Source organism: Streptomyces sp. NPDC048172, assembly GCF_043202595.1.
Lineage (GTDB): Bacteria > Actinomycetota > Actinomycetes > Streptomycetales > Streptomycetaceae > Streptomyces.
This window is the reverse complement of the sequence record NZ_JBIDAT010000006.1, coordinates 1-55,182: the sequence shown is the minus strand read 5'-3', so window position 1 is coordinate 55,182 and position 55,182 is coordinate 1. Positions and strand designations below refer to the sequence as shown.

The window sequence follows — 55,182 nt, the reverse complement described above, 5'->3', positions numbered from 1 at the left end:
GCCGTCACCTGCGCCGCCCTCGCAACGCTCCAGCCCGCGGTGGCGCGCACGGGGGCCTTCGGCCGTCTTCAAGGGCAGCCCCAGGGGGCGGGACATGGCCAACAGGGTTCGTCGGGTCCGCCGACTTGACCCGCACTCGCTGCGCGGCATCGCACACTCCCTGCGCCTGCGCTTGCACCTGCGCCTGCTCAGCTCGCTGCGCGAGTACGGTCCCGGGACGGCATCCCAACTCGCGGCCCGGCTGGGGGAGTCGAGCGGGCCCCCAGCTACCACCTGCGGCAGCTCGCCGAGTACGGCTTCGTCGAGGACGACCCCGACCGGGGGACGGGCCGGGAGCGGTGGTGGAGGGCGGCCCACGAAGGGGTCAGCTTCCGCACCACCGACGAATTCGTCAACCACGCCGACCCCGACGTACGCGGCGCGTTGAACCTGCCGCTGGGGGAGATGGCCGCCACCCACGCCCTCGAACTGTCCACCTTCCTCGGCACTCTCCACGAATGGCCGGAGGAGTGGCGCGAGGACTCGGATCTGAGCGACTTCACCCTGAGCCTGAGCGAGGGCAAGGGCGCGGGGGAGGAGGTGGCTGCCACGCCCAGGCGCACTCCCGGCGCCGACGGTCGCGGCACCTGCGCACCCGGGCCGGGTGGCTGATGGTCGAGCTCGGGCTCCGGCTGGTGCGCCCGCCCGCGCCGGGGAGCGCCGGGTGAGGGCTGGTCGAGGCCGGTCAAGGCCCGATCGACGCCCGGTCGAGGCCCGGTCAGGGCTTGAGCACGTAGCGGCCGCGTACTCCGCCCTTGGCCATGGCGCGGTGGGCGTCGGCGACCTGGGCCAACGGGACGACGGCGTGCACGCGCGCGGGCAGGCGGCCGGTCGCGGCGCGGGCGAGCAGGCCGCTCAGCCGGGGCCCGTCGGGGTGCGCCACCACGACGCCCACGGTGATCCCCCGTTCGGCGGCCGGTGCGGCGCCCGGCTGGACGCCGGCGAAGATGCCGCCGTCGCGCACCAGGGCGAGCGCCCGCTCCTGCATCGCCGCGCCGTCGGCGACCGCGTCCCAGCCGGGCTCGGCGCGCGCGGTGAAGCCGACCCCGAGACCGCGGACGAACTCCTCGTCCTCGGCCCTGGCCAGCCCCGTCACCGTCCAGCCCCGCTCCGGCGCGAGCGCGGCGGCGTAACTTCCGACCGCGCCCGCCGCCCCGGTCACCAGCAGCGTGCCGCCACCGGCGGGCGCGTCACCGAGCACGTCGAGCACATCGAGCAGCTGAGCGGCGGCGAGTCCGTTGAGGGCCACGGTCGCCGCGGCGGTCAGTTCCAGCCCGTCGGGAACGACGGCGAGGCCGGCGGCGGGTACGACGAGTTGCTCGGCGTACGTGCCGAAGTCCCGGTCGAAGCCGTCCACGAGGCCCGCGACGCGGGCGCCGACGGCCAGGTCGACCCCGGTGCCCACGGCGACGACCGTTCCGGCGAAGTCCCAGCCCAGGCCGGTGTGCTCGGGTTGGTCGATCATGCCCATGGCGTGGAAGGCCCCGCCTACGACACCGAGGTCGACGGGGTTGACCGAGGCCGCGGCGATCCGCACCCGGACCTCGCCGGGACCGGGCTCGACGATGGGAACCTCGATGATCTCGATCGAGCCGGGCCCCTCGGGGGAACGGACGACGGCGGCCCGGAAGGTGGACGTACTCATGGCTTCGCTCCAAGCGGCTTGTGCGCAACGTCTGACCTGCTTCACTCTGGAGGGGTTACTCTCCAACGGGAAGTACGCACCTGGAAGTGCGTAACTCTCCCCAGCAGGAAGGAGCGGTCGATGCCGACAGCGACGGCGGCCCAGCGGCGGGCACGGGCGAAGGCGGAGTACGACGCGTTCCTGGACGGCTGCCCCAGCCGCCAGCTCCTCGCCCGGATCTCCGACAAATGGGTCGCGCTGATCCTCGCCGCGCTCTCGACCGGCAGCGCTCCACGCCCCGGGCGCCCCGGGGCCGACTGCGCCGGTGAGCCGCGGTCGATGCGCTACTCCGAGCTCTCCCGCCAGCTGGCCGGAGTCAGCCAGAAGATGCTCACCCAGACCCTCCGCTCCCTCGAACGCGACGGCCTCATCACCCGCACCGTCACCCCCACCGTCCCGGTCACGGTCACCTACGAAGCAACGGCCCTCGGCCTCTCGCTCCAGCGCGTGATGCTCGACGTGAAGGAATGGGCCGAGTCCCACATGGACGAGGTCCTCGCCAACCGCGGCGACTACGACACCCGCACCGCCTGACGTTCCGCCCAGCGGTGCTGGGCCGGTCAGGGCTCGGCGGGGACCACGCACTGGTCCTGGCCCCGCGGGGCCTCGCGCTCCGGCCATGCCACTCCGCGGAAGGTGAGCTTCTTCTTGGCGGTGTTGAGCTCGACGACGGAGAGTGCCTTGTTGTAGGGGTTTCCCGCGTTGGTGAGGCAGATCCAGCCGCTGGCGCCCTGGATCCGATGGTTCGCGTTGAGCTTGTTGAGGTCCTTCCGGATCCGGTCGGTGTCGGGCAACTGCTTGCCGCTGGTGTGCACCGCCCGGGCGAGAGCCGCCGACGCCGTGCGGATGACGTCGTAAGTGGCGATGGTGCGACCGTCCTCCAGATGGACTCCGCCGATGGCGTCCCGCTGCTTGGCTGCTTCTTCCTTGAGGGCCTCCATCGCCTCACCCGCCTCGCTCAGGTAGGGAGGCGTCTCGCTCTCGGAGTCCTTGTGCGACTTCTTCCAGCGGTCATGCTCGACGTCCCAGGCGGCTGGGTGCGCGGGGGCCGCGTAGCGGACAGTGACGGCGGGCACTCCCGCACGTGGATCGCCCTGGAGCGAGTCCCGTTCGTTCCTGTCCAGGCGCTGTTCGAGGGTCGTCGCGTCGGATCCCGAGATCACGGTGTACTTCTTCTTGTCGCGACAGTACGTACGCGCGAGCTTCTTGATGAACAGCTCCAGGTGGAAGGCGCGACCCGCGAAGTACACCACCCTGGCATGCGACTGACACAGGGCACCCGCGATGTCCTCGAACTGGTTCGGGGTGATCCCAGGCTTCTCCAGGCCCTCCGAGTCGAAGGTCATGTCCTGGACCCCGGTCAGCCGCTTGACCTTTCCCGCCGCCCTCGCCTGCGTGAACGCTTCGTGCAGGGACCGGTTGTAGTTGTCGTTCCTGCGGGTGTCGTAGACGAGCGCGGTCTCCGCCTTCGCCAGCTCCGGGTCGAACGCGAGGAGAGCCTCCGCCTGCTCCTTGCTGGTGGACACGACTCGGGCGAGACCTGGATAGGGAGGCTCCCCGGTGTTCTGGGGGTTGGCGAAATCGTCCGCCGTCACCAGGCTGGCCACGGTGGGGATCTTCAGGGTGTTGGTGACGTACCGCAGCGCCTCGCGGGTGTGGTGCAGGCTGAGGTTGAAGCCCGCGATCACTCTCAGCCGCGGCTCGTCCCGGTGGAGGTCGTCCACGACGGTGCGCCAGGAGGCGTAGTCCCGGCCCGGGTTGGCGAGGACGAGGCGGATCGGAGGGCGGGCGGAGTCGTCGCCGTTGGCCCTGGCCTGGGCGAGGGCGGCGCCCTGCACCTCGCTGAGGATCTGCTGCCGGACGGCGGGTTCGTCGGACTCCATCGGGATCAGCAGAGCAACGGTCGCGTACGTCTCGCCGCTCGTCGTCACAGCCCGGTTCTGTTCCGCGATACGGGCGAAGACCCTCTTCATGCCCTTCGCGTCCTCGGCCCCCGCGAACACGTCCTCTCCGTCGGAGACGCCGACGCAGTCCGGGCCGTGCACGTACAGAGACCGGCCACCGCATCGGGCAGGGCCCTCGGGGTCGAAGGCACCTGCCTGGTCGAGGACCAGGAACGAGGCGGCGAGCACGGCCAGGGCCGTCACTCCCGCCGTCACCGGCCCCGCCCCCGGCCGTACCTTGCGCCTCCGCCCGGGCCCGTCCGCCCTGCGCGGGGTGGACGGTTCCACGCCGATCCGCAACAGCCTGCTGGGCAGTGTGACTCCCTGGCGGCCCTGGCCCAGGGCCGCCAGGGCCGCCGCGCGAGCCCGGAAGCGCTCACGGACCGCGTCCCTGACCTCTGTCTCCGGCACCGCCTCCTGGTCGCCGGCCCCGGGCCGATCGCCGCCGGGTGCCGAGGTGGTGACGACGACCGGATACGCCCGGAACTCACCGAAGGTGTCGTCGTATCCCTTCAGCAGCGCATCGCGGATGATCCTGCGCGCACTCACGGTGTCCACGTCCGGCAGCAGGATCACCGGGCGGCGGGCCCTGTTGAGGCGGCGGAAGAAGCCGTAGTGCGCGTTGATGTCGGCGAGCAGCACCTCGACGAGGAAGCGCTGCCTGTCGCCGGACGGTCCGGTGCGCAGCGCGTCCATGCGCCGGAAGACGCCCTCGACGGTGCGCACGCCGTCGAACTGCTTCTTGCGGAACCAGCGCAACGTACCCACGTGGGGAAATCGAACCGCGTCGAGCACGACGACCACGGCGCCGACCAGACCGCCCAGCATGGCCCTGACGTCCGTGTCCTCCGTCACCCGCCGCAGGCGGCCCCTGAACTCCCGCATCGAGCGGCGCCGTTCCTCGGCGATGGCCCGGTTCACGGTTTCCTGGAGGTCCTCGGGGTCCGCGTCCGGGCCGGGCTGCCACTCGTACAGGGCGGCACAGGCGGCGGCGAACCGCGGGAAGACGATGGGCAGATGGCGGACGGGACGGCCGCGACTCGCCTCGCGCACCACGGCGCGCAGCTCAGCGAGCACCTGCTGCTCCTCGGGGCCCGGCTGGGCTGCCGGGCCCGGAGCGTTGACGGGCAGCACTCCGTAGTGCCGCAGGCAGTAGTCACCCCACCAGGTACGCAGATCTGAGCTGTCCCCCTCGACCTGCAGGATCAGTGCGCCGGTCCGTCTCCCGAAGCGGATCCTCCGGAGCCGGTACCGGTCCCGCATCGCCAGCTGCGCCAGCGCCGCTTCGAACTCCTCCACGTGCCCTCCCCAGACCCGCTCAGCCGGAAGGGCAGCACTATAGGGCGCCAAATGACGGTTCCCACGGGATAGTTGACAAATAGCGGGAAACCTGCAAGGTCAGCGACGGCTGGGGGTCGGGGTCAGGACCAGGGCCGGACCGCCGCTGCAGCCCGCCTCACCCCACGTCGGCCGCGTAAGGGGTCGAGCCCCCGTCCGGGGACCAGGCGGTGGCGAAGGGGAGGAGGTCGCGGATGTGGACGCTGCCGAGGCCGCCCGGGACGGGGAGGAGGACGCGGATTCCGGGGTGGTGGTCGAGGAGGACCTGGCGGTCCCGGCCGCAGGGGCCCAGAACGCCGCGTCCCTGGTTGCCGACCGCGACGATCGCGGAGAGCTCGCGGGCGCCGTTGGCGCGCGCGGCGCCCAGGGCGACGAGCTCGGCGCAGGGGCCGCCGGTGAAGTGGTAGACGTTGATGCCGCCGTGCACGGTGCCGTCGGCCGCCCGTACGGCGGCGCCCACGGTGTGGAGGCCGTCCTCCCCGTCCGTGTGCGCTTCGACGATCTCGCGGGCGGCCTCGACGAGTTCACGGTCGGCCTCGGTCAGCTCCGCGACGGGGATGTCGATGTTCATGCCCGCAGGCTAAAGCAGGCCAGAAGACGGCGCGGGCGAAGATCGCGAATAGTCGTTTGCCGCGGGACGGCACGCTCCTTACGGTTGCGCGCATGCACGGCCGGTGAAGCCGGACGCGCTCCCGCCACCGCCCCCCCCGCCCCCGCCCCCGCCACTCGGAAGTCTCCCCTTGTTCGAAGAGCTGACCACCCTCAACGCCCGTCCCGCCCTCTACGCGCAGGTGACCACGCCGGAGCTGTGGACCGATCCGCACATCTCCGCGCGCATGCTCGCCGCTCACCTCGATCCCGAGGCCGACCTCGCCTCCTACCGGGCGGAGTACCTCGACCAGGTCTTGGACTGGATCATCGACCGCTTCGATGTCCGCGCGGGCCTGCGCGTCGCCGACTTCGGTTGCGGGCCCGGTCTCTGCACCACGCGTCTGGCGCGGGCCGGGGCGTCCGTCACAGGGCTGGATCTCTCTTCCCGTTCGCTCGGTCACGCCACGCGACTGGCACGCGCGAGCGAGCTCTCCGTCCGCTATCTGCGCCAGGACTACCTCACCTACCGGGACACCGCCCGCTACGACCTGATCCTCATGGTCATGCGTGACTACTGCGCCCTGCCCCCGGACGGCCGCCGGGCCCTCCTGTGTACGGTGCGTGAGCACCTGGACCCCGGCGGGGCCTTCGTCTTCGACGTCGACTCCGCCGCCGCGTTCGCCGAGGTGCGCGAGCAGGCGCTCTACGCCCCGGGCCTGATGGACGGCTTCTGGTCCGACCGGCCCTACTTCGGCTTCCTGAACACCTACCGGTACGCGCGCGAGCGCGTGTCGCTGGACAAGTACGAGATCTTCGAGGCCGACCGGAGGAGGACCTTCTGCAACTGGGTCCGCCACTTCACCCCGGAGGAGCTGACCGCCGAGCTGGCCGAGGCCGGGTTCGCGGACGTCGACGTGCTCGGCGACCTCACGGGAACGCCGTACGACAGCGAGGCCCCACGCTTCGCGGCCGTCGTCCGCGTGTGACGGAGTGCGAGGATGCCCCCATGGCCGACGATCTCCGCACACACCCCCCGAGGCTGGCCGACGACCGTACGTCGCTGCTCGCCTTTCTCGACTACCAGCGCGCGACCCTCGCCATGAAGTGCGCGGGGCTGAGCGGCGAACAGCTCAGGCGCAAGGCCGTGCCGACCTCCGGGCTCACGTTGCTGGGGCTGGTGCGGCACCTGGCCACGATCGAGCAGAGCTGGTTCCGTCTGGTCGTGAACGGGGAGGCCGTCACCGCGCCGTGGCCCGGCGAAGCGGACGGCACGCAAGCGGAGTTCCATGTCGAGGACGCCGACGTCGACGAGGCGTTCGAGGTCTGGCGGAAGGAGTGCGCGCGGGCCCGCGACATCGTGGCGTCCTTCGACTCCCTCGACGCCACCGTCGAGATCGGCGGCGCGGCCTTCTCGCTGCGCTACGTCCTCACCCACATGATCGAGGAGTACGCCCGCCACAACGGCCACGCCGACCTGCTCCGGGAGGCGATCGACGGGGAAGTGGGGGAGTAGCGGGAGGAGGGCCGGGGGTCATGCACGGGTGAGCGTGCCCCGGAAGTGCTGCGGCACCGGCGCGAAGCGGAAGGCCATGGTGACCGTCGCGATGCCGGGGACGGCCAGCCGGTACCGGGTCGCCATCAGGTAGCAGAGCAGCATCAGGTGGACCGTGCCGAGGTCCGCGCCGACGCAGTTCTTGGGGGCCCAGCCGAAGGGGACGTAGCAGTTCCGGTCCCGGGGCCCGTGCGGGGCGCCCGGAAGGAAGCGGTCCGGGTCGAAGACGTCGGGCCGGTCCCAGTGCCGGGCGTCCCGGTGGATCATGTGCGGGCTCAGCAGATAGCCCTGCCCCTCGCGCAGGGTGACCTCGCCGAGGTCGAACCGCCGGCGGGCGCGGCGCATCAGCAACAGGGGCGGACTCCACATCCGTAGCGCCTCCATGACGAACCGGTGCGTGACCGGGGCCGTACGGACGGGGGAGGCGCAGAACGCCGCCTCGTCCACGGCACCCAGCTCGGCCGCGAGCCGCGCCGCCCACGCGGGCTGCCGGGCCAGCTCGTACAGGACACCTGCCGCCGCGGCGCCCGGCGGACCGGCGATCGCGGTGAGGACGGCGGTGACCACGTCGAGGGCCCGGTCCATGCCCAGCTCGGGCAGGAGGTCCACGACCGGGTCGGCGAGGTCGAGTTCGCGCGGCCTGCGGCCGGAGGCGCGCCGCCGGAGGACCCGGCGCACGACGAGACCGGCACGGATCTGCACCGCGACGAAGTGCGCCCGCTGCCGCGGCCCGCGGCGGGGGCGCAGGGCGATGAGGCGGCTGAGCTTCTGGTCGAGGTCCTCGACGACGTACGCGCGCTCGCGCGCGGTGAGGCCGGTGAGCGCGACCGGGAGCAGCGCCCGTACGGCGAGATCCTGGGCGAGCATGACCAGGTCGACGTCCGTGCCGAGCCGGGCGTCGGCGGTCTGCCGCATCCGCGCGAGCGCGCGCGCGTTGCCCTCGGCCGTCGTCAGCCTGTGCAGCTGCGCGAGCCACGCCCCGCGTATCCGGGTCCAGCGCATCTCGGCGCTGGGGCGCCGCCGCACCATGTCGACGAAGCGGTCGTGCATGACCAGGTGCCGCCAGTTCGCGCCGCTCACCGCGCGGGCCGCGGCCGGGTCGAAGAGGGCGAGCAGGTCGTCCTCCACCCAGAAGACGCCGCCCTCGGCGGCGCTGCGGCGGCGCATCTCGTGCAGGAAGTCGTCGCCGTGCTGCGGAGTGGTCATGGGGCGCGCTCCCGTACGGTGCGGGGCCCGCGTGGCGCCCCGCACCGGTCGCGGTCGGTGGACCGGACGGATCAGATGTGGTGGTAGAGGTACCAGTGGATGTACGTGGAGTACCCGGCCCGGATGTTGAGCGCGGACAGGGCCGAACGGTAGAGCTTCCTCATGGCTTCACCTCCTCCCAGGCGTTCCGGGGCGGCAGCCGGACGTCCTGACCACGGTGAAACGGGGAGGCGCCAGGGCGGGTCCCGGCAGCGGACGTCCGCCGTCGGGGATCACCTGGAGGCGCTGGGTCCGGGTGAGGACACCGACCAGGTCTTCGAGCAGGGACATCGTCACGGTGGCCCCCGCGCAGGTGTGCGGGCCGAACCCGAAGGGCAGGTACGCCGGTTCGCGCACGGCCCGCGCCCACCGCTCGGGTACGAACGCGTCGGGCCGGTCCCAGTGGCCGGGATGCCGGTGGACGAGGTACGTGCACACGTCCACCTCGTCCCCGGCGCCGACCCGTACGCCCCCGAGGTCGCGCCCGTGCAGCGGCGTCCGGGGCGTACGCGCGAAGAGCCAGGCCACGGGCCACAGCCGCAGCGCCTCGCGCACGAGCCAGCCGGGCTCGGCACCGTCGCTCTCCGGGTGCGTGGCGGCCAGGAGCACGGACCAGGCGAGAGCGAAGCCGGTCGCGCCGACCGTGGCGAAGAGGAAGGAGAGATAGACCTCCGCCAGGGCCGCGGAGGAAGCGACGGGGCCTGCCCCGGCGAGCGTGACGTCCAGCAGGTCGCGCGGCTCGCGGGGTACGTCCGGCACGGACGCCCGGCGTGCGCGGATCTCCGCCACGAGGATCCGCATCGTCTCGCGGCGGAACGCCAGCCGGGAGAGCGCGGAGTGCTGCCTGCGCGCGCCCGCCAGCACGGCCCGCGCCACGATCGCGTCGACCAGGGTGTGCAGCCGCTCCGGGGCCTCCGGGCACAGCAGCAGGTCCCGCAGGTGCGCGTGGACGAGCCGGTTGCCCGCTTCGGGCCAGACGCCGGGCCGGGCGAACGCCTCGTCCACGAGTGCGGGCAACGTGGCGCGGCGCTCCGCGAGGTGACGGCGCGTCAGCGCCCGCGCGGTGCGGCCGATCTCGATCTGGGCGCTCCGGGGCCCGAAGACCCCGCCGCGTACGCGGAAGAAGTCGGACGTCTCCTCGAAGGCGCCGTGCGGATTGCCCAGCACCTCCCGCGCCGTCGCGGGGTCGGCCACGCACAGCCGTCCCGACCGCGAGCGCCACACGTCCCCGGGCGCCGCCTCGAACTCGGCCGTCAGAAAGGCGAGAGGGTCGCGGCGGAAGGCCGCCGCGCCACGGAGGGGCTGCCGCGTACGGACCCGCGCTCGCCCCGTGTCGCCACCGCCGCCGGTCGTCGCTGTCATGCCACCTCCCCGCCACCGTGCCCGGCGCGGGGCCTGGCGACCGCTGCTGCGTCTGCGCTGCGTCTGCGTCTGCGTCAGCGGCCGCGATCTCGGCCTCTCCGCCGGTGCACCCTGGGCTCCCCCGGGGGACCTGAACGTCGGTCGAAGCCTCCTCCGCCCCCACCCGGCTGTCACGCTGCGTTTCGGCCGCGCGGGTCGTACACCCCGTGCGAGGCGCGGGCGGCGGCAGAACGGGCCGGTCAGCGCCGGGGCGACCGGGCCTCACGGCGGCCGGGCCGTCGCGGACGGTTCCGTTCCACGGCCGTCAGATGCGGGTGATGCGCGGAATCCGGCCCTCACCGTCCGAATCGCGCCGCGTCACGACGCGTCGCGACGCGGCGCGCGGCGCACCGACGCGCGTCGCGTCATCCGGCACAGCGCCCGGCACGCCAGCCATCGCCGCCGCACCGGGCAGAACGTCGGACGGCGCGTACGCCACGCGAACGCCACACGTGCGTCCCGCGTGCGTCGTGCGTCGTGCGTACGGCCAGGGCGCAGCCCCTACGGGCCGTCGGCGGCGACGATCGCGCGGCCCGCGGCGAAGAGCCGGGCGCAGCGCTCCGTCATGGCCTCGGGCGTCTGTTCGGGGTGGTGGATCCACCAGCGGACCAGCGCGGTGGCGAGGCCCCGCCAGGCGTACGTGAGCGCGTCCGCGTCGAGCGGGTCGTCGAAGCCCGCGCCGTGCAGGAGTTCGGCGGTGCCGGTCGCGGCGAGGTCGTCGACGGCGGCGCGGTAGGACGCGGCCCGCCGCGCCGCCACGCTGCCGGGCGGCAGGGTGGCGTCGTACAGGACGAACCACGCGTCGCGCCGCCCCTCCAGCGCGGTGAACAGGCCGTGCAGCACGCGCAGGGGAGTGGGCGGCGCGCCGGGTCCGTGCGCCGCCATCGCGGTGCGCACGGCGTCGAGGAGGCCGTCGCCGACCGGGGTGAGGCAGGCGAGGTAGAGGTCCTGCTTGCTGCCGAAGTACTGGTGCAGCAGCGGCTTGGTGACGCCGACGCGCGCGGCGACGGCGGCCACGGTCGTGGCCTCGTAGCCGTGGCGGCCGAACTCCTCGGTGGCGGCGGCCAGGAGCTGCCGTTCGCGCTCCGCCCTCGGCATGCCCTTGGTGCCGGCGCGGGACTGAGGCGTTGTCATGTACGGGGAGCTTACCTTAGGGTAATTTACCCAAGGGTAAATTCGAGCAAGGGCAAATTCACCGGCCCCCGGCCCCGTTGGGAGCAGCACGCATGCCCGCCACCACGACCGGCCCCGGCGGCACGACCGGCCCCGACACCTCTCGCGCCCGCTCCTGGTGGGGCTGGGGGTACGTCGACGCCCACCCCGGCGACGCCGAGTGCGCCGCGCTGGGCGCCCTGCTGCCCGGCACCCTGTCCCGCCCGCTGCCGGTACCGCGCGTCGCCGACCTGCGCATCGGCCCGTCCGGCACGACGCCCCCGGCGAGCCTCGCGCACCTGGTCTCCGACGACCCCGGGGCGCGTGCCGCGCACGCCATGGGCAAGGCGTACCGCGACGTCGTACGGGCCCTGCGCGGCCGCCCCGGCCGGATCCCCGACCTCGTCGCCCGCCCGGCCGGGGAACAGGACGTGACGGACCTGCTGGACTGGGCCGACGGGCAGGGCGTGGCCGTGATCCCCTTCGGCGGCGGCTCCTCGGTGGTCGGCGGCGTGGAGTACCGCGGCGATGCCCGCCATACGGACCGCCGTGCGGTCCTCTCGCTGGACATGACCTCGATGGACCGCGTCCTGGAGGTCGACACCGTCAGCCGCTCGGCGCGCATCCAGGCCGGTGCCCTCGGCCCCGCGCTGGAGGCCGGGTTGCGACCGTACGGGCTGACCCTGCGGCACTTCCCGCAGAGCTTCGAGTTCTCCACCCTCGGCGGCTGGCTGGCCACCCGGGCGGGCGGCCACTACGCCACCGTCCGCACCCACATCGACGACTTCGTCCAGTCCCTGAGCGTCGTCACGCCCGCCGGGACGAGCACGTCGTGGCGGCTCCCCGCCTCCGGCGCCGGGCCCTCGCCCGACCGGCTCTTCCTCGGCTCCGAGGGCATGCTCGGCGTCATCACCGAGGCGTGGATGCGCGTGCAGGAGCGCCCCCGGTACAAGACCTCGGCGTCCGTGGCCTTCACCGACTTCGGTGCCGCGCTCGACGCCGTACGGACGATCGCCCAGTCCGACCTCGCCCCCGCCAACTGCCGCCTCCTCGACGCCGGGGAGGCCGCGCTGTCCCGCGCCTCCACCGACGGCTCCGCCGTGCTGCTCCTCGGCTTCGAGTCCGCGACCGCGCCCGTCGACGACCGTCTCGCCTCGGCGCTGGAGATGGCGCGTGCCCACGGCGGCACGGGCGGGACACCGCCGAACGGCGGCGGGGAGCAGGCCGCCGACGGGGCCGACGGGGCCGACGCGGCCGTGAGCGACTGGCGTTCGGCGTTCCTGCGCATGCCCTACCTCCGCGACGGCCTGGCCCGGATGGGCGCCGTCGTGGAGACCTTCGAGACGGCCGCCACCTGGGACAGGGTCCCCGCCCTGATCGACGCCGTACGCACCGAGGTCGGCGCCGCGGCGCTCAGGGCCACAGGCCACCCGGCCACCGTCAACTGCCGCCTGACGCACGTCTATCCCGACGGCGCCGCCCCCTACTTCACCGTGGCCGTCGCGGGCCGCCCCGGCGACGAGGTAGCGATCTGGGACGACATCAAGGCCGCCGCCACCGACGTGCTGCACCGCCACCGCGCCACCGTCACCCACCACCACGCCGTCGGCCGCGACCACAGGCCCGGCTACGACCGCCAGCGCCCGGACCCCTTCGCGACCGCGCTGCGCGCCGCCAAGGACGCCCTGGACCCGCACCACACCCTCAACCCCGGCGTGCTGCTCGGCTGACGAGCGTCATGCTGATGTCCTCGCGATGCCCCGCGAGTAGTGCTCCTTGAACACCTCCAGGTGTGCCCACGTGGTCAGGCCGCGTACCTCGTCGAGCGCCTTGAGTTGCTCCGTGACGCGGTGCAGGCGGGTCGTCGAGTCCGCGCCGAGGGTGACCACCAGGTCGAAGCGGCCCACGGTACGGGCGACGAACTCGACGCCGGGCAGCGCCGCGAGGAACCCGGTGACGCGCTCGTCGTCCCCGCCCAGGTTCAGCCCGGCGCCGAGCGCCGGTCTGCCGGTGCCGCTCCCGCTGCCCGTACCGCGCCGCACCACGGCGGCGACGTGCAGGGCGCGGTTGCCGACGAGCCTGCCGACCCGGGCGCGCGCCGCGCTCGGCGACATCCCGACGCCGCGCGCGAGTTCGACGAAGGGCATCCGGCCGTCGCGCTCCAGCAGTTCGATGAGCCGCAGATCCGTCTCGTCGACGTGCACATCGCCGCGCAGCGGGCCCTGCGGCATGAAGACCGAGGTGACGACGTCGGTGTAGAGCAGCGTGTTGACCGCCCGTACCCGGGGCTGCGCGCGGAGGTGGGCGAGCGCCTCGTACAGCTCGCGGTCGCTGGAGACCCGCAGCTCCGCGACCAGGTCGTACGCGCCGCTCACCGCGGAGACGAAGACGGACGCGTCCGTCGCGCACAGCGCGTCGACCACGTCGTCGGCGGGCCCCGACACGGCGACGGAGACGTGCGCGAGCGAGGTGAGCCCGAGGAGCTGGGGGTGCGCCACGGCCACGATCTCCACGGCGCCCGAGTCCAGCAGCGCCTGCACCCGCGCCGACACCGCCGTCCTCGGCGCGCCCACCCGCGCGGCCAGCTCGCTGTAACTCGCCCTGCCGTCCTGCTGCAGCGCGGCGATGAGCCGCGCGTCCAGATCCTCGCCCATGAGTGCCCGAGACCCAATCTTTACAGAGTGATTCCGTGCTTCCGGTGGAACAAGATTACGGCCGACGCGGCGCGGAGAAGCTGATCGGCCGCATATCGGGACCCGGGGGCGACAGAAACGCGGCCACGCGCGTGCCGGGCGGCGTACATGGCATTGTCAGGGGTGAGGGGCGGTCCTACGGTGCCGATCACCACTGCACCCCCCGACACCCCGCACGAGGACCCACATGCGCGCACTGCGCCACCACGAGACGTCCGTCCTGGACGCGACCAGCACCCTGTTCACCGGAGCCACCCTGCGCACCGTGGACCGGGACACCGAGGGGGCTGAGGCGTTCCTCGTCCACGGCAACCGGTTCGCGGCCGTCGGCACGGCCGAGGAGTGCCGGGCCGCAGCGGCGCGGCTCGGCGGCGGCCGCCCGGCCGCGGAGGTGGACCTCGGCGGTGCCGTCGTGGTGCCGGGCTTCGTCGACCCGCACGCCCATCCGCTGATGTACGGCCAGATGATGAGCTGGGTCGACTGCGGGCCCGGCAAGGCGGACGGCATTCCCGGCATCGTCGCCCTGCTGCGCGCGGCGGCCGAGTCCCTGCCGCCCGGCCGTCCGGTGCGCGGCTACGGCTACGAGCACCGCAACCTCGCCGAGCGCCGCCACCCCACCAAGGAGGAACTCGACCAGGTCAGCACCGACCGCGAGGTCTACCTCATGAACGCCAGCGGCCACGGCGGCGTCGTCAACAGCGCCACCCTGGCCCGGCACGGCGTCACCCGCGACACCCCCGACCCGGCGGGCGGCACGTTCTTCCGGGACGCCGAGGGAGAACTGACCGGCGAGGTGTCCGACGCCGCCTGCAACATCCTCACCGGCGTCGGCGGCGTCAAGATCGGCCGCCACGGGCCGAACTTCCACCTCGGGGACGAGCCCGAGGAGCACCTGCGCCAACTCCGCGCCGCGCAGGAGCGGTTCCTCGCCGGAGGCGTGACGACGATCGGCGACTGCCAGGTGACCCGCCGCGAGTTCGACACGTATCTGCGGCTGGCGGACGGCGGCGAGCTGCGTACCAGGGTCGGCATGTATCTGCTGAGCCATCTGCTGGACCACGTCGTCGAGACCGGGATGCACGGCGCGTTCGGCAACGCCCTGCTCTCCTTCGCGGGCGTCAAGTTCTACGCGGACGGCACCCTGGGCGGCTGGACCGCGTACTTCCCGGACGGCTACGTCGGCGACCCCTGCCGCACCGGGCAGCTCTACCACGAGCCGGAGGCGTACCGGGAGCTCATCGCCAAGGCGCACGCCGCCGGGCTCCAGACCGCCACCCACGCCCAGTCGCCCGACGCGATCGAGATGGTCCTCGACGCCGTCGAGGCCGCGCAGGAGGCCCACCCCCGCGCCGACGCCCGGCACCGCATCGAGCACTGCGGACTGCCGACCCCGGAACAGATCACGCGCATGCGCCACCTGGGCATCCACCCGGTCAACCAGACCCAGCACTACTACAACTGGGGCGAGGGCGTCACCGAGGCCATCGGCACCCCCGGCGAACGGTTCAACCCGCTGGGGGAGTTCCTGGCGGCCGGGGTCCCCGCGACGCTCAGCTCCGACGCGCCGGTCGCCGAGCCGAAGCCGCTGGAGGCGATCCAGGCCGCCGTCACCCGCGTCACCCGGCGCGGCCACCGGCTGGGCGACGGCTCTCTCCGGATCCCCGCCGCCGACGCGCTCGCCGCGCACACCCTCGGCGGCGCCCGCACCCTGGGCCGCGAGCACGAGCTCGGCAGCATCACCCCGGGCAAACTGGCCGACTTCACCGTTCTCGGCGCCGACCCGCTCGCCGTCGACCCCGCGTCCATCGCCGCGATCGACGTCCTGCAGACGTGGGTCGACGGCACGCTCCAGCACTCCACCACAGCCACGCCGACCGGGGGGCAGCCGTGACGGAACACGACCAGGCCGGCAAGGCCCGTAAGGCCCGTAAGGCGGGCATCGCCGCGTTCGTCGGCACCACCATCGAGTGGTACGACTTCTACGTCTACGCCACCGCCGCCTCCCTCGTCTTCGGCAGCGTCTTCTTCCCCGAGGGGACCGACCGGCTGACCGGCATCGCCGCGGCCTTCGCCACGTACGCGGTCGGGTTCTTCGCCCGGCCCCTCGGCGGCATCGTCTTCGGCCACATCGGCGACCGGTTCGGCAGGCGCAGCGCGCTCGTGATCACCCTGACGATGATGGGCGCCGCGACCTTCCTCGTCGGCCTGCTCCCGACGTACGCGAGCGTCGGCGTGGCCGCGCCGGTCCTGCTCGTCCTGCTCCGCTTCGTGCAGGGCATCGCGGTCGGCGGCGAGTGGGGCGGCGCCGTCCTGATGGCCGTCGAGCACGCGCCGGAGGGGAAGAAGACCTTCTACGGAGGCTTCGCGCAGCTCGGCAACCCCGCCGGGGCGCTCCTCTCCACCGGCCTGTTCAGCCTGCTCTCCACGCTCGGCGACGACGCGCTCAAGGAGTGGGCGTGGCGCGTGCCGTTCCTGCTCTCCGCCGTGCTCATCCTCATCGGCGTCCTCATCCGCCTCAAGGTCGAGGAGTCGCCGGTGTTCGAGGGGGCGGCGGCCGAACCGGACGAGGGTCTGCCGCTGACGTACGCGCTCAAGACCAACTGGCGGCCCATCCTGCTGGGCATCGGCACGCTCCCCGTCGCGGTCGGCGGCTACTACCTGGTGACGACCTTCCTCACCGCCTACGCCACCGACCCCTCCGTGGGGCTCTCGGAGACGACCGTGCTCAACGCGCTCAGCGTCGGAGCCGTCGTCGAACTGATCGCCACGCTCGGCGTCGCGTGGCTCGGCGACAAGCTCGGCCGGGTCCGCGTCGTCATCTGGGGCCTGGCCGCGGTGGCCGTGCTGGCAACGCCCCAGTTCCTGGTGGTCTCCTCGGGCTCGACGGTCCTGATCTTCGTGGTCTTCGCGGCGATGCGGCTGGTCATGGCGGCGACGTACGGGCCCGTGGCCGCGGTGCTGGCCCAGATGTTCCGCCCCCGGGCGCGCTACACCAGCATCTCGGTGACGTACCAGGTGGCGGGCGCGGTGTTCGGCGGCCTCGCGCCCGTCGGCTCGACGCTGATGTTCCAGGCGACCGGCAGCGTCGTCCCGGTCATCGTGCTGCTCGTCGCCATGTGCGCGCTGAGCATCGCCTGCCTGCTGAAGGCCCCGCAGCACACCGACGACGCCATGCCCGCGGAGGACGGGCAGGTCAGGGAAGCACGCGATACGTCACGTGCGTGACCAGGCTCGCCGCCCGTGCCGAGACCTGTTCGAGCGTCAGCGCCGGTACGCCCTCGAAGAGCCGCGTACCGGCGCCGAGCGTGAGCGGCGAGATGTGCAGGCGCAGCTCGTCGATCAGTCCGGCCGCGAGGTACTGGTTGATGGTCGTCGCGCCGCCCATGACCGCCACATCGCCGTCACCGGCCGCCGCGCGTGCCTGGGCCAGCGCCGACTCGATGCCGTCGGTGACGAAGTGGAACGTCGTCCCTCCGTCCATCGGCTGCGGCTCGCGCGCGTGGTGCGTGAGGACGAAGACCGGGGCGTGGTACGGGGGATCGTCGCCCCACCAGCCGTTCCACGGCCGGTCCCACGCGCCGCGCACGGGACCGAACATGTTGCGCCCCATGATGAAGGCCTTGGCGTCGGCCATCTGCTCGATCTCGGCCTTGTTCTCGTCGGGGGTGTCGGCGAACCAGGCGTGCAGCCTGTCGCCCCAGCCGTCGCCGCTGTCGTCCCCGAAGGGGCGCTCCTCGGTCTGATTGAGCCCGGCCGTGTACCCGTCGACCGACATCGTGATGCCGCTGACCACCCTGCCCGTACGCGCGGTCATCGCTCTCTCCTTCACGGTGAGCTTCCGTCTGGCCTCAGCCTGGACCAGGCCGGGCACCACGCCAACAGGGGCTGGCCGGAATCTTCCCCTCGACTTGCGGCCGGACGGTTAGGATCACGGCGTGGTCACAGGAGGATTGCAGCCGGGTGTACGGCGGCTCCGCGCGTCAGCGGGGCCGCTGTGGACCGTCGGGCTGGCTCTGCTCCTGCTCGGGCTGCTGTACACGCACGGGGCGGGCACGGGAGACGCCGCCGGGCACCACGGCGGAGCCGTCGCCGCCCCGTCCGCGACCACGCATGACATTCCGGTGGGACATGAGGGCCACGAGGAGCAACGGGACTCTGCGCACCAGGCGTTGGAGTGCCTCTCCGCGCAGCCGCAGGAGGACTTCGCCCTCGACGCACCCGGTTCAGCGCCCGTGCCGGATCCGGGCTTCCGCGCGCCGAACGGCTGTACGGGCGCCGGGAGCCCCGTAGCCGCGCCCGGGACGGCGGCATCAGGATCACCGGGGACGGCCGCGGTACTGCGGATCTAGAAGGCAGGCGGAATCCCGCCGTTCGCGACCCCGCCCTGCCCGCTCGCCCACGCGCGCGCTCGCCGACCCGTGAGCGCCGCACGGAGGATCCGTGTCCTCGTACCGCGCTCCAGCCCTGTTCGTATGGGGGCTGCTGAGTCTTCTGCTCACTCTCGCGGCGGTCGTCTGCGCCCCGACCGGCCCGACCGGCCCGACCGCCCCGACCGGCCACGGCCAGTCGGCGGACGTCATCCCGAAGGCGGTCGCGATGGCGGCCCCCGCCGCCGTCACCGGACCGACGCCGGTGCCGCATCCGCACCCGCCCGTCTCCTGCTCCACCAGCGACCATCTGGCGCAGACCTCCCAGCAGACCCGTGTCCCGCAGGAGCCCGCCGCCGGCGGCGCCGCGTGGGACCAGGCCGCCGACGCGCACCAGGATCCGGCACGGTCCGAGGCCGGTACGGCCGCGCGGCTCGGGAGACCGGCGCCGATACGGACGGGCCGCACCACCCTGCTCCTCGTCTGCCGGTGGCGCGTGTAGGAGCGCCCGCGCGACCGCCGTACGCGGTCGGCGCCGACGCCCGTACACGCCACGCCATCCATCTCACGAGAGCGGACCGATGAACCATTCCTTCACCGACACCTGTGCCCACGCGCCCTCACTTCCCTCCGACCGCACGGCGCTCGCCGGGCTCGTCGGCCGTACGCCCCTGATCCGGGTGACCGAGCCGTTCGCCTCGGCCGGGCGCGGCTTCTGGGCGAAGCTGGAGGGCTTCAACCCCGGCGGCATCAAGGACCGCCCCGGCCTGCACATGCTCGAACGCGCCCGCGCGCGGGGCGAACTGCGGCCCGGTGCGCCCGTCGTCGAATCCACCAGCGGCACCCTCGGCCTGGGCCTGGCGCTGGCCGGACTCGTGCACGGACACCCCGTCACGCTCGTCACCGACCCGGGCCTGGAGCCGTCCATGGCGCGGCTGCTGGCCGTCTACGGAGCCGAGGTCCAGGCCGTAGACGAGCCCCATCCGACGGGCGGCTGGCAGCAGGCCCGCCGCGACCGCGTGGCACGGCTGCTCGGGGAGACGCCGGGCGCCTGGTGCCCCGACCAGTACAACAACCCCGACAACGTCGCCGCCTACACCCCGCTCGCCCTCGAACTCGCCGCGCAGATGGGCCACATCGACGTCCTGGTCTGCAGCGTCGGCACCGGAGGGCACTCGGCCGGGATCTCCCGCGTGCTGCGCCAGCTGCACCCGGGGCTGCGGCTCGTCGGCGTGGACACCATCGGCTCGACGATCTTCGGCCAGCCCGCGCGGAACCGCCTGATGCGAGGGCTCGGCTCCAGCATCCACCCCCGCAACGTCGCCTACGACCACTTCAGCGAGGTCCACTGGGTCGCGCCCGGCGAGGCCGTCTGGGCGGCCCGCCGCCTCGCGACCTCGCACTACGCCACGGGCGGCTGGAGCGTCGGCGCCGTGGCGCTCGTCGCCGGGTGGCTCGCCCGTACGCAGCCGTCGTCGGCCCGGATCGCGGCGGTCTTCCCCGACGGGCCGCAGCGCTATCTGAGCACCGTCTTCGACGACGAGTACTGCGCGGCGCACGGCCTGCTGGACGCCCCACCGGCGCCGGAGCCCGAGGTGATCGGCGCCCTGGGGGAGAAGGAGGTCGCGCGCTGGACGCGCTGCACCGAGGTCGTCGACCCGCTCTCCCGCCCCGCCGCGGAGGCCGGGGAGGCGGGCCGGTGACGACGTCCGTACGCAAGCAACGGCAGCCCGCCGGGTCGCTCCTCGCGCAGACCCGGGGGCACACGCGCAGCGTCCAGCTGCTGATGGTGAATCAGTTCACGATCAACCTCGGCTTCTACATGCTGATGCCCTACCTCGCCCAGCACCTGTCGGGCGGCCTCGGGCTGGCCGGGTGGCTGGTCGGACTCGTCCTGGGGGTGCGGAACTTCAGCCAGCAGGGCATGTTCCTGGTCGGCGGCACGCTCGCCGACCGGCTGGGCTACAAGCCGCTGATCGTCGCGGGCTGCGTGCTGCGCACCGTGGGCTTCGCCGTGCTCGGCCTGGTCGACTCGCTCCCCGCGCTGCTCGCCGCCTCGGCCGCGACGGGCCTGGCGGGAGCCCTGTTCAACCCGGCCGTACGGGCGTACCTGGCGGCCGACGCCGGTGAGCGGCGGGTGGAGGCGTTCGCGCTCTTCAACGTCTACTACCAGGCGGGCATCCTCCTGGGCCCGGTGGTGGGCATGGCGCTGACCGGGGTGAGCTTCCGCGTCACCTGCCTGACCTCGGCGGCGATCTTCGCGGTGCTCAGCGCCGTACAGATCCGCGCCCTTCCCACGCGCCGCGCCGACGGCTCGGGGGAGCGGACGGGCGAGAGCGTCCTCGCGCAGTGGCGGACGGTCGTCACGAACCGCCCGTTCCTGCTCTTCTCCCTGGCGATGGTCGGCTCGTACGTGCTGTCGTTCCAGATCTATCTGGCGCTTCCGCTGGAGGTCCGGCGGCTCGGCGGGCAGGGGATCACCGGAACCTCGGCGGTGGCACTGCTGTTCGCGGTCTCCGGGCTGAGCACGATCCTCGCCCAGACCCGGGTGACCGCCTGGTGCAAGGCCCGCCTCGCACCGGGCCAGGCCCTGAGCCGGGGGCTCGTGCTGATGGGGGCCGCGTTCCTGCCGCTGCTCGCCGCGACGGCGGTGCCGGTGCCGGACGGCGGTGCCGCGCGCTGGCTGCTGGTGGCGGTGCCCCCGGCGCTCACGGCGTTCCTGCTGGCCATGGGCACGATGGTCGCCTACCCCTTCGAGATGGACACCCTCGTCCGGCTCTCCGGCGACCGCCTCGTGGCCACGCACTACGGGCTCTACAACACCATCAGCGGCGTCGGCATCGCCCTGGGCAACCTGCTCACCGGGACCGCCCTGGACGCGGCCCGCGCGGCAGGGCTCTCCGCGCTGCCCTGGCTGGTGCTGAGCGCCCTCGGCCTGGCCTGCGCGGCGGCCCTGCACGGCCTGCACCGTACGGGCCGACTGGCGTCGGCGACCCCCGCGACGGCGTGACCCCCGCGACGGCGTGACATGCGTGAGCCGTGGAGGCCGGTCAGCGGCTTCCGCGGCTCACGTGGCCGGGGTGTGCCGTACGTCCGCCCAAAAACGTCACGCGGGCCTTGTCACAACTCAGGGCGCTGCCTCGTCATAGGGATGTAGCCACCACAACCCGAGGAGCCCACGATGAACGCCCGCCTGAACCTCATGGAGAACCCGGTCACCGCCAAGTTCTTCCGGCACATCATCACCGCGAACAAGGCGATCGAGGAGTCGACGCTGCCGCGCCCGACGCAGGAGTTGGTGAAGCTCCGCGCCAGCCAGATCAACGGCTGCGGATTCTGCACCGACATGCACTACAAGGACGCCGTGCACGAGGGGGAGGCCGCGACCCGCCTCAATCTCGTCGCCGCCTGGCGCGAGGCCACGGTCTTCACCGACGCCGAGCGCGCCGCGCTGGAGCTGGCGGAGGAGGGCACCCGTATCGCCGACGCGGCCGGGGGCGTCCCGGACGAGGTGTGGGCGAACGCCGCCAAGCACTTCGACGAGGACCAGCTCGCCGCGCTGGTGGGCCTGATCGCCCTCATCAACGCCTTCAACCGCGGGAACGTCCTCGTACAGCAGCCCGCGGGGGACTACCAGCCCGGCATGTTCGGCTGACGCGGGGGCTTGCGGGTCCAGGAGTCCAAGGGCCGGGGAATCGAGTCCATGGAGCCGTCCTGCGGCGCGGACGCACAATCGGCGACGTTCGACGCACGAATTCGCCGTCCGGGTGCACCGCGCCGCTCCAGGACGGCTCCGCCGCGTTCGCACTGCTTTCGCTCTGCGTTCGCACCGCGGGACGACCCCCACGCACCCTCGCTCCCTCGCACGGAGGAGAGGAACCCGCATGTCTCTGACCAGGACGTTCCGACGCTGTGCCGTACCCGTCATGGCCGCCGGGCTGCTCGTCGCGATGCCCCAGACCGCCCTCGCCGACGTAGGAGGCGGCAACGTCTCCGTCGGCTGGACGATCGAGAACACGCCGTCCGAGGGCCTGAGCAACATCACCTTCCCCATCACCGTCAACACCGGAACGGCGCGCAAGGAAGGGATCTACTTCGCCCAGCAGTACGACTTCGCCGACGCCATGGGCTACACGGGCCTCCAGCCCCGCCCGGACAGCGGCGGCAAGGAGCGCATGTCCGCCCGCTTCTCCACCTTCACCGAGGGCGCCACCACCAGCGACCCGCTCTGCCACGAGGGCGCCGACGGCGGACCCGGCGTCACCTGCGCGGTCGACTTCGACGCCGTCTACGGCCACCGCTACGACATCAAGGTCGAACGCACCGGCACCGACACCTGGTCCGGTACGGCCACGGACACCGTGAACGGCAAGTCCACCCACCTCGGCACCTGGACGCTCCCCTCCGGGAGCGGCAACCTCCAGGGCTCGCAGGGCGGCTTCGTCGAGTACTACCTCGGCATCCCGAGCTGCGCCGAGATGCCGCGCTCCGACGTCGTCTTCGGCGGCCCCACGACCACCGACGCCGGTGGCCTGAGCGGCACGTCCAAGGCCAACTACGAGTACAGCGACTGTGTCGGCGAGTCCGGCTACAAGGCCGAGCCGGACGGCGCGGGCACACACATCACCCGAGGCTTCGTCTCGTAAAGAACTCCGCCCTCCCCGCGCACCGCGAGATAAAGGCCCGCATCCTTTACCCGGCCGGTGCGCGGCGGAGGGCGAGCGGGGAATTCCCTTTCACGTTCTCCCCGGCCATCGGCCAATTCCACGACGGGCCCCGCTCCTTATGGACTCGCCCTGCAATTCCTTTTCCCACGCACACGGCGAGCGGAGGCGCCGGGCGCGCGCTCGGCCACCCCGCCCTTGACTTCAACTTCCCTTCAAGTTCTACGTTGTGCGCGTCACCGTCCACGCACGCAGACGCCCCAGGAGGCGACGGCCATGACGTCCCCGGCATCCATGAACTCCACCGACGCCCAACTCGCGGGCCAGCCCGCCGCCTACTGGACCGGTGTGGCCTACGAGGCGCTCATCGCCTTCACCCGGGCCCAGCAGGCGCGGCTCGGTTTCACGCAGCCCCAGTTCTGGCTGCTGCGCAATCTCTCGGAGCACGACCTCTCGCCCGACGGCCGCGGCATGACCGTCCCCGAGCTCCAGGAGGCCATGCGCTCCTACATCCGGCCCGAGGACGACCTGGCCGCCGAGGCCGGGACGTTGGTGGAGCGTGGCTCGCTCACCCGCGACGGGGAGGGGCGGCTGTGGATCACCGAGGCGGGAGAGGCGGAGCGCCTGCGCATCAAGAAGCACGCCCCGGAGATCCGTGACCGTATCCACGCGGGCATCGACGACGCCGACTATGTGACGGCCCTGAAGGTGCTCCAGCAAATGATCCGGAACACCGGCGGCACGCTCGTCTAGGACGGGCGCACTACGCGAGGACCGCCGTCGCCTCGACCTCGACCAGCAGGTCCGGCTCGCCGAGGGCCGCGACGCCGAGCAGGGTGACCGGCTTGACCGGGTCGATGCCGAGCTTCGCCGCCGCGCGGCCCACCCCCTCGCCCAGGAGCGGCATCTTCTCGGGGCTCCAGTCGACGACGTACACGGTCAGCTTCGCGACGTCGTCGAAGGAGCCGCCGACCTCGGCGAGCGCGGTGGCGATGTTGAGGTAGCACTGCTCGACCTGGGCGGCGAAGTCCCCGCCGCCCACGGGCGTGCCGTCGGCGTCGCGGGCGACCTGCCCCGCGAGGAACACCATCTTCGAACCGGTGGCCACCGACATCTGCCGGTACGCCTCGGGCTTCGGCAATCCCTCGGGATTGACCAGGGTTACGGACATGATCGGCCTCTCTCCAGACGTGGACGTCATCAAAACATAGCAGTGCTATGTAATGTGAGGTCATGGCGAGAACGAAGGACCCGGCGGTCCGCTCCCTGCTGCTCGACCGGGCCGCGCACATGCTGCGTACGCGGCAGCCGGTCACGCTCCGCACCCTGGTCGCCGGGACCGGCGTGTCGACGATGGCGGTCTACACGTACTTCGGCGGCATGGACGGCCTCTGGACGGCCCTCCGCCAAGAGGGCTTCACGCGCCTGAGCGGCAAACTCGCGGCCGTGACCATGACCGCCGACCCCGTGCGCGACCTCGCCGCGCTGGGGGCCGCCTATCTGTCCAACGCGCTGGAGAGCCCGGACCTCTACCGCGTCATGTTCGACGCGGGCTTCGCCCTTGAGGACGCCGGGGCCGCCGACGAGACCCTGCACTCCCTCGTGCGCGCCATCGAACGCGCCCAGGCCAAGGACCGGTTCCGCACCGACGTCGACCCGGTGGAACTGGCCACGCAGAGCTGGGCGATCGGCCACGGCCTTGCCTCGCTCGTCGCCACGGGCCCCCTGCCACCCGAGGCACTCGGACACGGAGTGCCCCTGCTCACGGCCCTGTTCACCGGCGCGGGCGACGATCCGGACCGCTGCCGCCGCTCGGTCGAACGGGGCTGGCGGCGGTCTTGACGGGCTCCCGGCCACGCCTCGACACTCCACGAAGGGTTTCCTGACGAGAAGGTAGGAAGCATGGGGTGCTCAGAGCCGGACGCAGTTGCCGCGGTCCGCGCCACGACCCGGCAGCCCCCGCTGACCTCCCGTCGGCACATCGATCTGCTCCGCGTGTGCAGCGCGGCGAGTTCACGCCGCAGCGCCTGACGCCCCCGAGCCCGCACTCCCGTTCCCCCGCACACCCCTGCCCCGCGCCGTACCGCACTCGGCGTGACGCGGGCGGCGGCTGCCGAGATCCAGCCCGAGACCTTCAGGGAGACGTATGTCCGTCCAGCCCCCGAACGCCGAGCCCACCCTCCGCGGCAGGATCGGCCGCGACGCGCGCAGCGGCCACCACCCCGTCCCGTACCGCTACCGGCTGCACCTGGCCCTGTCCTGTCCCCACTGTCTGGGCATCGCGATCACCCACAGCCTGCTCGGCCTCGACACCACGCTGCCGGTGAGCCTGCTGCCCGCCGTGCCCGACGCCCCGGACGGGGAGTACCGCGTGCTGCGCCCGCTGTACGAGGCCAGCGCGCACCGGCACCGCGGACCGGCCGTCGCTCCCGTGCTCAGCGACGACTGGACCGGGCGCATCGTCAGCACGCACGCGCCCGGCATCCTCGCCGACCTGGTCCGCCGCTTCGGAGACGCCGGCATCTCCCCCCGGGAACGGGAGTACGAGGAGATCGACCGGCTCTGCGCATGGGGCATCACCGCCCCGGCACAGCGTGCGGGGGAGCCCGGGACCGGCGCGGCGGAGCGCGAGCGAGCGCTCGCCACCCTGCTCGACAGCCTCGGAACGCTGGAGCGGCGGCTGGCCCACGACCCCCACGTGCTGGGGGAGAGGCTGACGGCCGCGGACGTACGGGTGTGGGTCACGCTCGTCCAGCTCGACACCGTGCACCGCTGGCACCTGGACGCCTCGGCGGTGCACCGCCTCACCGCCCATCCGCACCTGTGGGCGTACGCGCGCAGGCTCGCCGCGCACCCCGCCTTCGGCGGGCACCTGGACCTCGACGGGATCGCCCGGCGGCACCACGCCCGCTGCCGGGGCGCCGAGGCCGCGGGCGCGGCCGTACGGATAGTGGACTGGGAGGCGAACCTCGGACAACGCCGATGGGCGGCATCCGCAGGGGATGCCGCCCATCGAAACGCGACGTAAGGACCGGCTGCTCAGGCCGGGGTGGTGCTCAGCGGCGGCTCAGACGGAGATGCCGTGGGCACGCAGGTACGAGACCGGGTCGATGTCCGAGCCGTACTCGGCGCCGGTGCGCACCTCGAAGTGCAGGTGCGGGCCGGTGGAGTTGCCGGTGGAGCCGGACAGGGCGATCTGGCTGCCCGCGCCGACCTTCTGGCCGACCTGGACGCTGATCGAGGACAGGTGGCCGTACTGGGTGAACTTGCCGTCGGCGTGCTTGACGACGACCTCGTTGCCGTAGGCACCGCCGTTGCCCGCCTTGACGACCTCGCCCGCGGCCACGGACTTCACCGGCGTGCCGGAGCCGGCGGTGAAGTCGACACCGGTGTGGCTGCCGCTGGACCAGCTGCCGCCGGACGCCTGGTACGGGGTGCTGGTGCCGCCCGGCACCGGACGGACGAAGCCCGTCGAGGCGGAGGGGGCGGACGGGGCGGCGGGCTTCGCGGCCGGGGCCGGGGCGGCCTGCTTCTTCACCGGGGCCGAGGCGGAGCCCTGCGGCTTCGCGCCCTGGTCCGCCGAGGCGGACGGGGCGGCGGCGGAGCCTCCCAGGGTCAGCTTGAGGCCCGGGAAGATCACGTTCGGGTTGCCGCCGACGGCCTTGCGGTTCTGGTCGTAGACGGCCTTCCAGCCGCCCTCGACGCCGTGCGCGTCGGCGATCTTGTGCAGGGTGTCGCCGCCCTTGACGACGTACGCGCTGCCACCGGTCTGCGGCGCGGGCTTGGCGGGCTGCGCCGGCTTCGCGGGCTTGGGCTGCGCGGGCTTGGGCGCGGCCTTCGGCGCGGCCTGCTGCTGCGGCTTGGCGGCGTTCTGCGTGCTGGACTGCGCGTTGCCGTCCGGGTTCACGTCGGCCTTCGGGCCGCCCGAGGTCAGGCCACCGGCACCCGCGCAGGCCCAGGCGCCCGGGCCCTGCATGGCGAGCAGCTTCTCGGCGGTGGCGATCTGCTGGTCCTTGGTGGCCAGGTCGGCACGCGGCGCGTACTTGGTGCCGCCCGCGGCGGCCCAGGAGGAGTTGTTGAACTGGAGGCCGCCGTAGTAGCCGTTGCCGGTGTTGGCCTTCCAGTTGCCGGTGGACTCGCACTGGGCGACCTTCTCCCAGGTGTCCACCGAGGCGGCCGAGGCCTGGCCCGCGGTGACGAGGGGGAGAATGACGCCCGCGCCACCCGCGGTCAGCGCGAGGGAGGCGGCGATGCGAAGACGGCGGGACTTCCGAGCTGCATGCGCTCCGGACATAGGGGAATTCCTCTCCTACGCCTACGAGGTGAGCTGTCGGATTCGGGCCGGAGTTGTAGCCCGGCCGCAATGGCTGCGCGTGGCGCGCCAGTGCGGCTTCACCCCAAGCCTCGAACGGACCGTGAAAGTCCACGCGAGGCACTTACCTGGTTCCCCCGCTCCTGCCAACGGTGTTGTTTTCGCGCGCCAGCGGCAGGATTCGGCGTCTGGGCGGCGAACTGCCGCACTAGGTCGGCGACAGCTCGTGCACCCTAAGCACACCGATTTGGGCGGGACAAACAATTGATCGTTTTCCGGGGTGCTTGACGGGGTCGTCGGAATTCTCCGCAGAAGACCCGCAGGGAGATCGCATTTCCGGCGTGCGCTGCTGAAACACAAGCGCGTGCGGCGCGTACACATCAGGCGCCGGACCCCCTGTGTGAGCTGCGTCCTGTGAGTCGACTCACCGACAACGGCCCTCAGGAGGCTCGTGAAGTCCCCCTGGAGCAAGGCGTATCGGGGAGGCTAATCAATGCTTATGCCCGAAATGAGAGAAATGCGCGCAGGGTGGGGTGCGGAGTGCGTCCAGATCCGCTTGAGCTCCGCCGTCCCGGCCGTCTCGTGCCCGCGGAAGGCGCCCCCGGCCACCGGGACGCCGCCGTCCAGCAGCAGGAGGAGCGTGCCGCGCGGCGGCGCGAACTCGGACGCCGGATACCGGCTGAGCTCGGCCAGCGCCTCCCCGCCGTACCGCGCCGCGTACTCCCGCGCCAGCTCCCGCAGCAGCGGGCGTACGAGCGGATCGCCCGCGCGTACGCGCCGCACGGTGAGCCCGTCCGGAGAGGAGCCGGTCCCCGGCCCGGTGACGTATGTCATAGGGCGGCCGACTCGGCGGGGTCGAGCGCGTGCGGCCCGCGCGCCGCGCTCGCCCGGTCCCGCCTCGCCACCTCCTCGCGTACGAGCGGGATCACGTGCCGCCCGAAGTCGATGGCGTCCCCCAGCAGGTCGTAGCCGCGCGCGGAGAGGATGTCGACGCCGAGGTCGTAGTAGTCGAGGAGGGCCTGGGCGACGGTCTCCGGCGTGCCGACGAGCGCGTTGGAGTTGCCCGCGCCGCCGGTGGCGGCGGCGGTCGGGGTCCACAGGGCGCGGTCGTAGCGCTCGCCGCGCTCGGCGAAGGCGATCAGCCGCTGGGAGCCCGTGTTCTCCGGGGCCTCCCGGTGGTGGCGCTTGACCAGCGCGTCGCCCCGCTCCCCGCGGGCCTTGATCGCGCCGACCGTTCGGTGTGCCTTTTCCCACGCCAGCTCCTTGGTCGGCGCGATGATCGGGCGGAACGCCACCTGGATGCGGGGCACGTCCTGACGGCCCGCGGCCCGGGCTGCTTCCTTGACGGCCTGGATCTGCCGCGCGGTCTCCGCCAGCGGCTCGCCCCACAGGCAGTAGACGTCGGCCTCGGCGCCGCCCGCCTCGTACGCGGCGGGGGAGGAGCCGCCGAAGGACACCCCCGGACGGGGCCGCTGAACAGGAAAGACGTCACTGACGAAGTCGTGGAAGCGGTAGTGCGCGCCCTCGTGGTCGAAGGGCTCGTGCCGGGTCCACACCTTCTTGACGATCTCGATGTACTCCCGGGTGCGCGCGTAGCGCTCGTCCTTGGTCAGGGTGTCGCCCTCGCGCCGCTGCTCGCGGTCGCTGCCGCCGGTGATGAAGTGGACCGTCAGCCGTCCGTCGCTGATCTGGTCGAGGGTGGCGAAGGAACGGGCCGCGTAGGTCGGGTACGCGACGTTGGGGCGGTGGGCCAGGAGGATCTGGAGCCTCTCGGTCCGTGCCGCGAGATACCCGGCGGCGGGCGCCGGTACGGGCGAGCCGGAGCCGTACGCGAACAGCACCCGGTCCCAGCCGTGGTCCTCATGGGCGCGGGCGAGCCGCAGCGTGTACTCCTTGTCGAAGGCGGCACCGGAGCGCGGACGGGTCTCCGAGCCGTCATGGGTCGCGGCGATACCGAGGAACTCCACGGGCATGGCGGGGCCTTTCGGGCGCGAGAGGGCCAGGAACGGGGCGAGGAGGGGAGAGAATGGGCGGCTCGTCGGACGGGCCGCGCTGCCGGGTCAGGCCGGGTCAGGAAGAGGGGCGACAGAGCGCGGACCACACGCGACAGAAGTCGATGTGGCCGCGGATGACCAGCGGCAGTTCCTGGGACATGCCGACAGTTGAGCACCGGCGATTCCGGCCCGTCAACCACGGGCCAGGGCAGGCGCGGACACCGTCATGCGCTGTTCACAGCGCCGCAGCAGTCCGTCCCTACGATCGGGTCCCGGGAGCGGGTGACAACGGGAGCCAGGGACAACGACCCGCCGTACGCGCCGTGTTGAGGGACACGCGTGGACGCGCCGATCCGTCGACCCGCCGACCGCCGGAGCCGCCCCCATGGCACTCGCCCCGCAGCCCCCGACCCCGGACGACGACCCCGCCATGCCCACGAGCCCTGCCGTGCTCGCCCTCGTCGGCGCCGGGCCACGCGCCACCGGCCTGCTGGAACGCCTCGGCGCCAACGCCCCGGAACTCTGGAACACCGGGGACACCGGGAACATCGGCCGCCCGCTCCGCATCGAGCTGATCGACCCCCACCCGCCGGGCCCCGGCCGCGTCTGGCGGCACGCGCAGTCGCCGCTCCTGCGCATGAACTCCATGGCCGAGGACGTCACGGTGTTCACGGACGAGACCTCCGAGGTCGAGGGCCCGGTACGCCCCGGCCCCTCCCTCGCCGAATGGGCCGCCCACCCCGAGCGCCACGCGCCCTACCGGCCGCCCGCGGACGCGGCCGTACGCGCGGAGCTGCGCGCACTGGCCCCCACCGACTTCGCGACGCGCCGCGTCCAGGGCGCGTATCTGGAGTGGGCGTTCCGCCGAGCACTGCACACCCTCCCGCCGCACTTCACCGTCCGTACGCATCGCACCGCGGTGACCGCGCTGACGGGCCCCGCGGACGGGACGCAGCGGCTGCACCTCGCCTCCGGCGCGGCCCCCGTCGAGGCCGATCTCGTGGTCCTCGCCCAGGGGCACCTGTCCGCGACCCCGGGGCCTGAGCACGCGGCGCTCGCGGACTTCGCACGGCGGCACGAACTGACGTACGTCCCGCCGGAGTTCTCCGCCGACGCCGACCTGTCCGGCGTACGGCCCGGCGAGCCGGTGCTGCTGCGGGGCTTCGGGCTCGCCTTCGTCGACCTGATGGCGCTGCTGACCGAGGGCCGTGGCGGTACGTACGCCGAGGGCCCGGACGGCGCCCTCGACTACCGCCCCTCCGGCCGCGAGCCCGTCCTGTACGTGGGCTCGCGTCGCGGCGTCCCGTACCGCTGCAAGCCCGGCTACCAGCTCCAGGTCGAACGCGCCCCGCTGCCCCGCTACTTCGGCCCCGCGCAGACCGACGCGCTGGCCTCCGCGGCGACGCGCGCCGGGAACCGGACACGGCTCGACCTGCGCCGCGAGGTATGGCCCCTGATGGCCAAGGAGATCGGCTACGGGTACTACCACGAGCTCTTCCACGCCCACCCGGAACGCACGGCCCTGCCCTGGCGGGACTTCCTGGCCGCCTACGACCGCCTGGACTGGTACGGCCCGGAGCTGGCGGAACTGACCGCACGCGCCGTCCCCGCACCGGCCGACCGCCTGGACTTCGAGGGCCTGGACCGCCCGCTGGAGGGCCGGGTCTTCGCGGACAGGGCGGCGTTCGAAGCCCACCTGGCCCGTCATGTCGGGGCCGACATCGCGCGCCGCTCCGATCCGGCGTACAGCGCGGACCTGGGCGCCTTCCTCGCCCTGCTCTCGGTCTACGGGCAGCTGCCGCGCCTGGCCGCCTCCGGCGCGCTCTCGGCCGACTCCGTCGCCCACCAGCTCGACGGCTGGTGGCACGGCTTCTTCAGCTACTTCGCCTCAGGGCCGCCCGCCTTCCGGCTGCGCGAACTCCTCGCCCTCTCCCGCGCGGGGATCGTCCGCGGCCTCGGCGCGGGCCTGGAGATCGCGGCAGACGAGGGGACCGGCACCTTCCGCGCGACCTCGACGTCCGTCCCCGGCCACCCGGTCACCGCGCGCGCCCTGATCGAGGCGTACCTCCCGCGCCCCACCCTGGAGCGCACCGCCGACCCCCTGCTGCGCGCCCTGCACCGCTCCGGTGAACTCGCGGAGGAGACGGTCACCGATCCGGCTGCCGCACTCCGTACGGGCCTGCTCGTGACGGCCCCCGAGGACGCCCGCCTGCACGCCTCGCGGCTGGGCGGCCCGCACCCCAGGCGCTTCGCCCTCGGCGCCCCCACCAACGGCCGCGCGGTCGCCGCCTTCGCCCGCCCCCGCACCAACGCCCCGGCCTTCCGCCGGAACGACACTCTGGCCCGCACCCTCCTGCGCGCCCTTTCCGGCGGCGGCCCCTCCGTCCGCCCGGCCCGCGAGGCCGCCCCGGCCTCCGCGTGATCAGGCGGCCGTTCGGGCGGCTGTCAGGAACCCGCGGATGTACCCGGCCACGGTGTCCAGGTGGCTTTCGAGGAGGAAGTGCCCGCCGCCGGGGATCAGGTGGATCTCCGCGTCCGGCAGGTCCCCGGCGAAGGCGCGCGCCCCGTCGGGCCCGAAGATCTCGTCGCCCGCGCCCCAGACCGCTAGGAGCGGAACCCGGTGTTCGCGGAAGTAGGCGTGCACGCGGGGGTAGAGGGGCCGGTTGTTGGCGTAGTCACGGAAGAGGGCGAGCTGCACGAGGTCGTTGCCGGGTCGGCTGACCTCGCGGTGATCGGCGGCCCAGGTGTCGGGGTCGACCAGCTCGGGCCGCTCCACGCCGTGCAGGTACTGCCAGCGGATGGCGTCGAGGGACAGCGCGCCACGGACGGCGGGCTCCGTCTCGGGCCCGGGGGCCTCGGCGTACTCCCACAGGGGCTTCCAGAACTCGTCCACGAAGCCCTCCTCGTAGGCGTTGCCGCTCTGCGTGATCACCGCGGTGACCGCCTCGGGGGAGCGGAGCGCCAGCCGCCAGCCGATGGGCGCACCGTAGTCCTGGACGTATATGGCGTAGCGCGCCACGCCGAGCTGGGCCAGGAGCGCCTCGGTGATGTCGGCCAGCGAGTCGAAGGTGTAGTCGAAGGAGTCCAGGGGCGGCGCGTCGGAGCTGCCGAAGCCGAGGTGGTCCGGCGCGATGACGCGGAACCGGTCGGCCAGCGCCGGAATGAGGTGCCGGAACATGCGCGAGCTGGTGGGGAACCCGTGCAGCAGCACGAGTGCGGGCGCCTCGCGGGGCCCGGCCTCGCGGTAGAAGACGCGGTGCCCGCGCACGGTGGCGTACTGGTGGCGGATCTCGACCATGACTAACTCCTTTGAGTGCATGTGAGGGTTACTCGGTGACGCTCAGTAGACCGCCCGCCGAGTAACCTGTCAAATGGCTTGATGGGGTTAGTTCGCGGTGGCGGGGGTGCGTAGGCTGAATCGCGACGCATGCGCACACGTACGCGCGTACGGGCACGGGCAAGGAAGGGAGGCCGGGATGGCCGAGGTGGCTCCGACGGGGCTGAGCGAGGTCATGGCCGAACTGGCGGCCCTGGCCGATGCCAGGACACGTGAGGTCAACGAGAAGCACGGCGACGATCACGCCGTGAACCTCGGCAAGCTCCGCGCGCTCGCCAAGCGCCTCAGGACGCGGCAGGACCTCGCCGTCCAGCTGTGGGCGACCCAGGACTCCGCCGCACGTCTCCTGGCCCTGCTGATCTGCCGCCCGAAGGCCTTCGGGCGGGACGAACTGGACGCGATGCTGCGCGAGGCCCGTACCCCCAAGGTCCATGACTGGCTGGTGAGCTACGTGGTCAGGAAGAGCCCGCACGCCGAGGACCTCCGCCTGTCCTGGACCGCCGACGCGGACCCCCGCGTCGCCGCCGCGGGCTGGGCCCTGACCACGGAACGTGTCGCCAAGAAGCCCGAGGGCCTGGACCTGGCAGGGCTGCTCGACGTCATCGAGGCGGAGATGAAGGACGCCCCGGCCCCCTTGCAGTGGGACATGAACCACTGCCTCGCCCGGATCGGCATCGACCACCCCGAACACCGCGCCCGCGCCCTCGCCGTCGGCGAGCGCCTGGAGGTCCTCAAGGACTACCCGACCTCCCCGGGCTGCACCTCCCCGTTCGCCCCCGTGTGGATCACCGAAATGGTGCGCCGCCAGCGGTCTTAGGCCAAATCCCGCGGGGCGTGCGGTGCGCGTGGGGAGGCGGCCCACCCGCTCCGGCCGTCCCCTATTACACTCAGCTGCCGCTCCCCGCCCTGGTCAGGGCCGGTGGGAGCGCCGACCATTTTCCCCGGGGGAAGGAACCACCCAGGTGTCCACCAGCACGGACGACGACATGCCGATCTACCACCGCCTTGTCATCGAGCAGGGCGACGTCGTCACGCAGGTCCGGCAGACGGCGGAGGAGCTCCTGCGGGAGACCCAGGAGGCCGTGGACTTCAGCCGCCCCCGCATCCCCACCGCGTAGCCCCAGAACGGCCGGAGTCGACATGGCGCGACGGGGGAGGAACATGCGACGCACGAGAGCCATGGCCAGAGGCGTGGCTCTCGTCGGCGGCATCGGCATCAGCATCAGCGTCGCCCTCGCGGCATGCGGAACCGGCGACGGCGAGGAAGGCGGCTCCGCGGCCCGCGAGGAGAGGTACGAGCGTGTCCTCAAGGACCCGCACCCGAGCCCGGCGGACGTGATCGAGGCCGCCGGAGCCCCCGCCACCGTCGCCCGCGCGGGCGACGGTTCGCTGCTGCTGACGTACGACGTGGACCCCGTCGAGGACGACGAGGGCCCGGCCGCCTCCGCCTGGCGCCTCTTCTCCCCTAGCGGCCGTACGGTCGCCGACGGCGCCCGGCACCGGGACGCGGAGGGAGGCACGGGGGGCAGGTTCGTCGGCCTGCGCGACGGCTTCGTGCACGTGCCGCCCGGCGAGGACAGCTCAGGGGGCTGGCTGCTGGACACGCGGGGCAAGCGCCACAAGGTCACCACCGCGGACGCCGCGCTGGGCACCCGCCCCGGTGACGTCCTGCTCTCCGAGTCCGAGCCGACGCTCCTCTACCGCCCGGCCACCCGCACGATCGCCCCCGTCGCCCACGTCCCCCGCGACGCGCACCGGCTGGCCGTCGACGAGAGGGGGACGGCGTGGAGCCTGGACCAGCCCCTCTCCGACGACCCGAACCGCGTCGTCCGGCAGCGCGCGGGCCGTACGCAGGGCTCGGCCCCGCTCCCGCGCTCGTACACCGGGGGCGCGGTGGCCGCGCGCGGCGGAACGGCGGCCGTCTCGCTGGTGCGGGGCGGCGGCGTGCGCGGGGTGCTGGTGACGGGCGACGGCGGCGCGCACTGGCGTACGGTCACCGGCGGCGGCGTGCCCTGGAAGCGGTTCGCGCGCGGGCCGGAGTCCTTCGTCCTGGAGGTCCTGTCGGACGGGCGGCTGCTGGTGGGGGAGGAGGGCGGCCGCGCCTGGCTGGCCGACGACCGGACCAACCGTGCCTTCCACCCGCTGAAACCCCCCTCACCTCCCGCCTCCTTCACCACCCTCACGGCGCAGGGCACCACGCTCTACGGCATCGCGGACACGACGACCGCGACCTACGGCCTCGCGGCGGGCGAGGGACTGTGGACCTCCCGCGACGGCGGCGGTACGTGGAAGCGCCACGGCAACGGATGACGCGCCCCGGCGGTGATTGCAGGCGAGCGATAATCGCGTACGCCGACAATTTCACATATGGCCTATCCTGGGAGGCAGCCGCACTCCGACGGAGGTTTCCGACCCCATGACCGCCAAAGACCCGGCGCTCACCGCCCTCGCCCAGGGCTGGTGCGCCCTCTCCCTGCTCCACGGGAGGATCGAGTCCCACATCGAGCGCGCGCTGCAGTCCGGCCACGGGCTGAGCGTGCGGGAGTACTCGCTGCTGGACGTCCTGAGCCGCCAGCACGACGGTGAGGGCGGCCATCTGCAGATGCGGCAGGTCGCCGACTCCGTCGTACTCAGCCAGAGCGCCACCACCCGCCTGGTGACCCGGCTGGAGGACCGCGGCCTCCTGGAGCGCTACCTGTGCCCGACCGACCGCCGCGGCATCTACACCAACGTCACCGGGGCGGGCCGGAAGCTGCTGGAGGAGGCGCGGCCGACGAACGACGCGGCCCTGCGCGAGGCGCTCGATGAGGCCGGCACCCGGCCGGAGCTGGCGCCCCTGGTGAAGGTCGTGGAGTCGGGCACGGCGGCACCCGCCTGAGCGGTCCCCGTCGCCCGCTCGCCCTCAGCCCTCGTTCACCGCGAGGACGAGCTTGCCGCGCGTGTGCCCGAGGCGGTTGAGGCGCCAGGCCTCCGCGGCCTCGCCCAGCGGCAGCACCCGCTCCACGTGCACGGCCAGGCGCCCGCTCTCGGCCAGGTCGGCGAGCGCCGTGAGGTCCGCCGAGTCGGGGCGGACCCACACGTAGTGACCGCCCCTGGCCGCGGCCTCCGGATCGGCGATCGACGCCAGCCGCTCCGGCCGCGCGAGGAGACCCAGCGACTCTTCCACCACGTGCGCCCCGGCGAAGTCGAGGACCGCGTCCACGCCGTCCGGGGCCAGCTCGGCCACCCGTCCGGCCAGCCCGTCCCCGTACTCCACGGGCTCCGCGCCCAGCTCCCGTACGAAGTCGTGGTTGCGGGCGCTCGCCGTGCCGATCACGCGGGCGCCGCGCGCCACGGCGATCTGCACGCCGAGCGAGCCGACGCCGCCCGCCGCCGCGTGCACCAGGACGGTCTCTCCGGCACGGACGCCGACCCGCTCGATGGCCTGGTACGCCGTGAGCCCGGCCAGCGGCACGCCCGCCGCCTGCTCCCAGGAGAGCGCGGCGGGCTTGCGGGCCAGCATCCGTACGTGCGCGGAGACCAGCTCGGCGTAGGCGCCGCATTGGACGCTGTCCTTGCGGATGTAGCCGAAGACCTCGTCGCCCGGGGCGTACTCCTCGACGTCGAGCCCCACGCGCTCGACCACGCCCGCCACGTCCCAGCCCGGGACGAGGGGGAAGTGCGTCTCCATGAGGGCGTCGAGGTACCCCTCGGCGAGCTTCCAGTCGACCGGGTTGACCCCGGCGGCCTTCACCCGGATCAGGACCTCGCCCGGAGCCACCTTGGGCTCCGGAAGATCGGACAGCCGGAGGGCCTCCGGCCCGCCGTATTCGCTGAGCGTGATCGCTTTCATGCGGCAACCTCCTGCTGCGGACGGTCAGGGGAAACAGTTGCGGGCGACGGCAAGCGCGGCCCACGGTAAACACCCAATCACGACTACCGGCGCACGCAAGTATTTTCGGCCAGCGCGGCCGCCCTCAGCGCAGCGGATCGTAGGGCGTCAGATCGATGCCCGGATCGGCCCGACGCGCCACGCGCGCGGCGACCGTTCCCGCGTACGGGCCCATCGTCAGACCGGACGCTCCCAGGCCGTTGACCACGACCAGCCCCGCCACCCGCGGCACCGCGCCGAGCAGCGGCAGGCTGTCGGGCCCGACGGGCCGGAACCCGATGCGGGTCTCGACGTGTGTGGCGTCCGCCAGCCCGGGGGCCACGCCCAGCGCCTCGTCGAGCACCTCGGCCATCCCGCCCGCGGTGACCCGGTGGTCGAACCCGGTGTCGTCCTCCCGCGTCGCGCCGACCACGACCCGGGAGTCGTCGAACGCCAGCAGGTAGTGCCGCGAGCGCGGCAGGAGGACCGGCCAGTGCGCGGTCCGCACGCCCGGCAGCCGCAGATGCATGATCTGCCCGCGCTGGGGCGTGACCCGTACGCGGACGCCGAGCGGTTCGAGCAGCCGCGGGGACCAGGCACCGGCCGCCGCGATCACCGCGTCCGCGCCGACGAACGTCTCGCCGACCCGCACTCCGCTCACGGCGTCGCCCGTGCCGTCGGTGGTGATCGTGGCTGTGCCGTTCAGGAGGCGGGCGCCGTGCCGGACCGCGGCGCGGCGCATCGCGTCCCGCAGCGCGCGTCCGTCCAGGCGCGCGGCGCCGGGGATGTGGACGGCCGGGCCGTCGTGCGCGAGCGGCGGGAAGAGCGCGCGAGCGCTTTCCGCGTCGATCAGTTCCACCTCGCCCGCGAGCGGGGACCGCGCGGCATGCTCGGCCACGAGCCGCAACGCCTCCCCGGATTCCTCGTGGGTGACCAGTCGTACCGAGCCGACCTGCCGGTAGCCGAAGTCGGTCTCGCCGTCCTCGGCCAGGGCCGCCAGCAGCTCCGGGTAGTGCTCGGCCCCGGCGACCGCGATCCGGTACCAGTCCGCATCCTCAGCCCGAGACGACCAGGGGCAGATGATGCCCGCACCGGCCGAGGTCGCACGCCCCGGGTTCATGGAGTCCACCAGCACCACTTCGGCTCCGGCTCCGGCCCCGGCCCCGGTCCCGGCTCTGGCCAGCTCGTACGCGGCCGCCGCTCCCGCGATGCCGCTGCCGACGACGACCACTCGCATCTCAAGCCCTTTCCGCTGCGCGTTCGGCCCGGCTGGTGTGCTGGGTGAGGACCCGCACCGCGTCGGACGAGGTGGAGTCGTTCGCGGTGTAGATCTCGACCCGGTGGTCGGGGCTGTCGGGCTGGAGCCACACCTGGTAGTCGACGTTGACGGTGCCGACGGTGGGGTGCTGCAGGTGCATGGCTCCGACGGTGCAGTCGGAGACGTCGCCGGTCGCCCACATCGTCGCGAAGTCGTCGCTGCGCATGGTGAGTTCCCCGATCAGGCCCGCGAGCCGGGCGTCGGTCGGGTACCGGCCCGCGGTGAGACGCAGGTAGGCGACGTGGACGCGGGCCAGTTCGTGCCAGTTGCGGTACATGCCGCGGGTGTGGGGGTCGAGGAAGAACATCCGGGGGATCGACGGGCGCTGCTGGGGGTCCCGTGGCGCGTCGTAGGAGAGGTGCTCGGCGAAGAGGGCGTGGGCGGTGCGGTTCCAGGTGAGTACGTCGCCGCGTCTGCCGAGGAGGAGCGCGGGGACGGTCTCACCGAGTGACTCCAGGAGCGTGAGGACGCGCGGGTGCGGCTCTTCGGGGGGCGGTTCGCTCAGGCCGGGATTCGTGGACTGCCGGGCGAGGTTGTGCAGGTGGGCGGTCTCCACCGGGTCGAGTTTGAGGACCCGGGCCAGGGCGTCGAGGACCTGCTCGGACGCCGTTTCGGCCTGGCCCTGCTCCAAGCGCGTGTAATAGCCCGCGCTGACTCCGGCGAGCTGGGCGAGTTCTTCGCGCCGGAGGCCGGGGACCCGTCGGGAGGTGCCGTAGGTGCGCAGGCCGATCTCGGCCGGAGTGACCCGGTCACGGCGGTTCTTCAGGAACGTTCCTAGGCTCTCCATGTGTTCGAGCCTAGGGCGCGGGCCGATCCCGTGGGTGTACCTGTTGGGTGTACCCACGGCGCGGGGATGGTTGTCCCATCCGTCGAGCCGGACTGTCGGGGGTATGACTCGACAGCTTGCGCATACCTCTCCCGGCCTGCGGGCCTGGCTCGGACTCGTGGTGATCCTCGGCCCGGTCCTGCTCGTCTCGATGGACGGCTCGATCCTGTTCCTGGCGATACCGAGCATCACCGAGGCCCTCTCGCCGACGGCCGACCAGACGCTGTGGATGCTGGACATCTACGGCTTCGCGGTGGGTTCCCTGCTGGTCGCCTTCGGCAGCATCGGTGACCGCTACGGCCGCCTGAAGCTCCTGATGATCGGCGCGACGGTGTTCGGTATCGGGTCCGCCGGGGCGGCCCTCGCGCCGACCCCGGAGCTTCTCATCGCCAGCCGGGCGCTCATGGGCGTGGCCGGTGCGACCCTGCTGCCCTCGGCGCTCGCGGTGCTCAGCGAACTCTTCCCCGACCCGAAGCAGCGTGCCCGGGCGATCGGGATCTTCGCCGCGGCGTTCGCGGCCGGGTTCGGCATCGGTCCGGTCGTCGGCGGCGCCCTGCTCGGACAGTTCTGGTGGGGCTCGGTGTTCCTGGTCAACCTGCCCGTCATCGCCGTCTTCCTGGTGCTCGCGCCGGTCCTGCTGCGCGAGGTACGGGCGACCCGGACCGGCCGTATCGACCTGGTCAGCGTCGTGGCCTCGGCCGGGGGCCTGCTGCTGACGATCTACGGCATCAAGCACCTGGCCGCGGACGGCTTCTCGGCCGTGCCGGTCGTGACCGGGCTCCTGGGCCTCGCGGTCCTGGCGTTCTTCGCGCTCCGCCAGCGGCACCTCGAGCACCCGCTGATCGACTTCTCCCTGTTCCGCGACCGTACCTTCACCATCGCGATCGTCACCGGGCTGCTGCCGCTGGTGGCCTGGTCGGCGGCGGCGTACCTGTCGGGCATCTACCTTCAGTCCGTCCTGGGCCTGAGCGTCCTGCAGGCGGCGCTGCTCGCGCTCCCCGGAGCGGCGGCCCTCACCCTCACCTGCGTCGTCACGCCCGCCTTCGTCGACCGTATCGGCAAGAAGGCCGCGCTCCTCACCAGCCACTTCACCATCGCGGGCGGCCTGCTGCTGCTCCTGCCCACGACCACCACCGGCGGTATCGGCTGGTACGTCGCCTCGACGGTGATCGCCGGAGTCGGGTACGGCATCTCCTTCAGCGTCGTCGCCGACACCGCGGTCGGCGCGGTCCCCGCGGAGCGTGCGGGCTCGGCCGGTGCGCTCGCGGAGACCAGCAACGAGATCGGCAACGCCCTCGGCATCGCGCTCCTCGGCTCGCTCGCCGCACTGATCTTCCGCCTCCAGGGGCCGGACCTCGCCCCCACCCTGGACGAGACGCTCCAGCTGCCGGGCCTCGCGCCCGCGGTGCTCCAGGACGCGAAGGGCGCCTTCGTCACCGGCCTGCACGCCGCCGTCGTGGTGGCCGTCGTGCTGCACGCCGCGCTCGGGGCCGCCGCCCTGCGCTGGCTCTCCGAGCCGACGGCCGAGGACCCCGGCCGGGACGCCCCCGCCGCGCCCGCGCCGAAGGAGCTGGCGGGCAAGGCCTGACCCCCGCGCCGGTGCCCCCGTGCCGGTGCCACTCCCGCTCCGCCCCCGCTCCGCCCGTCTCGCCCCGTCCGGTGAGGCGGGCGACAGCGGTGGTGGACGAACTCGGGGATCGATGCGGCTCACACCCGGCTGGAGGCGACTACAGCTTCGCCGCCAAGGAGTCGTCCACGCCCCAGCTGGCGAGCAGCCGCAGCGCCTCGGCGGAAGAGGACCCCGGCTCGGCGTGGTACACGGACACGGACTGCCCGTCGTCGTCGGGCAGGTGCAGCGTCTCGTACGCGAGCGTCAGCTCGCCCACCACCGGATGCCGCATCCGCTTCACCCCGTGACCCTTCTCCTTCACGTCGTGCGTGGCCCACAGCCGCCTGAACTCCTGGCTCTTGACCGACAACTCGCCCACCAGCGCCGACAGCTCCGGATCCTCCGGGTTCCGCCCCGCGTACAGCCGCAGATAGCTGACCATGTCGGCCGCCTTCGACTCCCAGTCGAGGAACAGCTCCCGGTAGTCCGGTTCGAGGAAGGTGAGCCGCGCCCAGTTCCGCTCGGCGACCGGCAGCCGCCCCCAGTCGCCGAACAGGGCCGCCGCCATCCGGTTCCAGGCCAGGATGTCCGAGCGCGCTCCGATGACGCACGCGGGCACGCCCTCCATCGCGTCGAGCAGATGCCGCAGCGCGGGCCGCACCTGCTCCGGCTTGTGCCGCTTCGGTGCCGACGGCCTGCGCCGCTGCCGGGCCGGCCTGGCCAGGTGCACGAGGTGCGCGTGCTCGGTGTCGCTGAGCCGCAGAGCGCCCGCGATCGCGTCGAGCACCTCCGTGGACACATTGCGCCCGTTGCCCTGCTCCAGACGCGTGTAGTACGCGACCGAGACCCCCGCGAGCTGCGCCAGCTCCTCGCGCCGCAGGCCCGGCACCCGCCGGTGCCGCCCCTGCGAGGCGAGCCCCACGTCCTCGGGCTTGAGCCGGGCCCGCCGGGTGCGCAGGAACTCGCTGAGCTCGGCCCGCCGGTCCAGGCCGTCCGTCGCGGGCACCGTGTCCTCGTCCATACCGTCCAGTATGCCCGGTCGTACGACGGGGATCCTGACCCCGCCAGTAGTAGGACCACTGAGCGTACGCAAAGCGGTGACCTGCGGATTCTTTGGTGATCAGGGTGTGCGGGGAGCAGCCTGGGAGCCATGACCACCACCGTTGCCGCATACGCCGCGCCCAGCTCCAAGGCCCCGCTGGAGCGCACCGTCATCGAGCGCCGAGCCGTCGGCGCGCATGACGTACTGATCGACATCCAGTTCGCCGGAATCTGCCACTCCGACATCCACCAGGCCCGTGAGGGCTGGGGCGAGGCTCTCTTCCCGATGGTGCCGGGCCACGAGATCGCCGGAGTCGTCTCCGAGGTCGGCTCCGCCGTCACCCGGTTCAAGGCAGGCGACAGGGTCGGCGTCGGCTGCATGGTCGACTCCTGCGGCGTCTGCGAGCCCTGCCAGGCGGGCCAGGAGCAGCACTGCGTGGAGGGCAACGTCCAGACGTACAACGCCCTCGGCAAGGACGGTGAGCCCACCTACGGCGGCTACTCGCAGAAGGTCGTCGTCACCGAGGGCTTCGTCGTCCGCATCCCCGACGGCCTCTCCCTCGACGTGGCCGCACCGCTGCTCTGCGCCGGCATCACCACGTACTCCCCGCTGAAGCACTGGGGCGCAGGCCCCGGGAAGAAGGTCGCGATCGTCGGCCTGGGCGGCCTCGGCCACATGGGCGTCAAGCTCGCCCACGCACTCGGCGCGGAGGTCACCGTCCTCTCGCAGTCGCTGCGCAAGAAGGACGACGGCCTGAAGCTGGGCGCCGACCACTACTACGCCACGAGCGACCCGGCCACCTTCCAGGAGCTGACCGGCACCTTCGACGTGATCCTCTCCACGGTCTCCGCACCGCTGGACTTCGGGGCGTACCTGAGCCTGCTGAAGACGGGCGGCGCCCTGGTGAACGTCGGCGCCCCCGAAGAGCCGATCGCCCTCAACCTCTTCTCCCTCCTGGGCGGCAGCAAGGTCCTGGCCGGCTCCATGATCGGCGGCATCGCCGAGACCCAGGAGATGCTCGACTTCTGCGCGGAGCACGGCATCGGTGCCGAGATCGAACTGATCGAGGCCAGCCAGGTCAACGAGGCCTACGAGCGCGTCCTGAACTCCGACGTCCGCTACCGCTTCGTCATCGACACCGCCACGATCTGACCGGCCCCCCCGAACGGCGCGGTGCCCCGACCCCCTGCCCCGAGGGGGCCGGGGCACCGCGCGGGCGAGGTCGTGAGGTCAGTCCTCTGTGCGGGAGAGGGCCTCGGTGACCATGCGGGTGGCGAAGTCGTGGTCGCCGGTGTGGTGGTTGATGCGTTCGGCGAGGAAGAAGGCGGTGAACTCCAGGGCGTTCATCTCCGCCTCGGTCCATGCGCCGTACTGCCGCCGCCACAGACTCGGGCTCAGCCCGGTCGCCGCGGCGACGAGAAGCCCGGACATGGTGGGGATCGCCTCGGGCCGGATGCTTCTGGGCATGTTCCGCATCATGGCCACGAGGTCCGGCACGACGCACTCGATGACGTCCTTGCCATGGTCCTCGTACGCCATCCGCAGCCACTTCATGTAGACGAAGACCAGCGTGCACGCGCCGTCCAGGAGGTCCTCGACCCCCTCTTCGCGCAGGGATCCGAGGATCCGGTCGACCATCTCCCGCTGTTCGGAGGTCTCGGTCGCGCCGTCGTAGATGGCTCTGAGCCGGGAGTCGACGACCATGAGCGCGGCATCCACGTCGCCGGCGGGAGCATCCTCGGGGGCGCAGGACGAGGGCATAGGGCTTCTCCACATTCCGGCTTCCGGCCGCGGCAATGAGCGCGGGTGCGTCTCGTACGGTAGTCGGCCGAATTCCGCAGTGCCGCCGATTCGGGCCGATGAACCCCCAGGAAATAGCAGATCGGCATGATGCGGGGGGTGAATGGGAGTTCGCCTGAGAAGGCTCTCGGGTACACCATGGAAGTCACGGATCGTTGACGACCGTGCCCTCAGCGCTCTCCATCGAACTCCACTGCGGTGGGGTGCACTTGGTGGTCGAGAGAGTCCCGTACCGGCTGCTCGCCGTGATCGGCAGCGTGGTCAGCGCACTCGGCGGAGCCGTATGGGCCGACGGACGATGACAGCCAGGGTCCAGCTTCCCGGAATCTCATTGGACCAGTCGAGTGATGGCCGCCCCGATGGCTGCGAGGGGGAGGACGAAGTCCACCTTCCCGGTGCTGATCGCGGCTTTGGGCATGCCGCGGAACTCGGCCCCTTCCGGGTCCTGCACCATGACCGTGCCGCCGTGTGCTTTGACCGCTTCGACGCCTCGGGCGCCGTCGCTGTCCGCACCGGTGAGCACGCAGCCGATCACACCGGAGCCGTACGCCTGCGCTGCCGACTCAAAGAGAGGATCGGCAGCGGGGCGGGCGTAATTGACACGGTCCTCGCGTGTGAGCGCCAGAGTCCCGTCTCCCTCGACGCACAGGTGCCGGTCGGGCGGGGCGATGTAGACAGTGCCTGCCTGCGGGCGCTCCCCATGTTCGGCGAGCTTGACCGGCAGGACGGTGGAACGCGACAGGATGGCCACGATGCGCGTCTCGCGGGAGCGGTTGAGATGCTGGGCCACCAGCACCGGCACGGGCAGCGCGGCCGTCAGCCCGCCCAGGAGTGTGCCCAGTCCTTGAACGCCACCGGCCGAGGAAGCGACCAGCACGGCCGCCCACTGGCCCCGGCCGTCATCCCAGGAAAGCGTCTCCACCTGCAAAGGCTACCGCGCACTGCGGCCTGGACAGGGGCCGCGGCATCGCCGTGGACGGTGGCTGGCGGAGTGCCGGTCGTCGGCACGGGGCGGGCCAGGGTCGGGGTACCTTGGGACGTACGGAGATGTGGCCGACGAGCTGCGCGGTCTCGTCTGGGTTCGTGTGTCGGAACAGGCCGAGGTGACCCTCACCGCCATCGCCCGGATCGGCGGCGAGGCTGCCCTGCACAAGCTGTCGGACTACAAGGCCCTGCCCGACCGTGAGATCCGCCAGCAACTTGTGCTGATGTGGCAGTACTTCGACGCGCGGGCGTTCGCCGCCGAGGTCCTTGCGGGAATGCCCCTCGACGACGTGACCGTCCAGCTGACGAGCTCCGGCCAAATGACCTGCCTGACGGGCCTGCGCCGCCCCGTGCCCCGGATCCACGTGCCCGGCTATCTGCTGGAGCAGCCGGGGCTGATGGACGCCCTGGCCCAGGCATCGGTCGTCGCGCTCGACATCGGCTCGGCCAGCGGTGTGTCGCGGGAGCGTTCGCAGACCGGCCGCTGGACGTCGACGCTACGTCGGCTGACGGTGCACGCTTGCGACCGGCTCACGGACGTGTCCGGCCTGGCCGGCGGTGCCATCGAGGAGCTGGACCTGCGCCGGGTCTCCTCCCGGCTCGACTACGGCGGGCTCGCCGAAGCGCCCAGCCGCCTCACGTGCCCAGGTCACGCGGTGGCGCGGAGGGCCCTTCCAGGTGGGCGGCGGCGGTGCGCCAGGCGCTGGTGACCGCGGTGCGGGCCCGCGACGTACGGGTGGCGCGGTCGCCGGTCAGCAGCAGCGGCGCCCCCACGTGGACGTGCAGGACCGGTCGGCGCACGGGGGCGGTGGCCAGGCCCGCGAGCTGTTTGAGCGTGCTGCCGGAGGTGACCCGGCGCGCACCTGCCTGGCCCACGGGCACGACGGGGGCGCCGGTACGCTCCGCGAGCCGGGCCAAGCCGCTGCGGAACGCCCCGGGAGCCGCCTCTGCCGCGTCCCGGCTGCGGGGGAGCGCGCCCTCGGCGTAGAGGAGGACCAGCCGCCCCCGCGCCAGGACGTCGGCCGCCGCATCGAGCGAGGCTGCGGCGCGCCCGGGGTCCCCACGGGTGACAGGGATGTGCCCGCCGTGGGCGAGCGCGCGGCCGAGCAGCGGGATCCGCCACAGGCCGGCGGCCGCCATGATGACCGGCTCGGCGCCGAGCCGACGCAAGGCGGCGAGGACGATGGCCGGGTCGGCGAGGGAGGTGTGGTTCGCGGCGACGATGCTGCCCGGCGCGAGCTCGACGCCCGGGGCGGTGGTCACCGACAGGCGGCCGACGGCGGGGGCCAGGAGGTCGGCGAGGCGGCTCAGCATGTACGTTCTCCCGGATTCGACGACGGCGGGCCTTCATCGTCGGTGGCGGGGGCCGGGCCGGGCATGAGCTGACGTACTCAACTTCCGGCCGGGCTGCCCCTCACATCGGACCGGGCTGAGGTGAGGGGCAGTGGCGTCCGTCAGGGGTGCGTGCGTCAGCTCGGGGCCGGTCAGCGGCCCGTGCGGTCGCTGTCGCCCTTCACATGCCGCTGGATGAACTCGTACGCCTTGTCGGCGACCTTCCCGCCGACCTGCTGGGCGGGAGCGAGCGAGGCGCTGAAGTGGACGCCCGCCCATACCCGGCTGCGGCCGCAGTCCTGGACGTAGTCGTTCCAGGAGTCCCAGGAGAGCGCGGTGTCCTTGGTGGGGGTCAGGCCCGGCTCCACCCGGGACGAGCCCTTCTTGAAGGTGTGGGTGAGGTCGATCTTCTCCGAGCCCGTGTAGCGCTTGCCGACGCCTGCCGCGGCGGCGCACAGGCTCGCGGAGCCGGAGGGGTACTCCGCGTGGTCCGCCGCCTGGAGGTAGCCCTGCCACTCGTTGCCCGGCATGTCCTTGACCGTGCCCTTGCCGGGGCCGCCCCAGGCGCTGACCGGCTTGTCGCCGTAGAGGTACCGGATGGCGGTGAACGGGCGCACGGCGTCGTACTTGACCTTGCTGTCCCAGATCGCGATCAGAGTGTCGAAGGAGGCGACATGGATGCTGAATGCCGTCTGGACAAAGGCGTCGAGGCTGTCGTCACCCTGGGATATGTCCGGGAACCCGGCGCCGAGGAAGAGCAGCTTGTCGTCGAAGAACTCGGCCGTCATCTTCTTCTTGTCGGTCAGCCCCGCCGACTCGGCGAGCACTTCGTCCGCCTGGCGCTTGTACGCCTCACGGTTGTGATGGTCGCTGGCCTCGGGCGGCTTCACGCGATACCGGGTGGGGTCGTCGTACGAGTACGGCTTCGTCCGGGCCATCTGCGGGGTCACGAACCGCTGACCGGTGAAGATGCCCCCTCCCGTGGTGCGGGCGCCCGGCTGCCACCGCGACGGGTTCCGCAGCTTGTCGGGTGTGTTCACCGGCTTGTATCCGGTGTAGTCCTCGTACGGCTTGCGGTGGTACTTCTTGCCACCCTCATTTCCGAGCTGGTTCATTCCGTCGTTCTCTCTGTTCGCGACGACGGATTTACCAGCGAGGTTTCCCAGCCCGGTGGCCGTGTGCTTGTTCTCCTGCTTGTCGTCCGGATCGAGGCCGACCGAGGTCAGCAACTCCCGCCACTCCGCACGATGCTGCGGCAGAATGCTGTTGAGCACCTTGTGGGACGCATAGAAGATCGCGATGTTCTTGTTCCGGTTGTCCTTCCCCTCCTCCGCCGGGCGGCGGCCGAGATCGGAGTACACGCCGACGGCCGACTTGTGATACGGCGCGATGGCGTCGAACCACCCGTTCTCCAGCAGTGTGACGATGCGGATCACGAGAGTGGCGTCATTCGCCTTCGGCGATACATCCTCGCGCACCGCGGCCTGGACCTTCGGGTAGATCAACTCCAGAGGCGCGTTCCCCTTCTCGAAGTCGAAATCAGCGCCCTTGGAAACCGATTCCGCACCCTTCTCTTCCGGCCCTTCGGCCGCCGCATATCCGGCGCTGGTCATCGCGATCATCGCAGCGCAGAAAAGCGCCACGCGGTTCCGGACCCCGAGCCGCCGCTTTCTTTGCTTCGTTTCAGTCTCTGGCATGGGCCGTGAGCGTAGCGGAGAGGGAGAGAGTCGGAATGGCAAGTGCGGTACTCGATTGCTAAATGCGGAATCAATGCTGCGTCAATACGGAATTCTGAGGGCGCCGCGCGAAGAATCCGCACCGCGGGTCCAGCAGGACGGCTGTCGTCGCGCATCAGCCGATCCGGCGGCCGACACGACATGCCTGCCCGGGTTGGCAGGAAAGGGGCGTGGTCTGTGGACCGGAAGGACGCGTTCTTCCGTTCAGAGGGGACCGTCTGCGGCATCGAGCATCCGCAGGAGGTGGCGGGCTTCGGTGGCCTGTTCCGGTGTTGAGTGTTCGCGTAGTACCGACTCGCACTGCTGTCGGGCCTCGTCGGTGCGTCCGCAGCGATGGTTGGCCTGTGCCGCGAGGAGCAGGTGCCGATGCCGCTCGGCAGGCGACAAGGCGGTTGCGGCCCGTGCCGCTTCTTCTTCGGCGGCTTCCTCCAGCGACCATGCGTGAGGCGCTGGTTCTGGGGGTCGGCGGCGCTGGAGTTCGACTTCGTCGAACAGTTGCCAGCCGTCGACCTCCACGATCCCGGCGCTGCCGGGCCGCCAGTCTCGTGCCGTGGCGGCGGTGAGCAGGGCACGGACGGTGCCTGGCTCATGGAGATTGAGAGTTTTGCCGATCTCGGTGCCGACGGTGCCGGACGGCGTGTACCCGTCGGGGACAAGCCGGCCGGGCCCTTCCTGGAAGACGATGCGGAGTCGGCCGCTGGTACCGGAGGGGCGGATATCGAGGAGTTCGCGGCAGTCCTCGTACCGTCCGTTGCCCAGCGCACGGTGGTTGTGCCCGACGGTCCAGAAGAAGATCTCCTGATCGACCACCAGCCGCCGCGCCTTCTTCTCGCTCCGCACCATGCCCCGATGCTAAGGGGGCATATGGCGAGGTCGTCGCTGGCGGTACGGCCCGGGGTTCGGCGGGGCTGTCGTTGGAGAATGGCAGGGGCGCGTGCTGGGGCCGGCTGTGGAATGTGCGCGAAGAGAGAGGGGGGAGGGGTGCTGCGTCCGGTTGTGGAGTCTCTCAGCTATACCGCCGGCTGCCAGGAGTGCGGTGCTGAGGCGGCCTGGGTGGGGACGCAGGCGTTGGTGGGTGAGCAGGTGAGGTGGGACACCGAGTACGCGTGCTCGTCGTGCGGAAGTACGGCAGCGGTGTGTGGTGGCGTGTTGTCTGAAGGGCTGCGGGAGCGGTTGCTCATCGAGCACGGGCCGGTCACTTTGCGGATCGGCCTGCCGGTGAACAACACGGTGCTGCTGCGTGTCCTGCGTACCGAGCTCGGTCTGAGCCTGGTGGAGATCAAGTCCGCGCGGGAGCGGGTTCTGGCCGGCGGCTACTCGGGGACTCTCCCCGAGATCGAGCACTTGGCCCGAAGACTCCGCGCTGCGGGCATCGACGCGACCGCCTCGCGCGCCGGGAACGGCCCTGGCCGTGGAGGGTGAGCGCGCGCCGTCGGGGAGGTGGCTGCTTCGGAGGTCTCTACGGGCGCCTGGTGGGTGCGGTGTGGCGCAGTGTTTCTATGAAGGCCCGGACCCGGGACGTCGTGGAGTGTTTCGGCCAGATGGGGGCGAAGCGGCAGGGGTGGGGTTCTTGGAGGGGTATCCAGGTGACGCCGGGGGTGGAGTAGTGGGGTTCGGCGTCGGTGCAGGCGAGGGAGACGCCCTCGCCCGCGGCGATGAGGAAGGGGATCTCCTGCCAGGAGATCGCCGCGTGGCCCTGGGGGATCGGGCGGCCGGAGGGGGTCCGGCGGGGGAAGTTGTAGTCGAGCCAGTGCTGCGGGGCGCTACCGCCGATGGTTAGCAGGGTCTCGTGGGCGAGGTCTTCGAGTGATACCGCCTCGCGCCGGGCCAGCGGGTGGGAGCTGGGCACCAGGAGGGCCCGGTCGGAGGAGTACAGCACGGGTCCGGCAACCAGGTCGGGCTCGTCCATGGGCAGTTCGGTGACCTGCAGATGCACCTGCTCGCGGCGCAGTGGTCCGTATGGATCGGAGAGCTGGATCTCCTGGATCGTCACGTCGCAGTCCGGATAGGTGCCGCGGAACGTCTCGATGGCCTTGAGTAGCAGGTTGGCGGCCATCGAGCTGGAGTAGCCGATCCGCAGGGTGCCGGTGAAGCCGCGCCCCGCGGCGACCGCGCGGGCGAGCGCCTCGTCGATGATCCGCCGGGCGGGCAGGAGGTCGTCGCGGAGCCGTTCGCCGACCGGGGTGAGGGTGACGCGGCGGCTGGTGCGTTCGAACAGCGGCACCCCGACCCGGCGCTCCAGCGTCTGGATGACCTGACTCATCCGCCCGGCCGACAGCCCGAGGCGGCTGGCGGTGCGCCCGAAATGCAGCTCCTCGGCCAGCGCCAGGAAGGCCTCCAGCTCCTGTCGCTCCATGTTCCCCGTTCCTCCCGATCATTTAGCCGGACGGCACGCTACTTCAGCTGATCGGCGTTGTTCCAGGTCATGGCGGTGGAGATGCTGATCACCACGTCAGCCGTACGCGCGAGGAGCGCCGTGCGCGGTGCCTCCCCGAAAGGAACCTCCATGTCCTACCCCGATCCCCGCTACTTCGGTGAGCACGGGGAGATCAACGCCACCTACCGGCCCGCGAGCACCGCGCCCGACTTCACCGCCGCGCCTCGCCCGGACGCTCCGGCCGACGCCACCGGCACCGCGTTCCACTACCTGTCCACCGCCCTCTCCACCGGCGGCGAGTACGGCCTGTACCGGGTGGACATGGGCCCGGAGACCAGCGGGCCCAGCACGCACTTCCACAAGGCGATGTCCGAGTCATTCTTCATCCTGTCCGGCACCATGCGGCTCTTCGACGGCCGCCGCTGGGTCGACGCCACCTCCGGCGACTACCTCTACGTACCCGTGGGCGGGCTGCACGCCTTCCGCAACGAGTCCGGCGAACCCGCCTCCATGCTCATGCTCTTCGCCCCCGGCGCACCCCGCGAGGACTACTTCGAGGGCGTGACCCAACTCGACGGCCTCAGCCAGGAAGAACGCGCGGACTTCTTCCGCCGCCACGACAGCTTCTTCGTCTGACCCGCCCGTACGACGGGCTCGTACGCCCGATGCCGGGCCGCCAAGCGATCGCACATCTCACCACCAAGGAGACCGTTCTCATGACCAACGTCGCCGTCATCTACTACTCCTCCACCGGCAACGTCCACAGCATGGCGAAGGCCGCGGCGCAGGCCGCCGAGAAGGCCGGTGCCGACGAGGTGCGCCTGCTGAAGGCCGCCGAGCTGGCCCCCGCCGCGGCCGTCGAAAGCAACCCCGACTGGGCCCGGCACGCCGCAGCCACCGCCGACGTCCGTGAGGCGAGCGCGGCCGACGTGGGGTGGGCCGACGTCATCCTCTTCGGCACCCCGACCCGGTTCGGCCTGCCCGCGGCGCAGCTGAAGCAGTTCATCGACACCACCGGCGGCCTGTGGGCCCAGGGCAAGCTCGTGAACAAGGTCGTCTCCTCCTTCACCTCCACCTCGGCGTGCCACGGAGGGCAGGAGAGCACCCTGCTGGCGCTCAACAACACCTTCTACCACTGGGGTTCGATCATCGTCCCGCCCGGCTTCGCCGACCCGATCCAGTTCGACGAGGCCAACGGCAACCCCTACGGCGCGAGCAGCATCTCCGGCAACACTCCCGACAACGTCGCCGAAGCGAACCTCGCCGCCGTCGAATTCCAGGCCCGCCGCGCGGTCGAGACCGCCGCAGCCCTGCTGCGCGGCCTCGCCACCGCCACCACCGCTGCCGTCGCCTGAGCGGCCCCGCCGCCGCCCTCGCCGCACTCTCCCTGCGCAGGACAGACCTCGCACAGCCACCGGGGGAGGAACGGACCGGGCCACCCGGCCACCACCCGGCCGCACAGCACACATAGCTACCACCCACCGACGGACCTCACCGGCCTCGCCGACCTCACCCCACCGGCCTCACTGACCTCACTGGCCTCCCCAGACCTGCTGAGCTCACTGACCGCGCTGGCCTCGTCGACCGGCCTCACCAGCCTCACCGGCCTCGGCGATTCTCACTGGCTCTACTGATCTCACTGATCCTTGTGAAAGGCGCACCCATGCCCTCCGCACAGCACCCGCCCCGCCTCCGGCGACCGGGGTGGAGCCTGGCGCTGCTGGCGCTCGGCCACCTCATCATCAGCCTCGACTTCACCATCATCTACGTGGCACTGCCCGACATCGCCGCCGACATCGGCTTCACCCCGCACACCCTGCAGTGGGTGGTCACCGCGTACGCCGTCCTCTACGGCGGTTTCCTCCTCCTGGGCGGACGGCTGTCCGACCTCCTGGGGCGACGGCGGATGTTCGTCCTCGGCATGACGCTGTACGGCCTCTCCTCCCTGCTGGGCGGCCTGGCCACGACACCGGGCATGCTGCTCACGGCACGCGGACTGCAGGGCCTGGCCGGAGCGGTCCTGTTCCCGGCGGTGCTCGCCCTGGTCAACACCGCCTTCACCGAGGGCCAAGCGCGCAACCGGGCACTGACGATCTGGGCCATGGCAGGTGCCGGCGGACTGACCGCGGGATCGCTGGCCGGCGGCGTGCTGACCCAGACCCTGGGCTGGCAGGCCGTGTTCTACGTCAACGTCCCGCTGGCCGCCGCGGGCATCACCGCCGCCTTCGCACTGCTGCCCGCCGACGGCCCCGTCACCCAAGGCAGCATCGACATCCCCGGCACACTGACCGGCACCACAGGCATCACACTGTTCATCTACGCGGTCGCACACGGCTCCGAGGCCGGCTGGTCACAGCCCGAGGTACCGGCCGCCGCCGTCCTAGCGGTGCTCGCGCTGGCCGCCTTCGTACGGATCCAGGCACGCGGCCGTACCCCGCTGATGCCACTGCGTCTGTTCCGCAACCGCTCGCTGAGCGGCGCGGTCGTCGTCATCCTGGTCTTCGGACTCACGATGAACGCCGTGCCGTACTTCCTGACCCTCTACTACCAAGACGTCCTCGGCTTCAGCGCCCTGGAGACCGGCCTGGCCTTCCTCGGCTCGACCCTGTCCATCACGGCCGGGAGCTTCCTCAGCGAGCGGTTGATCCAGCGCCTGGGCACCCGCGGCACACTGCTGACGGGAATCGCCGTCAATGCGGCGGGCGCCGCTCTCCTCGCCCCCGGCCTGCACGTCGACGGATCCGTACTGACCACACTGGGCGGCGTCATCGTCGTCGGCCTGGGCATGGGATGCACCTACACGGCGATGTGGAACGCCGCCGGCACCGGCGTGGCCGAACACGAACAAGGCCTCGCCTCCGGAGTGGCCTCCACCGCGCTGCAGGTTGGTACGGCTGTCGGGCTGGCGCTGTTCGTCGTCGTTGCTAGCGATGGCCTGGCGGGTTTGAGCGGAGCGGCCCTGCGCGCCGCCTCCGTCGAAGGCATGCGCACCGCCCTCTACGCCCTGGGTGCCGTCATGTTGTTGGCCGTGTTGCCCGCAGCGAAACTGCCCCGCCCCCGGCCCGCCCCCGGCCCGCCCCCGCTCCGGACAGGGCCGAGCGGCACCACGCTGCCTGATTGAACGATGCACGAGCGTCAGCACACCGGCGATGGACCCCACCGGTGACGGTCCCCACCAGCACCGGCGGGCTGGAGTGTGGGACATGCGAGGTGGGTGGAAGCGAGCCGACACCGCGCTCGGCGGGGGTGGTGCCGGTCTCGTGCATGAGGTGTTGCAGGTGGGGGATGTGGAAGTGGGATACGCCGATGGCGTGGGCCCGTCCGTCCGTGAGGGTCTCTTCGAGGGTTTTGAAGGTTTTCACGTATAGGTCGTGGGCGGGGGTGGGTCAGTGGGTGAGGTAGAGGTCCACGTGGTCGAGGCCGGGTTTGTCGAGTGAGGCGTCGAAGGCGGCGAGGGGCTTGTCGCGCCCCTGGTCGGCGTTCCACAGCTTGGTGGTGAGGAATACCTTCTCGCGGGCGGGCCCGGTGTCGGCCAGGGCGCGCCCGACGCCGTGCTCGTTGCGGTAGACGGCGGCCGTGTCGATGCTGCGGTACCCGGCCTGGAGGGCGTGGGAGACGGCGGTGGTGGTCTCCTCGTCGGGGACCTGGAAGACGCCGAGGCCGAGCTGGGGCATGCGCACGCCGTTGTTGAGGGTGATGTCCGGTACGGAGGTCATGAGGAGGGGGTCTTTCATGGGGGGCCGGTATCAGAGGGGATGAGGATTTTTGTGCGGCGGCAGCTCAGGAGCGGACGGCGTCCTGGGCGGCGGAGGCCGTGGACGCGTCCGTGACGGGAGCGTCCGTGACGGACGAGGCCACGACGGATGAGGCCACGACGGGTGAGCTGGTGACCGGCGTTCGGACGGCACGTCCGGCCCTGGGCCGCAGTTCGAGTCGGTGGGCCAGGACGGCGAGCAGCAGCGCGGTGGCGGCCAGGACGGCGCCGACGGCGTTGGGGGCCGTGTAGCCGAGCCGGGCGGAGATGACCAGACCGCCGAGCCAGGCGGAGAGCGCGTTGCCCAGGTTGAAGGCGCCGATGTTGGCGGCCGACGCCAGCGTCGGCGCACCGTGGGCATGGTCCAGGACACGCTTTTGCAGCGGGGGGACGGTGGCGAAGCCGAGCGCGCCGATGAGGAAGACGGCCACGACGGCCGCCGGCTTGACGGAGGCCACGAAGGTGAACAGCAGCAGGACCAGCGCCAGGCCGCCCAGGGCGGTGTAGAGCAGGGGCATGAGCCTGCGGTCCGCGTAGCGGCCGCCGAGGAGGTTGCCCGTGACCATGCCGAGCCCGAAGACGACCATGATCCAGGTGACGGAGGACTCGGCGAAGCCGCCGACCTCCGTCATCATCGGCGCGATGTAGGTGATCGCCGCGAAGACACCCCCGAAGCCGAGGACGGTCATGGCCATGGCCAGCACGACCTGCGGACTCCTGAAGGCCGCGGCCTCGTCCCGCAGCCGCACACCCTCCGGCTTGGGCACATCGGGGACGAGCCTGGCCACACCGGCCAGCCCCAGGACACCGAGCGCCGCGACGATCAGGAAGGTCACCCGCCAGCCCGCGCTCTGCCCCACGAACGTCCCCAGCGGCACGCCGAGGACGTTCGCCACGGTCAGACCGGTGAACATCATGGAGATCGCACCGGCTTTCTTCTCCGGCGCCACCAGCTCGGCGGCGACGACGGAACCGATCCCGAAGAACGCCCCATGAGCCAGCGAAGCCACCACCCGGCCCAGGAGCATCACGGCGAAGACCGGAGCGACGGCGGAGATGAGATTGCCCAGGATGAACAGCCCCATCAGCAGCATGAGCATGTTCTTACGGGAGATCCTGGTGCCCAGAACGGTCATGATCGGCGCGCCGATCATGACGCCGAGGGCATAGCCGGTGACCAGGAACCCGGCCGTCGGAACGGACACACCAAGATCCGCGCCGACCTGGGGCAGCAGCCCCATGATCACGAATTCCGTGGTCCCGATTCCGAAGGCCCCCATGGCCAGGGCCAGCAGTGCGAGCGGCATGACGAGGTTCCTCTGAGAGACGGGGGAGGACGACGCAAGCAACGCGCGAGCGCCTTACATGCAACGACAATAATTGCACACGAGGGATAGTTGCAAACGCGGGTATCGTGACGTGAGCGACACCGTCACCCCCGACCCGGCCCCGGACAACGGACCACCGACGCCACGTTGCGCTTTCCGCACGCGCACCTCATCCGAAGAGTGCGCTTTCCGCAACCACAGCCGCCCCAACAGACCCCAACAGACGTCCCGTTGCGATTTCCGCACCCCCCCATTCCCGCATCACGACGACACTTGCCCTTTCCGCAACGAAGGCGGATGCCGAACCGCCGAGACGCACCGCCCCACACACCTCCCACCGCCCACTGACGCCGGCCCGCACCGACCGCGACAGGGAACAACGGCAGCGCGACGCTCCGGCTGCGCCCAGATGCCCCGTCGAGCCCCTGCTGCCAGCACGGCATCACTGTGAGTGCGCGGGGCCGACCCTGATCCTGGCCTGACGGGTCGTCAGAACAGGTGATCGTCTGGCTTCCAAGTGGATTAGACCAATTTTTAGGTGGCCGAAGGCCACCCCTACCCATACAACCTGACACCACGTCAATTCCTACCAGACTTGCAAACCGACTACTCCCGGTCGACCCTGAAACCCCCGGGCCCGAAGGGCCCGCCAGCCCCACTCCCAGCCCTAAAGGCCAGAACACCCAGCCCATCGTCCTCTCAGCCAACAACTACCAGCACACGAAGGAGACTTCACCCCTATCCTCTAGCCCGCTTCTTTTGCCCTGACCCGCACACCGCCACGCACCGCACCACCCCACCGTCACCGAAGGTGACGGCACCAGACCGACCACTTTTGGTAGCGGCGCGGAGCGCCGCGGTCCCGTTGGTGTCGCGAAGCGACACCGCGTCGTTCCTCCGGAGGAGGACGCGCG

General features: G+C 72.0%; 53 protein-coding genes, 2 pseudogenes and 1 riboswitch (1 of these 56 only partly in view). Of the genes and pseudogenes, 29 read left to right on the top strand and 26 right to left on the bottom strand.

Features of this window, described 5'->3' with window-relative positions; genetic code table 11:
* A protein-coding gene (locus ACGF3A_RS25925; protein ID WP_393732715.1) for an MFS transporter crosses the window boundary here: on the top strand, positions 1-129 show its end. 1,125 nt of this gene lie to the left of the window's left edge; the window shows 129 of its 1,254 coding nt (coding positions 1,126-1,254); its start codon lies off the left edge, out of view; it ends in the stop codon at positions 127-129.
* Positions 95-555, top strand: a pseudogene (locus ACGF3A_RS25920) (helix-turn-helix domain-containing protein); the annotation flags it as partial. The gene ACGF3A_RS25925 and the pseudogene ACGF3A_RS25920, both read left to right, overlap by 35 nt.
* 202 nt (positions 556-757) lie before the next feature.
* On the opposite strand, the gene ACGF3A_RS25915 reads toward ACGF3A_RS25920, so the two are convergent.
* Positions 758-1,684: an NADP-dependent oxidoreductase gene (locus ACGF3A_RS25915; RefSeq protein WP_393732714.1), complete on the bottom strand. Its 927-nt coding sequence runs from the start codon at positions 1,682-1,684 to the stop codon at positions 758-760.
* Between the two features lie 120 nt (positions 1,685-1,804).
* Here ACGF3A_RS25915 and ACGF3A_RS25910 point away from each other — a divergent pair, with 120 nt between their 5' ends.
* Entirely contained in the window at positions 1,805-2,257 is a 453-nt protein-coding gene (locus ACGF3A_RS25910) for a winged helix-turn-helix transcriptional regulator (protein ID WP_393732713.1), read from the top strand.
* Positions 2,258-2,283: 26 nt separating this feature from the next.
* Here the strand turns inward: ACGF3A_RS25910 and ACGF3A_RS25905 are convergent, their stop codons facing one another.
* Positions 2,284-4,965 carry a hypothetical protein gene (locus ACGF3A_RS25905; RefSeq protein ID WP_393732712.1) on the bottom strand — a complete coding sequence of 894 codons (2,682 nt, stop codon included), beginning with the start codon at positions 4,963-4,965 and terminating at the stop codon, positions 2,284-2,286.
* A gap of 157 nt (positions 4,966-5,122) precedes the next feature.
* A complete protein-coding gene (locus tag ACGF3A_RS25900; protein ID WP_393732711.1) occupies positions 5,123-5,575 on the bottom strand; it encodes a cytidine deaminase family protein in 453 nt (150 codons plus the stop codon).
* A 169-nt stretch (positions 5,576-5,744) separates the two neighbouring features.
* Here ACGF3A_RS25900 and ACGF3A_RS25895 point away from each other — a divergent pair, with 169 nt between their 5' ends.
* On the top strand, positions 5,745-6,581 hold the full coding sequence (locus ACGF3A_RS25895; RefSeq protein ID WP_393732710.1) for an SAM-dependent methyltransferase: 837 nt from the start codon (positions 5,745-5,747) through the stop codon (positions 6,579-6,581).
* Between the two features lie 20 nt (positions 6,582-6,601).
* Positions 6,602-7,108 (top strand): DinB family protein, encoded by a 507-nt coding sequence (locus ACGF3A_RS25890; protein ID WP_393732709.1) that lies wholly within the window; start codon positions 6,602-6,604, stop codon positions 7,106-7,108.
* Positions 7,109-7,126: 18 nt separating this feature from the next.
* Here ACGF3A_RS25890 and ACGF3A_RS25885 read toward each other — a convergent pair whose 3' ends face one another.
* From ACGF3A_RS25885 to ACGF3A_RS25870, 4 genes are all read right to left on the bottom strand, one after another.
* Positions 7,127-8,353 (bottom strand): cytochrome P450, encoded by a 1,227-nt coding sequence (locus tag ACGF3A_RS25885; RefSeq protein ID WP_393732708.1) that lies wholly within the window; start codon positions 8,351-8,353, stop codon positions 7,127-7,129.
* A gap of 168 nt (positions 8,354-8,521) precedes the next feature.
* The gene (locus tag ACGF3A_RS25880; RefSeq protein WP_393732707.1) at positions 8,522-9,754 is read right to left on the bottom strand and encodes a cytochrome P450; all 1,233 of its coding nucleotides are present in this window, start codon (positions 9,752-9,754) and stop codon (positions 8,522-8,524) included.
* A 304-nt stretch (positions 9,755-10,058) separates the two neighbouring features.
* Positions 10,059-10,232 carry a hypothetical protein gene (locus tag ACGF3A_RS25875; protein ID WP_393732706.1) on the bottom strand — a complete coding sequence of 58 codons (174 nt, stop codon included), beginning with the start codon at positions 10,230-10,232 and terminating at the stop codon, positions 10,059-10,061.
* A gap of 62 nt (positions 10,233-10,294) precedes the next feature.
* Positions 10,295-10,927 (bottom strand): TetR/AcrR family transcriptional regulator, encoded by a 633-nt coding sequence (locus ACGF3A_RS25870; protein ID WP_393732705.1) that lies wholly within the window; start codon positions 10,925-10,927, stop codon positions 10,295-10,297.
* A gap of 92 nt (positions 10,928-11,019) precedes the next feature.
* On the opposite strand from ACGF3A_RS25870, the gene ACGF3A_RS25865 reads away from it, so the two are divergent.
* A complete protein-coding gene (locus ACGF3A_RS25865; protein WP_393732704.1) occupies positions 11,020-12,675 on the top strand; it encodes an FAD-binding oxidoreductase in 1,656 nt (551 codons plus the stop codon).
* A gap of 6 nt (positions 12,676-12,681) precedes the next feature.
* On the opposite strand, the gene ACGF3A_RS25860 is transcribed toward ACGF3A_RS25865, so the two are convergent.
* Positions 12,682-13,599, bottom strand: a complete 918-nt coding sequence (locus ACGF3A_RS25860) for an Lrp/AsnC family transcriptional regulator (RefSeq protein ID WP_393732703.1) — start codon at positions 13,597-13,599, stop codon at positions 12,682-12,684.
* Positions 13,600-13,825: 226 nt separating this feature from the next.
* Here ACGF3A_RS25860 and ACGF3A_RS25855 point away from each other — a divergent pair, with 226 nt between their 5' ends.
* Positions 13,826-15,529: an amidohydrolase gene (locus ACGF3A_RS25855; RefSeq protein WP_393732702.1), complete on the top strand. Its 1,704-nt coding sequence runs from the start codon at positions 13,826-13,828 to the stop codon at positions 15,527-15,529.
* Complete coding sequence (locus ACGF3A_RS25850) at positions 15,526-16,863, top strand: MFS transporter (RefSeq protein WP_393732701.1); 1,338 nt, start codon at positions 15,526-15,528, stop codon at positions 16,861-16,863. Before ACGF3A_RS25855 ends, ACGF3A_RS25850 begins: the two co-directional genes overlap by 4 nt.
* Here the strand turns inward: ACGF3A_RS25850 and ACGF3A_RS25845 are convergent.
* Complete coding sequence (locus tag ACGF3A_RS25845; RefSeq protein ID WP_393732700.1) at positions 16,832-17,452, bottom strand: dihydrofolate reductase family protein; 621 nt, start codon at positions 17,450-17,452, stop codon at positions 16,832-16,834. The genes ACGF3A_RS25850 and ACGF3A_RS25845 overlap by 32 nt on opposite strands.
* A gap of 121 nt (positions 17,453-17,573) precedes the next feature.
* Here ACGF3A_RS25845 and ACGF3A_RS25840 point away from each other — a divergent pair, with 121 nt between their 5' ends.
* The 7 genes from ACGF3A_RS25840 (at position 17,574) to ACGF3A_RS25810 (ending at position 23,422) form a co-directional block, all read left to right on the top strand.
* Positions 17,574-17,987 carry a hypothetical protein gene (locus tag ACGF3A_RS25840; protein WP_393732699.1) on the top strand — a complete coding sequence of 138 codons (414 nt, stop codon included), beginning with the start codon at positions 17,574-17,576 and terminating at the stop codon, positions 17,985-17,987.
* 91 nt (positions 17,988-18,078) lie between these two features.
* The gene (locus ACGF3A_RS25835; protein WP_393732698.1) at positions 18,079-18,507 is read left to right on the top strand and encodes a hypothetical protein; all 429 of its coding nucleotides are present in this window, start codon (positions 18,079-18,081) and stop codon (positions 18,505-18,507) included.
* Between the two features lie 79 nt (positions 18,508-18,586).
* Positions 18,587-19,708: a PLP-dependent cysteine synthase family protein gene (locus tag ACGF3A_RS25830; RefSeq protein ID WP_393732697.1), complete on the top strand. Its 1,122-nt coding sequence runs from the start codon at positions 18,587-18,589 to the stop codon at positions 19,706-19,708.
* An 83-nt stretch (positions 19,709-19,791) separates the two neighbouring features.
* Positions 19,792-21,015, top strand: coding sequence for an MFS transporter (locus ACGF3A_RS25825; RefSeq protein WP_393733380.1), 1,224 nt, complete (start codon positions 19,792-19,794; stop codon positions 21,013-21,015).
* 171 nt (positions 21,016-21,186) lie between these two features.
* The gene (locus ACGF3A_RS25820) at positions 21,187-21,660 is read left to right on the top strand and encodes a carboxymuconolactone decarboxylase family protein (protein ID WP_393732696.1); all 474 of its coding nucleotides are present in this window, start codon (positions 21,187-21,189) and stop codon (positions 21,658-21,660) included.
* Positions 21,661-21,889: 229 nt separating this feature from the next.
* The gene (locus ACGF3A_RS25815; RefSeq protein ID WP_393732695.1) at positions 21,890-22,651 is read left to right on the top strand and encodes a hypothetical protein; all 762 of its coding nucleotides are present in this window, start codon (positions 21,890-21,892) and stop codon (positions 22,649-22,651) included.
* Positions 22,652-22,945: 294 nt separating this feature from the next.
* Complete coding sequence (locus tag ACGF3A_RS25810; protein WP_393732694.1) at positions 22,946-23,422, top strand: MarR family transcriptional regulator; 477 nt, start codon at positions 22,946-22,948, stop codon at positions 23,420-23,422.
* A 10-nt stretch (positions 23,423-23,432) separates the two neighbouring features.
* Here the strand turns inward: ACGF3A_RS25810 and ACGF3A_RS25805 are convergent, their stop codons facing one another.
* The gene (locus tag ACGF3A_RS25805; protein WP_393732693.1) at positions 23,433-23,840 is read right to left on the bottom strand and encodes a RidA family protein; all 408 of its coding nucleotides are present in this window, start codon (positions 23,838-23,840) and stop codon (positions 23,433-23,435) included.
* 62 nt (positions 23,841-23,902) lie between these two features.
* Between ACGF3A_RS25805 and ACGF3A_RS25800 the strand changes: the two genes are divergently transcribed.
* Positions 23,903-24,511 (top strand): TetR/AcrR family transcriptional regulator, encoded by a 609-nt coding sequence (locus tag ACGF3A_RS25800; RefSeq protein WP_393732692.1) that lies wholly within the window; start codon positions 23,903-23,905, stop codon positions 24,509-24,511.
* A gap of 304 nt (positions 24,512-24,815) precedes the next feature.
* Positions 24,816-25,697: a glutathione S-transferase C-terminal domain-containing protein gene (locus tag ACGF3A_RS25795; protein ID WP_393732691.1), complete on the top strand. Its 882-nt coding sequence runs from the start codon at positions 24,816-24,818 to the stop codon at positions 25,695-25,697.
* A gap of 39 nt (positions 25,698-25,736) precedes the next feature.
* Here ACGF3A_RS25795 and ACGF3A_RS25790 read toward each other — a convergent pair whose 3' ends face one another.
* The 3 genes from ACGF3A_RS25790 to ACGF3A_RS25780 form a co-directional block, all read right to left on the bottom strand.
* Positions 25,737-26,963, bottom strand: a complete 1,227-nt coding sequence (locus ACGF3A_RS25790) for a transglycosylase family protein (protein WP_393732690.1) — start codon at positions 26,961-26,963, stop codon at positions 25,737-25,739.
* Positions 26,964-26,968: 5 nt separating this feature from the next.
* A riboswitch (cyclic di-AMP (ydaO/yuaA leader) is annotated at positions 26,969-27,178 on the bottom strand.
* A gap of 289 nt (positions 27,179-27,467) precedes the next feature.
* On the bottom strand, positions 27,468-27,815 hold the full coding sequence (locus ACGF3A_RS25785) for a hypothetical protein (protein WP_393732689.1): 348 nt from the start codon (positions 27,813-27,815) through the stop codon (positions 27,468-27,470).
* A complete protein-coding gene (locus tag ACGF3A_RS25780; protein WP_393732688.1) occupies positions 27,812-28,954 on the bottom strand; it encodes an LLM class flavin-dependent oxidoreductase in 1,143 nt (380 codons plus the stop codon). Before ACGF3A_RS25780 ends, ACGF3A_RS25785 begins: the two co-directional genes overlap by 4 nt.
* A 406-nt stretch (positions 28,955-29,360) precedes the next feature.
* Here ACGF3A_RS25780 and ACGF3A_RS25775 point away from each other — a divergent pair, with 406 nt between their 5' ends.
* A complete protein-coding gene (locus tag ACGF3A_RS25775; protein ID WP_393732687.1) occupies positions 29,361-31,397 on the top strand; it encodes an FAD/NAD(P)-binding protein in 2,037 nt (678 codons plus the stop codon).
* Here the strand turns inward: ACGF3A_RS25775 and ACGF3A_RS25770 are convergent, their stop codons facing one another.
* Complete coding sequence (locus ACGF3A_RS25770) at positions 31,398-32,273, bottom strand: alpha/beta fold hydrolase (protein WP_393732686.1); 876 nt, start codon at positions 32,271-32,273, stop codon at positions 31,398-31,400. It lies immediately after the preceding gene.
* A 178-nt stretch (positions 32,274-32,451) separates the two neighbouring features.
* Between ACGF3A_RS25770 and ACGF3A_RS25765 the strand changes: the two genes are divergently transcribed.
* The 4 genes from ACGF3A_RS25765 to ACGF3A_RS25750 all read left to right on the top strand — a co-directional run bounded on the left by ACGF3A_RS25765 (position 32,452) and on the right by ACGF3A_RS25750 (position 35,190).
* Positions 32,452-33,129 carry a DNA alkylation repair protein gene (locus ACGF3A_RS25765; protein WP_393732685.1) on the top strand — a complete coding sequence of 226 codons (678 nt, stop codon included), beginning with the start codon at positions 32,452-32,454 and terminating at the stop codon, positions 33,127-33,129.
* 145 nt (positions 33,130-33,274) lie between these two features.
* Positions 33,275-33,430 (top strand): hypothetical protein, encoded by a 156-nt coding sequence (locus ACGF3A_RS25760; RefSeq protein WP_393732684.1) that lies wholly within the window; start codon positions 33,275-33,277, stop codon positions 33,428-33,430.
* Between the two features lie 43 nt (positions 33,431-33,473).
* Positions 33,474-34,622, top strand: coding sequence for a hypothetical protein (locus tag ACGF3A_RS25755; RefSeq protein WP_393732683.1), 1,149 nt, complete (start codon positions 33,474-33,476; stop codon positions 34,620-34,622).
* Positions 34,623-34,728: 106 nt separating this feature from the next.
* Entirely contained in the window at positions 34,729-35,190 is a 462-nt protein-coding gene (locus ACGF3A_RS25750; protein WP_393732682.1) for a MarR family winged helix-turn-helix transcriptional regulator, read from the top strand.
* 24 nt (positions 35,191-35,214) lie between these two features.
* On the opposite strand, the gene ACGF3A_RS25745 is transcribed toward ACGF3A_RS25750, so the two are convergent.
* From ACGF3A_RS25745 to ACGF3A_RS25735, 3 genes are all read right to left on the bottom strand, one after another.
* Positions 35,215-36,144: an NADP-dependent oxidoreductase gene (locus tag ACGF3A_RS25745; RefSeq protein WP_393732681.1), complete on the bottom strand. Its 930-nt coding sequence runs from the start codon at positions 36,142-36,144 to the stop codon at positions 35,215-35,217.
* A 124-nt stretch (positions 36,145-36,268) separates the two neighbouring features.
* Positions 36,269-37,399, bottom strand: coding sequence for an NAD(P)/FAD-dependent oxidoreductase (locus ACGF3A_RS25740; protein ID WP_393732680.1), 1,131 nt, complete (start codon positions 37,397-37,399; stop codon positions 36,269-36,271).
* Between the two features lies 1 nt (position 37,400).
* Positions 37,401-38,267, bottom strand: coding sequence for a helix-turn-helix transcriptional regulator (locus ACGF3A_RS25735; RefSeq protein WP_393732679.1), 867 nt, complete (start codon positions 38,265-38,267; stop codon positions 37,401-37,403).
* 103 nt (positions 38,268-38,370) lie between these two features.
* Here ACGF3A_RS25735 and ACGF3A_RS25730 point away from each other — a divergent pair, with 103 nt between their 5' ends.
* Positions 38,371-39,894: an MFS transporter gene (locus ACGF3A_RS25730; RefSeq protein WP_393732678.1), complete on the top strand. Its 1,524-nt coding sequence runs from the start codon at positions 38,371-38,373 to the stop codon at positions 39,892-39,894.
* Between the two features lie 139 nt (positions 39,895-40,033).
* On the opposite strand, the gene ACGF3A_RS25725 is transcribed toward ACGF3A_RS25730, so the two are convergent.
* On the bottom strand, positions 40,034-40,936 hold the full coding sequence (locus tag ACGF3A_RS25725) for a helix-turn-helix domain-containing protein (protein ID WP_393732677.1): 903 nt from the start codon (positions 40,934-40,936) through the stop codon (positions 40,034-40,036).
* 129 nt (positions 40,937-41,065) lie between these two features.
* Between ACGF3A_RS25725 and ACGF3A_RS25720 the strand changes: the two genes are divergently transcribed.
* Complete coding sequence (locus ACGF3A_RS25720) at positions 41,066-42,109, top strand: NAD(P)-dependent alcohol dehydrogenase (protein WP_393732676.1); 1,044 nt, start codon at positions 41,066-41,068, stop codon at positions 42,107-42,109.
* A 78-nt stretch (positions 42,110-42,187) separates the two neighbouring features.
* Here the strand turns inward: ACGF3A_RS25720 and ACGF3A_RS25715 are convergent, their stop codons facing one another.
* Both ACGF3A_RS25715 and ACGF3A_RS25710 read right to left on the bottom strand, forming a co-directional pair.
* On the bottom strand, positions 42,188-42,718 hold the full coding sequence (locus tag ACGF3A_RS25715; protein WP_393732675.1) for a hypothetical protein: 531 nt from the start codon (positions 42,716-42,718) through the stop codon (positions 42,188-42,190).
* A gap of 367 nt (positions 42,719-43,085) precedes the next feature.
* Positions 43,086-43,679: a chemotaxis protein CheB gene (locus ACGF3A_RS25710; protein WP_393732674.1), complete on the bottom strand. Its 594-nt coding sequence runs from the start codon at positions 43,677-43,679 to the stop codon at positions 43,086-43,088.
* Between the two features lie 163 nt (positions 43,680-43,842).
* Here ACGF3A_RS25710 and ACGF3A_RS25705 point away from each other — a divergent pair, with 163 nt between their 5' ends.
* Positions 43,843-44,451 carry a hypothetical protein gene (locus tag ACGF3A_RS25705; RefSeq protein WP_393732673.1) on the top strand — a complete coding sequence of 203 codons (609 nt, stop codon included), beginning with the start codon at positions 43,843-43,845 and terminating at the stop codon, positions 44,449-44,451.
* Here ACGF3A_RS25705 and ACGF3A_RS25700 read toward each other — a convergent pair.
* From ACGF3A_RS25700 to ACGF3A_RS25690, 3 genes are all read right to left on the bottom strand, one after another.
* Complete coding sequence (locus ACGF3A_RS25700; RefSeq protein ID WP_393732672.1) at positions 44,378-45,055, bottom strand: lysophospholipid acyltransferase family protein; 678 nt, start codon at positions 45,053-45,055, stop codon at positions 44,378-44,380. The genes ACGF3A_RS25705 and ACGF3A_RS25700 overlap by 74 nt on opposite strands.
* 170 nt (positions 45,056-45,225) lie before the next feature.
* Positions 45,226-46,686, bottom strand: a complete 1,461-nt coding sequence (locus tag ACGF3A_RS25695; protein WP_393732671.1) for a vanadium-dependent haloperoxidase — start codon at positions 46,684-46,686, stop codon at positions 45,226-45,228.
* A 327-nt stretch (positions 46,687-47,013) separates the two neighbouring features.
* Positions 47,014-47,652, bottom strand: coding sequence for a hypothetical protein (locus tag ACGF3A_RS25690; protein WP_393732670.1), 639 nt, complete (start codon positions 47,650-47,652; stop codon positions 47,014-47,016).
* 306 nt (positions 47,653-47,958) lie between these two features.
* Here ACGF3A_RS25690 and ACGF3A_RS25685 point away from each other — a divergent pair, with 306 nt between their 5' ends.
* On the top strand, positions 47,959-48,231 hold the full coding sequence (locus ACGF3A_RS25685; protein ID WP_393732669.1) for a hypothetical protein: 273 nt from the start codon (positions 47,959-47,961) through the stop codon (positions 48,229-48,231).
* Positions 48,232-48,268: 37 nt separating this feature from the next.
* Here ACGF3A_RS25685 and ACGF3A_RS25680 read toward each other — a convergent pair whose 3' ends face one another.
* Entirely contained in the window at positions 48,269-49,165 is an 897-nt protein-coding gene (locus ACGF3A_RS25680; RefSeq protein ID WP_393732668.1) for a LysR family transcriptional regulator, read from the bottom strand.
* A gap of 150 nt (positions 49,166-49,315) precedes the next feature.
* Here ACGF3A_RS25680 and ACGF3A_RS25675 point away from each other — a divergent pair, with 150 nt between their 5' ends.
* From ACGF3A_RS25675 to ACGF3A_RS25665, 3 genes are all read left to right on the top strand, one after another.
* Complete coding sequence (locus ACGF3A_RS25675) at positions 49,316-49,822, top strand: cupin domain-containing protein (protein WP_393732667.1); 507 nt, start codon at positions 49,316-49,318, stop codon at positions 49,820-49,822.
* An 80-nt stretch (positions 49,823-49,902) separates the two neighbouring features.
* On the top strand, positions 49,903-50,541 hold the full coding sequence (wrbA, locus tag ACGF3A_RS25670) for an NAD(P)H:quinone oxidoreductase (protein ID WP_393732666.1): 639 nt from the start codon (positions 49,903-49,905) through the stop codon (positions 50,539-50,541).
* Positions 50,542-50,849: 308 nt separating this feature from the next.
* A complete protein-coding gene (locus tag ACGF3A_RS25665) occupies positions 50,850-52,307 on the top strand; it encodes an MFS transporter (RefSeq protein ID WP_393732665.1) in 1,458 nt (485 codons plus the stop codon).
* A 118-nt stretch (positions 52,308-52,425) separates the two neighbouring features.
* Here ACGF3A_RS25665 and ACGF3A_RS25660 read toward each other — a convergent pair.
* Both ACGF3A_RS25660 and ACGF3A_RS25655 read right to left on the bottom strand, forming a co-directional pair.
* Positions 52,426-52,902, bottom strand: a pseudogene (locus tag ACGF3A_RS25660) (aldo/keto reductase); the annotation flags it as partial.
* Between the two features lie 64 nt (positions 52,903-52,966).
* Positions 52,967-54,247 carry an MFS transporter gene (locus tag ACGF3A_RS25655; protein ID WP_393732664.1) on the bottom strand — a complete coding sequence of 427 codons (1,281 nt, stop codon included), beginning with the start codon at positions 54,245-54,247 and terminating at the stop codon, positions 52,967-52,969.
* Positions 54,248-55,182 lie beyond the last annotated feature (935 nt).

Coding starts and splice junctions, on each gene's coding strand:
- ACGF3A_RS25785 (WP_393732689.1), bottom strand. CDS start 27,815: ATGACATACGTCACCGGGCCGGGGACCGGCTCCTCTCCGGACGGGCTC.
- ACGF3A_RS25720 (WP_393732676.1), top strand. CDS start 41,066: ATGACCACCACCGTTGCCGCATACGCCGCGCCCAGCTCCAAGGCCCCG.
- ACGF3A_RS25815 (WP_393732695.1), top strand. CDS start 21,890: ATGTCTCTGACCAGGACGTTCCGACGCTGTGCCGTACCCGTCATGGCC.
- ACGF3A_RS25740 (WP_393732680.1), bottom strand. CDS start 37,399: ATGCGAGTGGTCGTCGTCGGCAGCGGCATCGCGGGAGCGGCGGCCGCG.
- ACGF3A_RS25655 (WP_393732664.1), bottom strand. CDS start 54,247: ATGCCGCTCGCACTGCTGGCCCTGGCCATGGGGGCCTTCGGAATCGGG.
- ACGF3A_RS25770 (WP_393732686.1), bottom strand. CDS start 32,273: ATGGTCGAGATCCGCCACCAGTACGCCACCGTGCGCGGGCACCGCGTC.
- ACGF3A_RS25830 (WP_393732697.1), top strand. CDS start 18,587: ATGAACCATTCCTTCACCGACACCTGTGCCCACGCGCCCTCACTTCCC.
- ACGF3A_RS25715 (WP_393732675.1), bottom strand. CDS start 42,718: ATGCCCTCGTCCTGCGCCCCCGAGGATGCTCCCGCCGGCGACGTGGAT.
- wrbA (WP_393732666.1), top strand. CDS start 49,903: ATGACCAACGTCGCCGTCATCTACTACTCCTCCACCGGCAACGTCCAC.
- ACGF3A_RS25730 (WP_393732678.1), top strand. CDS start 38,371: ATGACTCGACAGCTTGCGCATACCTCTCCCGGCCTGCGGGCCTGGCTC.
- ACGF3A_RS25870 (WP_393732705.1), bottom strand. CDS start 10,927: ATGACAACGCCTCAGTCCCGCGCCGGCACCAAGGGCATGCCGAGGGCG.
- ACGF3A_RS25695 (WP_393732671.1), bottom strand. CDS start 46,686: ATGACCAGCGCCGGATATGCGGCGGCCGAAGGGCCGGAAGAGAAGGGT.
- ACGF3A_RS25885 (WP_393732708.1), bottom strand. CDS start 8,353: ATGACCACTCCGCAGCACGGCGACGACTTCCTGCACGAGATGCGCCGC.
- ACGF3A_RS25855 (WP_393732702.1), top strand. CDS start 13,826: ATGCGCGCACTGCGCCACCACGAGACGTCCGTCCTGGACGCGACCAGC.
- ACGF3A_RS25780 (WP_393732688.1), bottom strand. CDS start 28,954: ATGCCCGTGGAGTTCCTCGGTATCGCCGCGACCCATGACGGCTCGGAG.
- ACGF3A_RS25910 (WP_393732713.1), top strand. CDS start 1,805: ATGCCGACAGCGACGGCGGCCCAGCGGCGGGCACGGGCGAAGGCGGAG.
- ACGF3A_RS25765 (WP_393732685.1), top strand. CDS start 32,452: ATGGCCGAGGTGGCTCCGACGGGGCTGAGCGAGGTCATGGCCGAACTG.
- ACGF3A_RS25890 (WP_393732709.1), top strand. CDS start 6,602: ATGGCCGACGATCTCCGCACACACCCCCCGAGGCTGGCCGACGACCGT.
- ACGF3A_RS25900 (WP_393732711.1), bottom strand. CDS start 5,575: ATGAACATCGACATCCCCGTCGCGGAGCTGACCGAGGCCGACCGTGAA.
- ACGF3A_RS25810 (WP_393732694.1), top strand. CDS start 22,946: ATGACGTCCCCGGCATCCATGAACTCCACCGACGCCCAACTCGCGGGC.
- ACGF3A_RS25820 (WP_393732696.1), top strand. CDS start 21,187: ATGAACGCCCGCCTGAACCTCATGGAGAACCCGGTCACCGCCAAGTTC.
- ACGF3A_RS25800 (WP_393732692.1), top strand. CDS start 23,903: ATGGCGAGAACGAAGGACCCGGCGGTCCGCTCCCTGCTGCTCGACCGG.
- ACGF3A_RS25680 (WP_393732668.1), bottom strand. CDS start 49,165: ATGGAGCGACAGGAGCTGGAGGCCTTCCTGGCGCTGGCCGAGGAGCTG.
- ACGF3A_RS25735 (WP_393732679.1), bottom strand. CDS start 38,267: ATGGAGAGCCTAGGAACGTTCCTGAAGAACCGCCGTGACCGGGTCACT.
- ACGF3A_RS25805 (WP_393732693.1), bottom strand. CDS start 23,840: ATGTCCGTAACCCTGGTCAATCCCGAGGGATTGCCGAAGCCCGAGGCG.
- ACGF3A_RS25665 (WP_393732665.1), top strand. CDS start 50,850: ATGCCCTCCGCACAGCACCCGCCCCGCCTCCGGCGACCGGGGTGGAGC.
- ACGF3A_RS25755 (WP_393732683.1), top strand. CDS start 33,474: ATGCGACGCACGAGAGCCATGGCCAGAGGCGTGGCTCTCGTCGGCGGC.
- ACGF3A_RS25795 (WP_393732691.1), top strand. CDS start 24,816: ATGTCCGTCCAGCCCCCGAACGCCGAGCCCACCCTCCGCGGCAGGATC.
- ACGF3A_RS25700 (WP_393732672.1), bottom strand. CDS start 45,055: ATGCTGAGCCGCCTCGCCGACCTCCTGGCCCCCGCCGTCGGCCGCCTG.
- ACGF3A_RS25675 (WP_393732667.1), top strand. CDS start 49,316: ATGTCCTACCCCGATCCCCGCTACTTCGGTGAGCACGGGGAGATCAAC.
- ACGF3A_RS25825 (WP_393733380.1), top strand. CDS start 19,792: ATGGTGAATCAGTTCACGATCAACCTCGGCTTCTACATGCTGATGCCC.
- ACGF3A_RS25775 (WP_393732687.1), top strand. CDS start 29,361: ATGGCACTCGCCCCGCAGCCCCCGACCCCGGACGACGACCCCGCCATG.
- ACGF3A_RS25915 (WP_393732714.1), bottom strand. CDS start 1,684: ATGAGTACGTCCACCTTCCGGGCCGCCGTCGTCCGTTCCCCCGAGGGG.
- ACGF3A_RS25845 (WP_393732700.1), bottom strand. CDS start 17,452: ATGACCGCGCGTACGGGCAGGGTGGTCAGCGGCATCACGATGTCGGTC.
- ACGF3A_RS25860 (WP_393732703.1), bottom strand. CDS start 13,599: ATGGGCGAGGATCTGGACGCGCGGCTCATCGCCGCGCTGCAGCAGGAC.
- ACGF3A_RS25865 (WP_393732704.1), top strand. CDS start 11,020: ATGCCCGCCACCACGACCGGCCCCGGCGGCACGACCGGCCCCGACACC.
- ACGF3A_RS25725 (WP_393732677.1), bottom strand. CDS start 40,936: ATGGACGAGGACACGGTGCCCGCGACGGACGGCCTGGACCGGCGGGCC.
- ACGF3A_RS25790 (WP_393732690.1), bottom strand. CDS start 26,963: ATGTCCGGAGCGCATGCAGCTCGGAAGTCCCGCCGTCTTCGCATCGCC.
- ACGF3A_RS25690 (WP_393732670.1), bottom strand. CDS start 47,652: ATGGTGCGGAGCGAGAAGAAGGCGCGGCGGCTGGTGGTCGATCAGGAG.
- ACGF3A_RS25880 (WP_393732707.1), bottom strand. CDS start 9,754: ATGACAGCGACGACCGGCGGCGGTGGCGACACGGGGCGAGCGCGGGTC.
- ACGF3A_RS25745 (WP_393732681.1), bottom strand. CDS start 36,144: ATGAAAGCGATCACGCTCAGCGAATACGGCGGGCCGGAGGCCCTCCGG.
- ACGF3A_RS25750 (WP_393732682.1), top strand. CDS start 34,729: ATGACCGCCAAAGACCCGGCGCTCACCGCCCTCGCCCAGGGCTGGTGC.